Source organism: Erythrobacter sp. CCH5-A1 (assembly GCF_001557115.1).
In the GTDB taxonomy this organism is placed as follows: domain Bacteria; phylum Pseudomonadota; class Alphaproteobacteria; order Sphingomonadales; family Sphingomonadaceae; genus Erythrobacter.
Window position 1 is genome coordinate 1 of record NZ_LSKQ01000202.1, and the last position, 56,428, is coordinate 56,428.

General features: G+C 67.2%; 56 protein-coding genes (1 of these 56 cut by a window edge). 36 read left to right on the top strand and 20 right to left on the bottom strand.

All coding sequences use genetic code 11. The annotated features are described in order from the left end of the window. From AX708_RS11850 to pspF, 7 genes are all read right to left on the bottom strand, one after another. The coding region (locus AX708_RS11850; protein WP_156454571.1) for a translation initiation factor IF-2 associated domain-containing protein at positions 1-218 on the bottom strand (218 nt) is incomplete at its 3' end. 9 nt (positions 219-227) lie between these two features. Beyond that, a complete protein-coding gene (locus AX708_RS11855; protein WP_082745370.1) occupies positions 228-1,007 on the bottom strand; it encodes a DUF448 domain-containing protein in 780 nt (259 codons plus the stop codon). Then, a complete protein-coding gene (nusA, locus tag AX708_RS11860; protein ID WP_066525030.1) occupies positions 988-2,616 on the bottom strand; it encodes a transcription termination factor NusA in 1,629 nt (542 codons plus the stop codon). Before nusA ends, AX708_RS11855 begins: the two co-directional genes overlap by 20 nt. Continuing rightward, positions 2,613-3,179 carry a ribosome maturation protein RimP gene (gene rimP / locus AX708_RS11865; RefSeq protein ID WP_066524828.1) on the bottom strand — a complete coding sequence of 189 codons (567 nt, stop codon included), beginning with the start codon at positions 3,177-3,179 and terminating at the stop codon, positions 2,613-2,615. The genes nusA and rimP overlap by 4 nt, the downstream gene beginning before the upstream one ends. A gap of 170 nt (positions 3,180-3,349) precedes the next feature. Further along, on the bottom strand, positions 3,350-3,769 hold the full coding sequence (locus AX708_RS11870) for a PilZ domain-containing protein (protein ID WP_066524829.1): 420 nt from the start codon (positions 3,767-3,769) through the stop codon (positions 3,350-3,352). A 92-nt stretch (positions 3,770-3,861) separates the two neighbouring features. Next, entirely contained in the window at positions 3,862-4,269 is a 408-nt protein-coding gene (locus AX708_RS11875; RefSeq protein WP_066524831.1) for a PilZ domain-containing protein, read from the bottom strand. Between the two features lie 318 nt (positions 4,270-4,587). Further along, positions 4,588-5,637, bottom strand: coding sequence for a phage shock protein operon transcriptional activator (pspF, locus tag AX708_RS11880; RefSeq protein ID WP_066524834.1), 1,050 nt, complete (start codon positions 5,635-5,637; stop codon positions 4,588-4,590). Between the two features lie 158 nt (positions 5,638-5,795). Here pspF and AX708_RS11885 point away from each other — a divergent pair, with 158 nt between their 5' ends. From AX708_RS11885 to AX708_RS11945, 14 genes are all read left to right on the top strand, one after another. Next, on the top strand, positions 5,796-5,981 hold the full coding sequence (locus AX708_RS11885) for a hypothetical protein (RefSeq protein ID WP_066524837.1): 186 nt from the start codon (positions 5,796-5,798) through the stop codon (positions 5,979-5,981). 151 nt (positions 5,982-6,132) lie between these two features. Continuing rightward, on the top strand, positions 6,133-6,957 hold the full coding sequence (gene pspA / locus AX708_RS11890) for a phage shock protein PspA (RefSeq protein WP_066525040.1): 825 nt from the start codon (positions 6,133-6,135) through the stop codon (positions 6,955-6,957). A 3-nt stretch (positions 6,958-6,960) separates the two neighbouring features. Continuing rightward, positions 6,961-7,266 (top strand): envelope stress response membrane protein PspB, encoded by a 306-nt coding sequence (gene pspB / locus AX708_RS11895; protein ID WP_066524840.1) that lies wholly within the window; start codon positions 6,961-6,963, stop codon positions 7,264-7,266. Next, positions 7,263-7,637, top strand: a complete 375-nt coding sequence (gene pspC, locus AX708_RS11900; protein ID WP_066524843.1) for an envelope stress response membrane protein PspC — start codon at positions 7,263-7,265, stop codon at positions 7,635-7,637. Before pspB ends, pspC begins: the two co-directional genes overlap by 4 nt. Before the next feature lie 33 nt (positions 7,638-7,670). Further along, a complete protein-coding gene (locus AX708_RS11905) occupies positions 7,671-7,982 on the top strand; it encodes a hypothetical protein (RefSeq protein WP_066524846.1) in 312 nt (103 codons plus the stop codon). Then, positions 7,982-8,293, top strand: a complete 312-nt coding sequence (locus AX708_RS11910; protein WP_066524848.1) for a hypothetical protein — start codon at positions 7,982-7,984, stop codon at positions 8,291-8,293. The genes AX708_RS11905 and AX708_RS11910 overlap by 1 nt, the downstream gene beginning before the upstream one ends. Then, a complete protein-coding gene (locus tag AX708_RS11915; protein ID WP_066524851.1) occupies positions 8,293-8,652 on the top strand; it encodes a hypothetical protein in 360 nt (119 codons plus the stop codon). The genes AX708_RS11910 and AX708_RS11915 overlap by 1 nt, the downstream gene beginning before the upstream one ends. After that, on the top strand, positions 8,649-8,924 hold the full coding sequence (locus AX708_RS11920; RefSeq protein WP_197425814.1) for a hypothetical protein: 276 nt from the start codon (positions 8,649-8,651) through the stop codon (positions 8,922-8,924). The genes AX708_RS11915 and AX708_RS11920 overlap by 4 nt, the downstream gene beginning before the upstream one ends. Then, positions 8,924-9,223 (top strand): hypothetical protein, encoded by a 300-nt coding sequence (locus AX708_RS11925; protein WP_066524853.1) that lies wholly within the window; start codon positions 8,924-8,926, stop codon positions 9,221-9,223. Before AX708_RS11920 ends, AX708_RS11925 begins: the two co-directional genes overlap by 1 nt. Further along, positions 9,223-9,537, top strand: coding sequence for a hypothetical protein (locus AX708_RS11930; RefSeq protein ID WP_066524855.1), 315 nt, complete (start codon positions 9,223-9,225; stop codon positions 9,535-9,537). The genes AX708_RS11925 and AX708_RS11930 overlap by 1 nt, the downstream gene beginning before the upstream one ends. Next, a complete protein-coding gene (locus AX708_RS11935; protein ID WP_066524858.1) occupies positions 9,534-9,788 on the top strand; it encodes a hypothetical protein in 255 nt (84 codons plus the stop codon). The genes AX708_RS11930 and AX708_RS11935 overlap by 4 nt, the downstream gene beginning before the upstream one ends. After that, complete coding sequence (locus AX708_RS20915; RefSeq protein ID WP_197425815.1) at positions 9,785-9,961, top strand: hypothetical protein; 177 nt, start codon at positions 9,785-9,787, stop codon at positions 9,959-9,961. Before AX708_RS11935 ends, AX708_RS20915 begins: the two co-directional genes overlap by 4 nt. A 44-nt stretch (positions 9,962-10,005) precedes the next feature. Then, positions 10,006-10,416: a SufE family protein gene (locus AX708_RS11940; RefSeq protein ID WP_066524861.1), complete on the top strand. Its 411-nt coding sequence runs from the start codon at positions 10,006-10,008 to the stop codon at positions 10,414-10,416. A gap of 86 nt (positions 10,417-10,502) precedes the next feature. Further along, on the top strand, positions 10,503-10,880 hold the full coding sequence (locus AX708_RS11945) for a VOC family protein (RefSeq protein WP_066524864.1): 378 nt from the start codon (positions 10,503-10,505) through the stop codon (positions 10,878-10,880). Here the strand turns inward: AX708_RS11945 and AX708_RS11950 are convergent. Together AX708_RS11950 and AX708_RS11955 are read right to left on the bottom strand one after the other, a co-directional pair. Further along, positions 10,877-11,407 carry a sterol desaturase family protein gene (locus AX708_RS11950; RefSeq protein WP_066524867.1) on the bottom strand — a complete coding sequence of 177 codons (531 nt, stop codon included), beginning with the start codon at positions 11,405-11,407 and terminating at the stop codon, positions 10,877-10,879. The two genes, AX708_RS11945 and AX708_RS11950, sit on opposite strands and share 4 nt — an antisense overlap. Next, entirely contained in the window at positions 11,404-12,189 is a 786-nt protein-coding gene (locus AX708_RS11955; RefSeq protein ID WP_066524870.1) for a fatty acid desaturase, read from the bottom strand. The genes AX708_RS11950 and AX708_RS11955 overlap by 4 nt, the downstream gene beginning before the upstream one ends. 201 nt (positions 12,190-12,390) lie before the next feature. Here AX708_RS11955 and AX708_RS11960 point away from each other — a divergent pair, with 201 nt between their 5' ends. After that, a complete protein-coding gene (locus AX708_RS11960) occupies positions 12,391-13,392 on the top strand; it encodes an SDR family oxidoreductase (protein WP_066524874.1) in 1,002 nt (333 codons plus the stop codon). A gap of 103 nt (positions 13,393-13,495) precedes the next feature. Here the strand turns inward: AX708_RS11960 and AX708_RS11965 are convergent, their stop codons facing one another. After that, positions 13,496-14,155, bottom strand: a complete 660-nt coding sequence (locus AX708_RS11965; protein ID WP_197425816.1) for an HAD family phosphatase — start codon at positions 14,153-14,155, stop codon at positions 13,496-13,498. 13 nt (positions 14,156-14,168) lie between these two features. Next, positions 14,169-14,585, bottom strand: coding sequence for a thioesterase family protein (locus tag AX708_RS11970; RefSeq protein ID WP_066524877.1), 417 nt, complete (start codon positions 14,583-14,585; stop codon positions 14,169-14,171). Between the two features lie 130 nt (positions 14,586-14,715). On the opposite strand from AX708_RS11970, the gene leuC reads away from it, so the two are divergent. From leuC to AX708_RS12020, 10 genes are all read left to right on the top strand, one after another. After that, entirely contained in the window at positions 14,716-16,146 is a 1,431-nt protein-coding gene (gene leuC, locus AX708_RS11975; protein ID WP_066524880.1) for a 3-isopropylmalate dehydratase large subunit, read from the top strand. A 45-nt stretch (positions 16,147-16,191) separates the two neighbouring features. Further along, positions 16,192-16,371, top strand: coding sequence for an isopropylmalate isomerase (locus AX708_RS11980; RefSeq protein ID WP_066524883.1), 180 nt, complete (start codon positions 16,192-16,194; stop codon positions 16,369-16,371). A 10-nt stretch (positions 16,372-16,381) separates the two neighbouring features. Further along, entirely contained in the window at positions 16,382-16,984 is a 603-nt protein-coding gene (gene leuD / locus AX708_RS11985; protein WP_066524886.1) for a 3-isopropylmalate dehydratase small subunit, read from the top strand. Positions 16,985-17,009: 25 nt separating this feature from the next. Then, positions 17,010-18,008 carry an NADPH:quinone oxidoreductase family protein gene (locus tag AX708_RS11990; protein ID WP_066524888.1) on the top strand — a complete coding sequence of 333 codons (999 nt, stop codon included), beginning with the start codon at positions 17,010-17,012 and terminating at the stop codon, positions 18,006-18,008. 88 nt (positions 18,009-18,096) lie between these two features. After that, positions 18,097-18,420 carry a DUF1476 domain-containing protein gene (locus tag AX708_RS11995; protein ID WP_066525043.1) on the top strand — a complete coding sequence of 108 codons (324 nt, stop codon included), beginning with the start codon at positions 18,097-18,099 and terminating at the stop codon, positions 18,418-18,420. Positions 18,421-18,424: 4 nt separating this feature from the next. Beyond that, positions 18,425-18,658: a BolA/IbaG family iron-sulfur metabolism protein gene (locus AX708_RS12000; RefSeq protein ID WP_066524899.1), complete on the top strand. Its 234-nt coding sequence runs from the start codon at positions 18,425-18,427 to the stop codon at positions 18,656-18,658. Positions 18,659-18,696: 38 nt separating this feature from the next. Then, complete coding sequence (grxD, locus tag AX708_RS12005; protein ID WP_066524900.1) at positions 18,697-19,023, top strand: Grx4 family monothiol glutaredoxin; 327 nt, start codon at positions 18,697-18,699, stop codon at positions 19,021-19,023. Positions 19,024-19,581: 558 nt separating this feature from the next. Further along, positions 19,582-20,376 carry an NUDIX domain-containing protein gene (locus AX708_RS12010; RefSeq protein ID WP_066524904.1) on the top strand — a complete coding sequence of 265 codons (795 nt, stop codon included), beginning with the start codon at positions 19,582-19,584 and terminating at the stop codon, positions 20,374-20,376. Between the two features lie 251 nt (positions 20,377-20,627). Then, positions 20,628-23,132, top strand: a complete 2,505-nt coding sequence (locus tag AX708_RS12015; RefSeq protein ID WP_066524907.1) for a glycoside hydrolase family 3 protein — start codon at positions 20,628-20,630, stop codon at positions 23,130-23,132. A gap of 59 nt (positions 23,133-23,191) precedes the next feature. Beyond that, positions 23,192-25,330, top strand: a complete 2,139-nt coding sequence (locus tag AX708_RS12020) for a glycoside hydrolase family 5 protein (protein WP_066524910.1) — start codon at positions 23,192-23,194, stop codon at positions 25,328-25,330. A gap of 23 nt (positions 25,331-25,353) precedes the next feature. Here the strand turns inward: AX708_RS12020 and AX708_RS12025 are convergent, their stop codons facing one another. Then, complete coding sequence (locus tag AX708_RS12025) at positions 25,354-27,000, bottom strand: glycoside hydrolase family 43 protein (protein ID WP_233999652.1); 1,647 nt, start codon at positions 26,998-27,000, stop codon at positions 25,354-25,356. A 96-nt stretch (positions 27,001-27,096) separates the two neighbouring features. Between AX708_RS12025 and AX708_RS12030 the strand changes: the two genes are divergently transcribed. The 5 genes from AX708_RS12030 (at position 27,097) to AX708_RS12050 (ending at position 33,192) form a co-directional block, all read left to right on the top strand. Continuing rightward, entirely contained in the window at positions 27,097-28,221 is a 1,125-nt protein-coding gene (locus AX708_RS12030; RefSeq protein WP_066524916.1) for a fumarylacetoacetate hydrolase family protein, read from the top strand. Between the two features lie 99 nt (positions 28,222-28,320). After that, complete coding sequence (locus tag AX708_RS12035; RefSeq protein ID WP_066525044.1) at positions 28,321-29,079, top strand: SDR family NAD(P)-dependent oxidoreductase; 759 nt, start codon at positions 28,321-28,323, stop codon at positions 29,077-29,079. Continuing rightward, positions 29,076-29,954: an SMP-30/gluconolactonase/LRE family protein gene (locus AX708_RS12040; RefSeq protein WP_197425817.1), complete on the top strand. Its 879-nt coding sequence runs from the start codon at positions 29,076-29,078 to the stop codon at positions 29,952-29,954. The genes AX708_RS12035 and AX708_RS12040 overlap by 4 nt, the downstream gene beginning before the upstream one ends. Before the next feature lie 11 nt (positions 29,955-29,965). Beyond that, positions 29,966-31,870 carry a sialate O-acetylesterase gene (locus AX708_RS12045; protein ID WP_066524923.1) on the top strand — a complete coding sequence of 635 codons (1,905 nt, stop codon included), beginning with the start codon at positions 29,966-29,968 and terminating at the stop codon, positions 31,868-31,870. Then, the gene (locus AX708_RS12050; protein ID WP_066524925.1) at positions 31,867-33,192 is read left to right on the top strand and encodes a cellulase family glycosylhydrolase; all 1,326 of its coding nucleotides are present in this window, start codon (positions 31,867-31,869) and stop codon (positions 33,190-33,192) included. Before AX708_RS12045 ends, AX708_RS12050 begins: the two co-directional genes overlap by 4 nt. On the opposite strand, the gene AX708_RS12055 is transcribed toward AX708_RS12050, so the two are convergent. The 4 genes from AX708_RS12055 to AX708_RS12070 all read right to left on the bottom strand — a co-directional run bounded on the left by AX708_RS12055 (position 33,189) and on the right by AX708_RS12070 (position 39,268). Continuing rightward, complete coding sequence (locus tag AX708_RS12055; RefSeq protein WP_066524927.1) at positions 33,189-34,172, bottom strand: glycoside hydrolase family 43 protein; 984 nt, start codon at positions 34,170-34,172, stop codon at positions 33,189-33,191. The genes AX708_RS12050 and AX708_RS12055 overlap by 4 nt on opposite strands. A gap of 11 nt (positions 34,173-34,183) precedes the next feature. After that, positions 34,184-35,968, bottom strand: coding sequence for an IlvD/Edd family dehydratase (locus AX708_RS12060; protein WP_066524929.1), 1,785 nt, complete (start codon positions 35,966-35,968; stop codon positions 34,184-34,186). Further along, entirely contained in the window at positions 35,965-37,089 is a 1,125-nt protein-coding gene (locus AX708_RS12065; protein ID WP_066525046.1) for a LacI family DNA-binding transcriptional regulator, read from the bottom strand. The genes AX708_RS12060 and AX708_RS12065 overlap by 4 nt, the downstream gene beginning before the upstream one ends. Positions 37,090-37,156: 67 nt before the next feature. Continuing rightward, on the bottom strand, positions 37,157-39,268 hold the full coding sequence (locus AX708_RS12070; RefSeq protein WP_066524931.1) for an alpha-glucuronidase: 2,112 nt from the start codon (positions 39,266-39,268) through the stop codon (positions 37,157-37,159). Between the two features lie 59 nt (positions 39,269-39,327). Between AX708_RS12070 and AX708_RS12075 the strand changes: the two genes are divergently transcribed. Together AX708_RS12075 and AX708_RS12080 are read left to right on the top strand one after the other, a co-directional pair. Continuing rightward, positions 39,328-41,760 carry a glycoside hydrolase family 3 N-terminal domain-containing protein gene (locus tag AX708_RS12075; protein ID WP_066524933.1) on the top strand — a complete coding sequence of 811 codons (2,433 nt, stop codon included), beginning with the start codon at positions 39,328-39,330 and terminating at the stop codon, positions 41,758-41,760. Next, entirely contained in the window at positions 41,757-42,968 is a 1,212-nt protein-coding gene (locus AX708_RS12080) for an endo-1,4-beta-xylanase (protein WP_156443239.1), read from the top strand. Before AX708_RS12075 ends, AX708_RS12080 begins: the two co-directional genes overlap by 4 nt. A gap of 160 nt (positions 42,969-43,128) precedes the next feature. On the opposite strand, the gene AX708_RS12085 is transcribed toward AX708_RS12080, so the two are convergent. Continuing rightward, positions 43,129-46,509, bottom strand: coding sequence for a TonB-dependent receptor (locus AX708_RS12085; protein ID WP_197425818.1), 3,381 nt, complete (start codon positions 46,507-46,509; stop codon positions 43,129-43,131). A gap of 167 nt (positions 46,510-46,676) precedes the next feature. Between AX708_RS12085 and AX708_RS12090 the strand changes: the two genes are divergently transcribed. The 3 genes from AX708_RS12090 to AX708_RS12100 are packed head-to-tail and all read left to right on the top strand — an operon-like array spanning position 46,677 to position 50,781. Beyond that, positions 46,677-48,236: a tryptophan halogenase family protein gene (locus AX708_RS12090; protein WP_066524935.1), complete on the top strand. Its 1,560-nt coding sequence runs from the start codon at positions 46,677-46,679 to the stop codon at positions 48,234-48,236. After that, the gene (locus tag AX708_RS12095; protein ID WP_066524937.1) at positions 48,233-49,768 is read left to right on the top strand and encodes a tryptophan halogenase family protein; all 1,536 of its coding nucleotides are present in this window, start codon (positions 48,233-48,235) and stop codon (positions 49,766-49,768) included. Before AX708_RS12090 ends, AX708_RS12095 begins: the two co-directional genes overlap by 4 nt. Beyond that, the gene (locus AX708_RS12100) at positions 49,765-50,781 is read left to right on the top strand and encodes a cupin-like domain-containing protein (RefSeq protein WP_066524940.1); all 1,017 of its coding nucleotides are present in this window, start codon (positions 49,765-49,767) and stop codon (positions 50,779-50,781) included. The genes AX708_RS12095 and AX708_RS12100 overlap by 4 nt, the downstream gene beginning before the upstream one ends. Here the strand turns inward: AX708_RS12100 and AX708_RS12105 are convergent. Genes AX708_RS12105 through AX708_RS12115 form a run of 3 tightly spaced genes read right to left on the bottom strand, consistent with a single transcriptional unit; the run spans position 50,759 to position 55,195 of the window. Continuing rightward, on the bottom strand, positions 50,759-52,234 hold the full coding sequence (locus AX708_RS12105) for a tryptophan 7-halogenase (protein WP_066524942.1): 1,476 nt from the start codon (positions 52,232-52,234) through the stop codon (positions 50,759-50,761). The genes AX708_RS12100 and AX708_RS12105 overlap by 23 nt on opposite strands. Continuing rightward, on the bottom strand, positions 52,231-53,763 hold the full coding sequence (locus tag AX708_RS12110; RefSeq protein ID WP_066525050.1) for a tryptophan halogenase family protein: 1,533 nt from the start codon (positions 53,761-53,763) through the stop codon (positions 52,231-52,233). Before AX708_RS12110 ends, AX708_RS12105 begins: the two co-directional genes overlap by 4 nt. Positions 53,764-53,791: 28 nt before the next feature. Further along, entirely contained in the window at positions 53,792-55,195 is a 1,404-nt protein-coding gene (locus AX708_RS12115) for a sugar porter family MFS transporter (RefSeq protein ID WP_369815620.1), read from the bottom strand. 124 nt (positions 55,196-55,319) lie between these two features. Between AX708_RS12115 and AX708_RS12120 the strand changes: the two genes are divergently transcribed. Beyond that, on the top strand, positions 55,320-56,428 hold the 5' portion of the coding sequence (locus tag AX708_RS12120; RefSeq protein ID WP_197426389.1) for an aldehyde dehydrogenase (NADP(+)). The gene runs 454 nt beyond the window's last position; only the first 1,109 of its 1,563 coding nucleotides appear in the window; its start codon is at positions 55,320-55,322; the stop codon falls past the right edge of the window.

A 56,428-nucleotide genomic window follows, 5' to 3' on the forward strand; every position in this document is an offset into this window, starting at 1 on the left:
GGGGGCGGCGGCGGCGCGGCCACGACGGGTTCGGGAGCGGGCGGCGGCGCGGCAGGCGCGGCCTCGCCCGGCTTGCCGAGCACGCGGCGGCGCTTCACCTCGACCACCACCTTGTTGGTGCGGCCGTGGCTGAAGGTCTGCTTGACCTCGCCCGCATCCACCGACCGCTTGAGGCCGAGGGGTTTGCGGGTGCGCTGGTTGTCGTTGTCGTCGCTCATTATCGCTCGTCAGTCCTTCACGTATTCTTCGATATGCGCCGCCCTGCCCTCCGGCCGGTCGGCGTCGCCGGATGCATCCCGGCCCTTTGAGTTCGTCGCGTTCGTCCCGTCGTTCCCGGCATAATGCACCAGCCGGGAGACCGCCTGGAGCACGCGCTCTGCGGCGCGCATGTCGCCGGGATGGCCGGCGACCCCGAGGTGGACCACGTTGTCGCGGCCCAATGCCACAGACAGCGCGGTGCGGTCCAGTGGCAAGACCGTGCCGCGCTGGCCCGATCCTTCGGCATCATTGCCGACCCGCCAGGCCTGATCGAGCTTGCGGCGACCGTCCTCGCTGGAATCGGAAGCGTGCAGCAGCACGGCGATCCGGCCGCTCCTCGCCTGTTCCTCGATCCGGGCCGAGCCCATTACGATGTTGCCCGAGCGCAGTTCGAGGCCCAGCCGGTCGCCGAGATGACGCGCCAGCGCCGCCTCGACCTTCTCGGGAAGATCGTCGGGAATGGAGAGAGGCGCACCCTTGAAGGCGCGCATCAGCGCCTTCTTGAGGTGGCCATCGGCCAGCGCCTGTTCAAGCTCTGCCCGGCTAACCCCGATCCACGCACCCCGCCCGGGGGCCTTGGCCGCGGCATCGGGCAGCACCAGCCCGTCAGGCGATATCGCCAGACGCACGAGTCCATCCCGCGCCGAGGTCTCCCCGGTGAGGATACAGCGCCGCTCGCTTCCGGCCTTGGCGGGAAGCGACGGCTCAGCGATGTCGGACGTCAGGCGCTCATTGGGTGGAGTCCGCATGGGCGGCCTCCTCGGAAGGTTCGTCTTCGAACCAGTGTGCGCGCGCGGCCATGATGATCTCGTTGCCCTGCTCTTCCGACAGGCCATACTCGCCGAGCACCCCGCCCTTGTCGGTCTCGCGCTGCGGACGACGCTGCGGCGGGCCATCGGCAGTGTTACGGCGGCGCGGCGCTTCGCGCTTCTTGGCGATCAGCTCGTCGGTGGCGAGATCGGCGAGATCGTCGAGCGTCTTGATCCCCGCCTTGCCGAGCGTGACCAGCATCGCTTCGGTGAGGTGCGGGATTTCGGCGAGGGCATCTTCCACGCCCAAGCCGCGGCGCACTTCGCGGTGCGCGGCTTCCTGACGCTCGAGCGCTTCCAGAGCGCGGCTCTGAAGTTCCTCGGCCAGTTCCTCGTCGAAGCCTTCGATGCTCGCGAGTTCCGCGAGGTCCACGTAAGCCACTTCCTCAAGCTCCGCGAAGCCTTCGGCGACCAGCAGCTGCGAGAGGGTTTCGTCGACGTCGAGCTCTTCCTCGAACATCTTGGAACGCTCGGCGAATTCCTTGGAGCGCTTCTCGGAAGCCTCTTCCTCGGTCATGATGTCGATCTGGTGGCCGGTGAGCTGGCTCGCCAGACGCACGTTCTGGCCGCGGCGGCCGATCGCGAGGCTGAGCTGGTCATCGGGCACCACCACTTCGATGCGGCCGTCATCCTCGTCGAGCACGACGCGGCTGACCGTGGCGGGCTGGAGCGCGTTCACCACGAAGGTCGCGGTGTCTTCGGACCAGGGGATGATGTCGATCTTCTCGCCCTGGAGTTCCTGCACCACCGCCTGCACGCGGCTGCCCTTCATGCCGACGCAGGCGCCGACCGGGTCGATGCTGGAATCGCGGCTGATCACGCCGATCTTGGCGCGGCTGCCCGGGTCGCGGGCGGCGGCCTTGATCTCGATGATGTTGTCGTAGATTTCGGGCACTTCCTGCGCGAACAGCTTCTTCATGAAGTCGGGGTGCGCGCGGCTGAGGAAGATCTGCGGCCCGCGGTTGTTGCGCTCGACCTTGGTTATGAGCGCGCGCACCCGCTCGCCCACGCGGGCGGCTTCGCGCGGGATCTGCTGATCGCGGCGGATCACGCCCTCGGCACGGCCGAGGTTGACGATCACGTGGCCGAATTCGACCGACTTGATCACCCCGGTGATGACTTCGCCCTGACGGTCCTTGAATTCCTCGAACTGGCGCTCGCGCTCGGCATCACGGACCTTCTGGAAGATCACCTGCTTGGCGGACTGCGCGTCGATGCGGCCGAGATCCACCGGGGGCAGCGGGTCGACGATGAAGTCCCCCACCTTGGCGCCCGGCTGGAGCTTCTCGGCCTGCTTCAGATCGACCTGCTTGAAGTAGTCTTCGACCACGTCGACCACCTCGACCACGCGCCACAGCGTCAGATCGCCGGTCAGCGGATCGAGCTTGGCGCGAATGTCGTTTTCCGCGCCATACCGGTTGCGCGCGGATTTCTGGATCGCCTCTTCCATCGCCTCGATGACGATCGCCTTGTCGATCATCTTTTCCGAGGCAACCGCGTTGGCGATCGCAAGGAGTTCGGCCTTGTTGGCGGAAATGGCACTCATCAGTCGTCTGCCTTCTCTGTATCTTCTTCGATGAGTTCTTCGGCCCCGCTGGTGTCCAGCGGGCGGGTGGCGGCGATCAGCGCGTCGGTGAGGACGAGCTTGGCCGTGTGGATTTCTGCGCGCGGCAGGCGAACCTCGCCAGCCTTCACTTCTTTCACGAGGACCATACCATCCTCGAGCCCGCCCAGCACGCCCTTGTTGACGCGCTGGCCGGCATAGCCCTTGTCCATGACGATGCGGACCTCGTGCCCGGCCCAGTTGGCGAAATCCTTGTCGCGGGTCAGGGGGCGGTCGATGCCCGGGCTGGACACTTCGAGATGATAGGCGCCTTCGATCAGTTCTTCGCCTGCCTCTTCGGCCGCGTCGATCACGTCCGACACACGGCGCGAGAGGGCGGCGCATTGATCGATCACCAGCTGCCCGGTGGCCGGGTCCTCGGCCATGATCTGCAAGGCCATGCCGCCGTCGCCTGCCTCGGAGGGCAGAAACGCCACGCGCACCAGTTCGAACCCGAGCGCGGTTGCCTCGGGTTCGATCAGCTGGGTCAGGCGGGCGATATCGGCCATGGATTCTTTCGTAGCAGGCTATTGCGGCATCGGGACGCCAACGCGGTTTCGGGCCGGCCCCGCAAGGCGCCAGCATCCAAACCTTGTTGTGACAATGTCGGGATTGGCTGCGCATGTAGGCGGCTTTGCCCGCTTTGGCAAGCATCAAGCGCGCCCTGACGCGACTGGCCTCAGCGCTCGCCCGTGACCCAGCGGCGCACCTGATCCCGCAGCGACTGCCTCTCGCGCTGCTCGAAAACCTCGGCAAAGCTGCGGATCGCGAGCACCTCGGCCTCGCTCATCGGCTCGTCGAAGGCGACCGCGTTGATCCCCCCGTCTCCGAGGCGCTCACTGCGCACCACCATGCCGAACAGTTCGAACCGGCCGATCTCGATATAGCCCGATTGGCGGAAAGGCGCCGGACTCGCCAGTGCAATCCGCGCGCCGCTGCGGGATATGTCGAGCAGGATGCAGCCTTGCGTCGCCGTGACCGAGATGAAGCGCGCCGGGATCGCCAGGCGCAGACGGGGCGCAGCCCGGCGGCCGATTGCCGCAGCAGCCACTGCCGCACCGTCCTGCGCCTGAGTGATGTCATGATCGGCCGCCATCATCCGGCACGATTAACATCGGCACTGTGAAGGTCCGGTCGGCGGACACCCGGGGGTAGTACGTAGGCGCGGCTACAGCCACGGGCCGCGCGCCTTCAGATCGCGCGATCGTCGCTGGTGTCTCCGGTCGCCCATTTGCGCGCGGTCTCGATCAGCGCGCGCCGCTCGCGCTCCTCGAAATTCTCGTGGTATCGCCGCGTCTCCAGCACGACGGCGTCGGTGAGCGGCTCGTCGAACAAAAGCGCGTTGAGGCCGAATTCGCTGCGGGCGACGATCACGAAGTGGTTGATGATCCCGCAGCGCAGGATCGCGCCTTCGCCTTCGCGTACCGCGTCGAGGATGGCGACCTGCGCCCCGGTACGCGAGAGGTTGAGGAGGATGCAGGTATGCGCCTTTTCGACCGAGATCAGCTGCGCGGGCAGGCTGAGCCTGAGGCGCGGGGCCGAGCGGCGACCGACCGGAAAGCCCGGTCCATCGGTCGGCTGAGGCTTAGGGTCCACCATCCCTTGCTCCCCCCGCGGCAGATCGGGCGCCGGGTGGCTGCCCCTGTCGGGGGCGCGCGAATCGGCTCCAGATCCCGGTGCGACCACCGTTAGTTTACCCGAAGCGGGCGCCGGAGACAAAGGCTGCGGGAGCGTGGCGGAGATATCGGGGCGCATGTCAGATCGCGCTCCGGCAGGGCGCGGCAGGTTGGCCCGCGTCGCCACGCAGATTACCGAAATCCCACAGGAAATATTCGGACAGGTTCAGCACGGTCCCGTTTCGCCCCAGATCGGAGCTTGGCAATAATCGAAAAGACTTTCAAATCCGTTAGAGCCGCGTCAGTCCTGCCCCTCCATCAGCGCGTGCTTGCGGATGCAATGGCGCAGCTGATCGTAGGTCAGCCCGAGCGCGCGGGCGGTCTGGCGCTGGTTCCAGCGGTGCTTGCCCAGCGCATGCGCCAGGATCGCGCGCTCGTGCGCGTCGACGGCGGCGCGCAGGTCCTCGATGGAATCGAAGCTGGCGCTCGCAGGTGAAGTGGCGGCGTGGCCCGCCGGCCCGTTCGGCGTGCCGGACGCGGCGCCGGCGGCGCGACGATGCTCGGGCGGTCGCGGGCGCCACGGGCTGTCAAAGGGATCGAACTGGACATGCGCGATCGGCATGTCGTCATTGGCCCAGCGATAAACAGCGCGTTCCACCACGTTGCGCAGCTCGCGCACATTGCCGGGCCAGGGGTGATCCTCGAGCGCTTCTTTCACGTGGGGGGCAAAGCCCGGCCATCGCTCCCAGTCGAGCTCGGCGGCCATGCGGCGGCCGAAATACTCGGCGAGCACGCCGATATCGCCCTCGCGCACGCGCAGCGGGGGGAGCGTGATGACCTCGAAGCTGAGGCGATCGAGCAGGTCGGCGCGGAATTCGCCCGAGGCCGCGAGCGCGGGGAGATCGTCGTTGGTGGCCGCGACGATCCGCACGTCGACCCGGATCGGGCGCGAGGCGCCAATGCGGGTGACCTCGCCATATTCGACCGCGCGAAGCAGCCGCTCCTGCGCGCCCATGCTGAGCGTGCCGAGCTCGTCGAGGAACAGCGTGCCCCGGTCGGCCTCCTCGAAGCGGCCCGCGCGGGCCTTCGTGGCGCCGGTGAAGGCCCCGGCCTCGTGGCCGAAAAGCTCGGCCTCGATCAGCGTTTCGGGGAGCGCGGCGCAGTTCATGGTGACAAGCGGCTCGTCCCAGCGGCTCGACAGGCGGTGAAGGCGTTCGGCGATCAGTTCTTTACCCGTGCCGCGCTCGCCGATGACAAGCACGGGGCGGTTCATGGCCGCGGCGCGCGAGGCGCGCTCGACCGCGTCGAGGAAGGCCCCGGATTGGCCGATGAACTGGCTCTCGAGCTTCATGTCCAAACTATAGTGAAATTCCCCAATGCTTGGCAATAGAGGCCAACACCTTGTCCGCCCCACGCGCGAAAAACCGCGGAATTCCGCCATTCACGCGGTTTGGCACAGCCTATGCAAAATACCGGGCAACACCACGGACACCAATGGGGAGGCCCACAATGATCGACCGCAACGCCAGCCAGGCCAGCTTCTGGAACACCAAACTCGGCCACGCCGCGATGGCCAGCATTGCCGCGATGGTGCTGATGATCGCGCTGTCCTCGCAGCTTCAGCCGGGCGCGGCCCACGCCGCACCGCTCGCCCATCCCGCGAGCGAAGCCGGCGCCGTGATCGAGATCGCCTGAAGTGGCCGATCCCTTTGACCCCCTCGGGCCGGAGCGCCCCTCGCAGGATGTCCCCCCTGCCGACGCCGATCGCATCGCGGTACCCACCCGCAATGTCGATCTTGGCGATGCTCCGGCCCAACCCTCGCGCCTGCTGTCGGCCGGGAACCCCCTGTCGCGGCTCGACGAGGAAATCGAAGCCTTGCGCCGCAACCCCGGCAAGGGCCAATCTCGCGCCCGCACCGACGAGCGGCAAGACCCGCGAGTCGCCCCGCTGGACCGCGTCAATTCGTTTCTCGATGGAGTAGCCTTCATGGGCATTTTCAGCCGTACCCGTGACATCATTGCCGCCAATTTCAACGACATGCTCGACAAGGCGGACGATCCTTCGAAGATGATCCGCATGATCATCCTCGAAATGGAGGAAACCCTGGTCGAAGTCCGTGCCAGCGCGGCGCGCACCATCGCCGACCAGAAGGAGATGCATCGTCACTGCGTGAAGCTCGAAAGGCTCCAGGCCGACTGGGGCGAGAAGGCGCAGCTCGCGCTCAGCAAGGACCGCGAGGATCTTGCCCGTGCCGCCCTCGTCGAGAAGAAGAAGGCCGGCGACATGGCCGACCAGCTGAAGGCCGAAATCGCCGTGCTCGACGACGCGCTGCGCGCCTACGAGGAAGACATCGCCAAGCTGCAGCACCGCCTGCGCGAAGCCCGCAGCCGCCAGACCGCGATCGCCGCGCGTCTCGAATCTGCCGAAAACCGCGTCAAGCTGCGCACGCTGATGAGCACCGAGCGCACCGACGAGGCGCTGGCGCGCTTCGACCAGCTCGAACGCCGGGTCGATTACGCCGAAGGCCGCGCCGATGCGCTGCAGATCGCGGAAGGCAAGACTCCGTCGCTCGCCGATGAAATCGCCGCGCTCGCCGGGTCGGACGCGATCGACGACGAACTCGCCGCCATGAAGAAGGCGCTCGGCAAGACCGACGAAAAGGGGGAATAAGTCATGGATATCGAAGGCGTCATGGCCATCGCCGCCATCTTCATCGGCCTGCCGTGGATGGTGCTGCACTACATGACCAAGTGGAAGACCGCGCCCACCATCACCGCCGATGACGAGGTGCTGCTGGAGGAGCTCTACAACCTCGCCAAGCGGTTGGACGAGCGGATGGACACTGTGGAGCGCCTCGTCGCCAGCGACGATCCGAGCTTCACCCCCGCCCGCCGCCTGATCGCCGATCATGAAAAGGACAACGAGCAGCTGCGCGAACTCGAAAAGCTGATGCTCGAAAAGAAGGGAACCCGCTCGTGAACAGCCCGCGCACCACGCTTTATCGCGACAAGCACAATGGCAAGATCATGGGCGTCTGCGCCGGGATCGCCGACTACACCGGGGTGAATGTCTTCTGGGTTCGCCTGGTGGCTCTGGTCCTCGCCTTCAGCATGGGCTGGCCGATCTTCGCCTACTTCGTCGCCGGTTTCCTGCTGAACAAGAAGCCGCCCTACCTCTACCGCGACGAGAACGAGCAGAAGTACTGGCAGGGCGTGCGCCAGAGCCCGCGCCGCACCGCGCGCGAGATCAAGGCGAGCTTCCGCGACATCGACCGCCGCCTGGCCGCAGTCGAAGCCCATTACGTCAGCAGCAACCCGCGCCTGACCGCCGAGATCGAGCGGCTGCGCTGAACCTTCGAACCCAAAAAACAGGGGACACGTACAATGGAAGGCATGATGGCCCTTTCGATCCCGATCTTCGCTCTGTTGATCCCGATCGTTGCCCTTTGGACCAAGCACCAGCAGAAGATGGCCGAGATGCAGGTCGGCGCCACCGCCGAGCAGACCGCAGAGAAGGCCGCGCAATATGTCGGCCAGATCCAGCGGCTCGAGGATCGGGTGCGCGTGCTCGAACGCATCGTCACCGACCGCGGCTACGACATCGCCACTCAGATCGAAGCCCTGCGCGACCAGCGCCGGGTGGATGAAGAGGGCGCGGGCGTGCCGCCCGGTCTCGAGAAGAAGGAGCGCGTGTGATGGAACCTGGTAGTGCGATGTTCATCCTGCTGATCGTGACGGTTTGCACGGCCGGCTGGCTCGTCAACAACTGGATCCGCGCCAAGCACGGCTACCCGCTTGAGGACGAGTGGGGCGGCAAGACTGCAAAGCCCGATCAGGCCGAGGCCCGGCGCCTCGCGGCCGAGAACAAGGCGCTGCACGACAAGCTCGACGCGATGCAGGACCGCATGATCGTGCTCGAGAAGATCGTCACCGACCGCGGCTATTCGCTCAGCGCCGAGATCGAGGCCCTGCGCGAGACGCCGGCCCTGGGCAAGGAGCGCGTGTGATGGAGGAGTTCAGCGCTGTGCTGCCCTATATCGGGTGGGTCATTGCCGGGGCCTTCACCCTCGGCGCGCTCGGGATCGCCGCTTCGTTCCAGACGACGCGGATGAAGATCAAGAACGGCTACCCGCTCGAAGGCATGTGGGGTCAGTCATTGAAGCCGGGTTCCGACAAGCACACGGCCGAGCGGGTGGTTCTGCTCACCCAGGAGAACGCCCAGCTGCGCGCCGAGCTCGGCAGCATCAAGGACCGGCTCGCCAATGTCGAGCGGATCGTGACTGACGGCGGCTACCACCTCGGTGCTGAGATCGACGCGCTGCGGGAACGTGCTCTGGAAGGGCTCAAGGACAAGGGGGAAGCATGATGGGCGAGATGGTGGTCATCGCGATGACGATTGTCGCAATCGTGCTGATTGCCGGCATGAGCATCAACGGCATCGTCGACAAGGTGATGCAGGGCAAGCGGCTGCGCTACGAGGCCAAGGCTGGCCAGACCGGCCCCGAGGTGCGCGAGATCGCCGAGCGCCAGCAGATGATCGAGGATCGCCTGCGCGTGCTCGAGCGCATCGCCACCGACCGCGGCACCCTGCTCGCCGACGAGATCGAGGCGCTCAGGATTGCAAAGGAGAGCGTGTGATGGACGACGAACTCATGCTTCTTGCCCTGATCTTCATGGTGGTGATCGTGCCCGTGGTGCTCGGCGTAGGCAGCGACATCTACAAGCGCAGGCTTGCCTACCGCGAGAAGGAACTGGAACTGATGGCCGACCGCTCGGCCCAGAAGGCGGCGGAATATGCCGCCAAGGTCGAGCGGCTGGAATCGCGGATGCAGGTGCTCGAACGCATCGCCACCGACCGCGGCCAGCAGCTGGCGATGGAGATCGAAGACCTGCGGATCGGCGCGGACATGCGCACCGACAAGGAACGGATGCAGTAATGAGCAGCTGGGCGATCGTTGCCCTGGTGGGCATCCTCATCTGGGGCGTCGTGCAGGTCGCGCGGGCCCGTGCCGGGATCGTCACCGACGAGGACGGCAACCAGAAGTTCGCCGCGTCCGACAACGCGGGAAGCCGGGCCGAACTGGAGGCCACGCGGCGCGAGCTCGAGACCCTACGCGAACGGGTCAAGGTGCTCGAACGCATCGCGACCGACGCCAACACCGGCGATGCGCGCGAACAGGCGCGGATCGCTGCCGAAATCGAAGCGCTGCGGGGCCTGCCTGCGGCCCGAACGGAAGGAACGGACCAATGACGAGCGTTCTTCTCGATCCCACCGTGGTGCTGACCGCGGGGTTTCTCGTCGGCGTTATCGTGCTTGCCGGGGCGGCCTTGCGCGCCTGGCAGGGATGGCTGGAGCTCAAGCGCTCGGAGCTCGAGCGTGTGCCTGCAGGCCGCAGCAGCGGCGAAGAGGGCTCGGGGCTCGGCACCGCGCGGATCGAGCTTGCCGACCTCAAGGAGCGCATCCGCAAGCTCGAAGCGATCGCCAGCGGGGTCGAACTGTGAGCGGCCCGCGCTCCACCGCCGCCCAGGCCGGCATCGGGCTTGGCAGCGCAATCGCGGTGGCGATCAGCTGGAGCCTTCACAAGTCGATCATCTGGGCCGCGATCCACGGCTTCCTCAGCTGGTTCTACGTGATCTACTACGCCCTGACCCGGCCGGGCGGCATCGGCGGGTAAACGCCCCCTTTGCTTTTCGCGCGGGGCCTCGGTAACGGGTCCCCATGCGCACCCTTTCCGACATTCTCGAAGAGTACGAATTCCTCGAAGGCGACGAGCGTTACGGCCTGCTGATCGAGCTGGGCCGCAGCCTCGAGCCCATGCCCGAGGCGCTGAAGACCGATGCGACGCTGGTGCGCGGCTGTTCGGCGGCAGTGTGGGTCTATCCGGCGGGCACGGATGCGGCGCGCCTTCATTTCCTTGCCGACAGCAATGCCGCGATCACCAAGGGCATCGTCGCGCTCGTGATCGCCACGGTGCAGGACAAGCCCGCCGCCGAGGTCGCAAGCATGGACGTGATGGGTGCTCTTGCGCCCTTCGATCTGAAAAACCAGCTGTCGAGCAACCGCACCCAAGGAGTGCCGAACATGATCGCGCTGGTGAAGGAACACGCCGCACGGCTGGCGGCTGGATAGTCCCTCTGGCGCGCAGGGTCAGATAGCGTAATCTCCGCTCGGGCAAGATAAGCGCTGGGCGAGTCGCCCTGTTGGGGAGATCCGCCATGCTCGCGAACGCCAAGCCCGTCTGCTTCGTGCTCACCGCCGATCTGGCCAAGGCACGCGGGTTCTACACCGAGACCCTGGGGCTGACCGAAATCGGCGAGGATCCTTTCGCGGTCAGCTATGATCTGGCGGGCACCACGCTGCGGCTGACGACGATCGAAAACCACAAGCCGGGCCCCCACACGGTGCTCGGCTGGCAGGTTGACGATATGGAGGCTGCGATCGATGCGCTGACCGCCAATGGCGTAACCTTCGCGATCTACGAGGGCTACGGGCAGGACGCGCGCGGCGTGTGGACGCACCCCGCAACGGGCGCGAAAGTCGCGTGGTTCCTCGATCCCGAAGGCAACAACCTTAGTTTGACGCAGGCGCCCTAGAGGTTACGCCCCACCGTCTCGAATTCCCCGGCCCCGGCACTGTCGCGCACCACGGCGAGTCCCGCTTCCTTCTGTGCCTTGAGTTCGGCTTTCAGCTTCGCGGGGTCGCGCGCGAAGACAAAGCCGAAGCTGACCCCGCCCTCCTTGCCGATGGTCGCGTGGTGGAGCTTGTGTGCCTGCACCAGACGCTTGGCGTAGCCCTTGCGCGGCACCCACTTCCAGTAGCGCTGGTGCACCAGCCCGTCGTGAACGAGCGTGTAGATCACCCCGTAGAGTGTGATTCCCACCGCGAACCACCACAGCCAGTCCCAGTAGAGCGAGCCGTAGATATACATCGCGGCGTTGATCGTGCCGAACACCACGGCGAACAGGTCGTTCTTCTCCAGCACGTTGTCGTGCGGCTCGTGATGGTCGCGGTGCCAGCCCCAGCCCCAGCCGTGCATGATGTACTTGTGCGCATACCATGCGAACAGTTCCATCCCGATCAGCGAGGACATGACGGTGAGGAACACTTCAAGCCAGCTCATGCGGGCACCTTTTCGGTCATTGCAACGCGGCCCACTCCGGCCCGGCGCGCGTCCGGGAGCGCCCACCACGGCACGTCGGGTCGACGATGATGTTCGAGATGATAGCCGAAATGGAAGCAGGTGGCGAGGCTGGCAAACGTGCTGAAATCTTCCGAGCGGGCGTTGTGATGGTCGGCAAAGCCATTGGCAGGCTCGCCTGCAATGTGCCGATGGGTGCGGAAGGTGCCGAAGTAGAACAGCTGCACCGAGGATGCGAGCGCCGGCAGCCCGTACAGCAGCACGATATGCACCATCGGAATCCCCAGCACGAGCCAGTAGATGCCGACCACCGTGTGGACGAACAGGATCGAGCGCCAGCCGAAATAGCGGCGGAAGAACGTCGCATACCAGCGCAGGAAATCGGCCGGATTTTGCTCGTCGAAATCGGGGTCGCCGGCGTGGCCTGCCAGCTTGTGGTGCGTGTGGTGCGCATCGCGCAGGTGCCCAAAGGCAAAGCCGGCATACAGCGCCAGCAGCACGGTGCCGATCGCGGCGTTGAGCCTCGGATTGCCCGGCACCAGCGTCCCGTGCATCGCATCGTGACAGACGATGAACACACCGACCGAAAGCCAGCACTGCACGGCGGCCATGCCGAGGGCGAAGGGCCAGTTGCTCCATGTCAGCTCGAACACGAACATCGCATAGGCGTGGATCGCCATCCAGCTCCCCGCAATCGCCACCGCCAGCGCAAGGCCGACGGCGCGCTGGAAGCCGTGCGAGGGCAAGGTGAAATGCGGGTTCATCAGCCGAAGGATACGCGCGGGGCTTGCATGAAGATGCGTATAGAGCGCGCACGCCAAACGGCAATTGCGTTTGCTGGCGCAGGCCATGCGCCGCACGGTGCCTCGCCTGCGACCGGGCCGCGCGCGCCTGATGAAGGTTAGGGCCGCAGCCTCGCCGGAGCGCTTTGCTTTGCCCCTTCACCCGACCGGAGCCCCCGCGCGATGAAACTGAAGCCGCTCGACCATCAGACCATCGTCATCACGGGCGGCTCCTCCGGCATCGGTCTCGCCGCCGCCCGCCTTGCCGCAGAGCGCGGCGCCAACGTCGTGATCTTCGCCCGCAATGAGCAAGGCCTCGAAGCCGCCGCCGCGCCGATCCGCGCCCAAGGCTGGCGCTGCGACACGATCGTCGCCGACGTCGGCAGCCGCGAGGATGTCGCCGCCGCGATCGAAGAGGTCATCGCCCGCCACGGCGGCTTCGACACCTTCGTCAGCAATGCCGGGGTGGGCGCCTATGCCCTGCTCGAGGAGATCTCCGACGCCGACCACCGCCAGCTGTTCCAGACCAATTACTGGGGCACCGTCCACTGCGCGACCGAGGCGCTGCCGCATCTGAAAGCCAATGGCGGCGCGCTGATCGTGACCGGCTCGATCGCCTCGGACATGCCCTCCCCGGTGCTGTCGGCCTATGCGGCGAGCAAGCACGCGGTGAAGGGCTTTGTCGATTCGCTGCGGCTCGAACTGATGCACGAAAAGGCGCCGGTCAGCGTCAGCCTGATCCAGCCCTCGGGCATCAACACGCCCTTCGTCGACAAGGCACTGAACCGGATGGAGGCGCGGGCGATGATTCCGCCGCCGATCTATTCGCCCGATCTGGTCGCCGAGGCGATCCTGCATGCGGCCGCGCACCCGACGCGCGACCTGATCGTGGGCGGCGGCGGACGGGCGATGACGCTGCTCGCACGGACATTCCCCCATCTGGCCGACCGCGCTTTTCAATACGCCTTCTTCAGCACCGCGATTGATCCGGACCAGCCGGCGCAGAACAGCGGCACGCGGGGTTTCCGCACCGGAGGCGGCGAAGGCCGGGTCTACGGACCGCTGCCGATGCGCCGGACAAGCCTTTACACCTTCGCGCGCATCAATCCCTTCGGCGCGCTCGCGGCGGCGTTACTTGCGGCGGGCGCTGCAGGCGCGGTGCGCGCGGCGTTCCGGCGGCGTTAGCCCTAGACCTTGTTCGCTTTTGGTTGAACCAAAAGCGCGGTCTAGGTTTTTGGTTTGCCGTGATTTCCGAGCCGTGAAATGTTCCATTTCACTCGAAATCACTCTAGCCGCGCAGCAGACCCGCAACCGCGTCCCAACCCGGCGCGAGATGATCGGCACCCGCCGCCCGCAGCCGCGCATCGTGGCCGGGCTGGATATGCGCGCCTGCGAGCAAGCCGACCACCTCCATCCCCGCCGCCTTGGCCGCCTTGACCCCCGACGGGCTGTCCTCGATCACGAGACACGCTTCGGGCGCGACCCCGAGCCGCTCGGCGGCGAGCAAGTAGATGTCGGGGGCGGGCTTGCCGAGCGTGACAAGCTCGGCGCTGAACACGTGGGGGCCGAAAGCCTCGGCAAGGCCCAGCACCTCGAGGCACAGCGCCAAGCGCTCCGGGCTGCTGGAGGACGCGATCCCCCGCGGCAGACTGCCCAGCATCGCGATGAAGGCTCCCGCCCCCGGCACCTCGGCCAGATCGCGGCGGAAGCGCGCCATCATCGTGTCGGACAGTTGCGCGCTCCAATCCGGCGGCACCGCGCGGCCCAGCGCCGCCTCGATCCGCGCGATCATCTCGTCCCAGCGCGTGCCGATATAGCGGGCATAGCTCTGCTCGAGGCTGGTCGGCAGGCCGAGCCGGGTGAGCTCCTCGGCCAGCACCAGATTGGCAAGCATTTCGCTGTCGGCGATCACGCCGTCGAAGTCGAAGATGACGGCAGCGTGGTGCAAGGCTGACGCTGCCCTATTCGCCCTTGGGGAAGAAGAACTCACGCAAATGCTCGCCGATGCGCGCGGGGCGCAGGGTTTCGGCATCGATGCAGCACCACGAGGATTGCACCTCGGCGAGCACGTCCTCGCCGCGCTTGATCAGCGTCGAATAGAACGCGCGTGCGCCATTGAAGCGTTCGAGCACGGTCTGCGCGATCACGTCATCCTCGAGGAAGGCGGGCTTGCGGTAGGTGATCTCGTGCTTCAACGCGACCCAGGCCTTGGTCGCCACATCCTCGGCCGGCGCGATCCCGCGCCAATGGGCCAGCACCGCGTCCTGCACCCAGTTGAGATAGCGGGCGTTGTTGACATGACCCATGAAGTCGATGTCGGCCGCCACGACCTTGATCGGGTGGAGAAAGGCGGGCGAAAGGGGCGCGATTGCTGACATGAATGTAAACTAGCGCAAGAATTTTACAATTTCCACCACAGCGTGACCGGAAATCGCCGCAATCTTGCCACGGCTCGGCAATCGTGACTATTGGGCCGCTCTCCCAGCCCCCAAGTGATGGACCAGAGCCATGGCCAGCCGCCCCCGCACCCTCTATGAAAAGATCTGGGACGCGCATGTCGTCGAGACGCGCGATGACGGGACGGCGCTGGTCTATATCGACCGGCATCTGGTGCACGAAGTCACCAGCCCGCAGGCCTTCGAGGCGCTGAAGCTGGCGGGCCGACCGGTGCGCCGGCCCGAACTTACCCTCGCCGTGCCCGATCACAACCTGCCGACAACGGCGCGGGTGGATGCGGCGGGCAAGCCGGTCCCCATCAGCGATCCGGAAAGCGCCGCCCAGCTTGCGGCACTCGAAGTGAACGCGCCAGCCTTCGGCATCCGCTATATCCCCGCGACCGCGAAGGAGCAGGGGATCGTCCATGTGGTGGGGCCGGAGCAGGGATTCTCGCTGCCCGGCACCACCATCGTCTGCGGGGATTCGCACACCGCTTGCCACGGGGGCCTTGGGGCGCTTGCCTTCGGAATAGGCACCAGCGAGGTGGAACACGTATTGGCCACCCAGACGCTGCTGCTCCAGCAGTCAAAGCCGATGGAAGTGCGCGTGGAGGGCGACCTCGGCCCCGGCGTTAGCGCGAAGGATCTGATCCTTCACATCATCGGCCAGATCGGCGCGGCGGGCGGATCCGGCTACGTGATCGAATATCGCGGCAAGGTGTTCGAGCGCATGACCATCGAGGAGCGCCTCACCGTCTGCAACATGAGCATCGAGGCCGGCGCCCGCGCGGGCCTGATCGCCCCGGACGACACGACCTTTGCCTATCTCAAGGGCCGCCCGATGGCGCCCAAGGGTGCAGAGTGGGACGCAGCGGTCGCCTATTGGCGCACGCTCCACACAGATGAGGGCTCGGCGTTCGCCAAGTCGGTCACCATCAACGCCGCCGATGTCGAACCCAGCGTCACTTGGGGCACCTCGCCCGAAGACGTCGTGCCCATCGGCGGGCGCGTGCCCTCGCCGCAGGACTTCGCCGAGGAGTCCAAGCGCGTCGCGGCGCAGAAGAGCCTCGACTACATGGGCCTCGTCCCCGGCACCCCGATGACGCAAGTTCCCATCGAGAACGTCTTCATCGGCTCTTGCACCAACAGCCGGATCGAGGACCTGCGCGCCGCCGCCGCGGTGCTCAAGGGCCGCCGCAAGGCCGAAAACGTGCGCTGGGCGATCGTCGTCCCCGGCTCCGGCCTCGTGAAGGCGCAGGCCGAGGAAGAGGGTCTCGACCGGATCTTCACCGAAGCCGGCTTCGAATGGCGCGAACCGGGCTGTTCGGCGTGCCTCGGCATGAACCCCGACAAGGTCCCGCCGGGCGAACGCTGCGCCTCAACGTCGAACCGCAATTTCGTCGGGCGGCAGGGGCCGGGCGCGCGCACGCATCTGGTTTCGCCTGCCATGGCGGCGGCTGCGGCGGTGACCGGGCGGCTTGCCGACGTGCGCGAACTTGTTTGACGAGAACGCCTTGAAACCCTTGCCCGCGAGGCGCATGGAAACACGATGACCGACAAGCCCAAGAACAACACCGCCCGCAACGCCGCGATCGCTGCTGCGGGTGCCATCGGATCGGCGGCCGTGGCCGCAGCGCTGCTCTACGCCGGCAAGCGCAAGAAGAAGCCCGCCAACGAGCCGACTCAGCCCGGCCCGATCCCCTCGGGCGAGCCGCCCCAGACCGACTGACAGGAACGCCATGCAGCCCCTCAACCGCGTCGAAGGCCGCGCCATTCCGCTTGGCCTCAAGAATGTCGACACCGACATCATCATCCCCGCCAAGTGGCTCAAGACCGTCAGCCGCGAGGGTATGGGCGCGGGCGCGTTCGAATCGCTGCGCGCAGAGCCCGGCAATGTCTTCGACGACCCAGCCTACAAGGGTGCGCCGATCCTGATCGCGGGAGACAATTACGGCTGCGGATCGAGCCGCGAGCACGCCGCCTGGGCGATGCTCGATCTCGGCATCCGGGTGGTGATCGCGCCGAGCTTTTCCGACATCCATTCGGGCAATGCGGTCAAGAACGGGATCCTCCCGCTGGTGCTGCCGCAGGAGGCGGTCGATCGGCTGCTCGAGGTTGCGCGCGAGGGGCTCGAGATCACCGTCGATCTCGAAGCGCAGACCGTCACCACCCCCTATCAGGACCGCTTCACCTTCGCGATCGACCCGTTCCGCAAGCACTGCCTGCTGAACGGGCTCGACGAGGTCGGGCTGACGATGGCGCGCGGGGAGGCAATCGGCGGGTTCGAGGCGCAGCGCACCGCTGCCCAGCCGTGGCTGATGCGCGGCACCGCATCCGCATAGAATTACCATACTGGGAGAGGACACAATGAAAGCCATTCGCACCCACCAGACCGGCGGGCCGGAAACCCTGACGCTCGACGAGGTCGAAACCCCGACCCCCGGCAAGGGCGAGGTGCTGGTCGCGGTCAAGGCCTGCGCGATCAACTATCCCGACGGCCTCATTATCCGCGACATGTACCAGTTCAAGCCACAGCGCCCCTTCTCGCCCGGCGGCGAGATTTCCGGCGTGATCGAGGCGGTCGGCGAAGGCGTCGAAGGCTACGCCGTGGGTGATCGGGTGCTCGCCGGGATCGGCAATGGGGGCCTTGCCGAAAAGGTCGTCGTGCCCGCTGGCCGGATGTTCAAGGTTCCCGACGGCGTGCCGTTCGAGAAGGCCGCCTCGCTGCTGATGACCTACGGCACCACTATCCACGGGTTGAAGGACCGCGGCCATATCAAGGCAGGCGACACCGTGCTGATCCTCGGCGCGGCTGGCGGCGTGGGGCTTTCGGCCATCGAACTCGCCAAGGCTTTTGGCGCGCGCGTCGTTGCTGCCGTCTCCTCCGAAGCGAAGGGCGAGGTCGCCCGCAAGGCCGGAGCGGACGAGGTGGTGATCTACCCTCGCGAGGCGATGGACAAGGATGCCTCCAAGGCGCTCGCCGACGCCTTCAAGAAGGCATGCGGGCCCGAGGGCGCCAACATCGTCTACGATATCGTCGGCGGGCAATATTCCGAGCCCGCGTTGCGCGCCATCGCGTGGGAGGGCCGCTTCCTCGTGGTCGGCTTCCCCGCAGGGATCGCCAAGATGCCGCTCAACCTCACCCTGCTGAAGTCCTGCGACATCTGCGGTGTGTTCTGGGGCGCCTTCACCGCGCGCGACCCCAAGGGCTTCCACGCGCAGGTGATGGAACTGTTCGACCTGATGGCGGCGGGCAAGATCGATCCGCTGGTGAGCGAAACCTTCCCCCTCGCCCGCGCCGGCGAGGCCATCGCCAAGCTCGAAGCGCGCGAGGCGGTCGGCAAGCTCGTGGTGACGATGGATTAGTATCCGCACCGGGCGGGATCGCGCTTGAAGGCGCGGCCCGCCCGCTTTATCGCTGCCCGCGGATCGTCACCCAAGGGACAACATGAACATGACCGACTTCAGGGACCGCGAACGCGCCGAGGAAGCCCATTTCGCGCTCGAGGAAGAAACCGCCTTCCGCATCCTCGCCCGTCGCAACCGCCTGCTGGGCGAATGGGCCGCCGGGCTGATGAGCCTCACCCCCGAAGAGACCGATTCCTACCGCAAGGCGGTGGTGCAGGCCGAGTTCGAGGAAGCGGGTGACGAGGACGTGGTGCGCAAGCTGCTGGGCGACCTCACCGCCGCGCAGATCGACATCACCGAGGCCGACATCCGCAGCCGTCTCGCCGAATTGGCGATCGAGGCGCGCCGCCAGCTGCTCGGCGAGGTGTAATTCCATGCCGATGACCGCGCGCGAGATCACCGAGGCGATCACCGCCGCCCTGCCCGGCGCATTGGTCGAACTACGCGATCTTGCGGGCGACGACGACCACTGGGCGGCGACCGTCACCGCCCCCCAATTTGCCGGCCTCAGCCGCGTGGCGCAGCACAAGCTGGTCTACAATGCGCTGGGCGGCAGGATGGGCGGGGTGCTGCACGCCTTGCAAGTCACCACCGTGGTTCCCAAGTAGCTTCGCAACAGACAACACCTGCCAAGGCCGCAAATCCCATGTCCGACGTCAACGCCCGCATTTCCGATCTCGTCACCAGCAACGACGTGGTGCTGTTCATGAAGGGCACGCCGCTCTTCCCGCAATGCGGCTTTTCCAGCCGTGCAGTCGCGATCCTCGATCATTGCGGCGTCGCCTATGAAGGCGTCGACGTGCTGCAGGACATGGAGATCCGCCAGGGCATCAAGAGCTTCTCCGACTGGCCGACGATCCCCCAGCTTTATGTGAAGGGCGAATTCGTCGGCGGCAGCGACATCATGATGGAGATGTTCGAGGCGGGCGAGTTGCAGGCGATGCTCGACGAGCAGGGCGTCGCGAAGGTTTGATTTTTGCGTTCCGCACCCGCCTCCGCGGGTTCGGTACTCGCTAGACGCGCAGCAAGCTGCGCCCGCTTCGAGCGCGCGTTCGCGCTTGCGGTCGCTACGCGACCGACATCAGCGCAGCCCTCGATTGTGGCGATGTGTCGGTCCGCAGGGCCGCAAGGTCGACTGGCCGCCCGCAGGCGCACGTAGCGCAGCGAAGGAACAGCGCCGAGGATGCACCCGCGCAAGGCGGGTGCGGACAACAAAAAAGCGCTCCGCAGGACCAGTGCGGAGCGCTTTTTCATTTTCGGGGAGGCGCAACCCGGAGACCAGGATGGGCGCGCCTCGCGTCGAAGACCATTGGGACCGCCTCGTGTAATGCACACCCCGTGCCAAACTGGAAAAATCGCGTAAATCCGACATTTTGGCAGTCCCGTTATCTCGAGCTTAACCGCGAGTTGTAAAGCCGTCCGACACCCCTTCCCCGGCGCCCCGAGCGCGAGGGCAACCAATTCGTGGTGCGCGGCAGGATTGCGCCTTGGCTCTTGGCAAGCACGTGCCGTGCGGCCATCCTTTGCCGCGATGACCACCGAATCCGCCCCCGATCCAGGCCGCGAAGGCATTCCTGCCGCCACCATCATCATCTTCCGCAACGCCCCTGACAACGGCGCGCCCGAAGTGCTGATGACGGTGCGCTCGCGCAACATGACCTTTGCGGGCGGGATGGCGGTCTTTCCGGGCGGGCGGGTCGATCCGGCCGACTACGAACTTGGCGAAAGGGTTGCCGCCGCGCACGGCCTTACGCCCGATGAGGCCGCGCACCAGATCGCCGCAGTGCGCGAGACGCTGGAAGAAACCGGCCTCGCGCTCGGCCTGTCGGGCGAGATCAGCGCAGCCAGCGCCGGTGCCGCGCGCAAGATGCTGGCGGAGTGCGGCGCGCTGGCGCCGGTGCTCGAAGCCTTCGGCTGGCAGCTCGACCTTGCCCAGATCACGCCCTTCGCCCGCTGGTTTCCCAAGAACGAGGCGATCGCACGGGTCTATGACACGCGCTTCTATCTGGCGAATCTCGGCACGGGCGCGGTCGAGGTGTCGATCGACCACACCGAGAACACGCACCTGTTCTGGACCACCGCGCAAGGCGCGCTCGATGCCGCCGCGCGGGGCGAGATCAAGCTGATCTTCCCCACCCGCCGCAATCTCGAGCGCCTTGCCCTGTTCGCGAGCTTCGCCGAGGCCAAGGCGCAGGCCGAAGCGATCCCGGTACGCACGATCATGCCGCAGGTGGTCGAGCAAGACGGCAAGCCGTGGCTGACGATCCTGGCAGATGCGGGCTACCCGGTGACCGGCGAATTGCTCGAGACCGTGGCGCGCGGATAATCGATGGCGCCCCAAGGGCGAATCGTTTCCGGCAGGCATGGTATCGCTACCATTGCTTGTTGTGCCGACGCTTTCTTCCTATAATTTGGGCAGAACAAATGTAATTTTCAGCTATTTACTGCAAAATCCAACATTCGGCATGCGCCCGCCTTCGCCATCGGATTGACTTCCGCACGCAGATTTTACAACATTCATGTTAGCGTTAGCAAAAGCGCTGGGCATGGCGGGCTGAGCCGCTACGGGAGAGGGACATGATGGGCCACCGGGCCTCAACACGCGCTTGCCTTGCGGCGGGCCTGCTCGCTGCGGCGAGCCTTGCAACCGTGGCACTTGCCGAGACACCGGCTGCCCCGCCTCCCGGCACCGCGCATCCCGAGCTATGGCCAGCCTACACCTACCCCGTGCCGGTTCGGGCCGATCACGAAAAGATGATCGCCGACCTGATCGCGCGCATGACGATCGAGGAGAAGGTCGGCCAGCTCGTCCAGGCGGATCTGTGCTGCGTCACGCCGGAAGACGTCAGGAAATACAAGCTCGGCTCGATCCTGGTCGGGGGCAATTCCGGCCCGAACGGCAATGATCTGTCGCCCGCGCCCGATTGGCTCAAGGCGGCCGACGACTTCTACCTTGCCTCGGTGGACCGTTCGGACGGGGGCGTCGGCGTGCCCGTCATCTGGGGCACGGACGCGGTGCACGGCCACTCGAACATCATCGGCGCGACGCTCTTCCCCCACAATATCGGCCTTGGCGCGATGCGCGATCCGGCGCTGATCGAGAAGATCGGCGCGGTAACTGCGAAAGAAATCCGCGTCACCGGGCAGGAATGGACCTTCGCGCCCACCGTCGCGGTGCCGCAGGATTTCCGGTGGGGGCGCGCCTATGAAGGCTATTCCTCCAACCCCGATCTGGTCGCCTCCTATGTCGGCGCGATGGTGCGCGGGCTGCAAGGGCCGCCGACCGGAGACAACCTGCTCGCCGGGCCCTACGTGATCGCCTCGACCAAACACTTCCTCGCCGATGGCGGGACCGACAGCGGCGTCGATCAGGGCGACAGCTCGGTCAGCGAAGAGCAGCTTCGCGATATCCACGGCAAGCCCTATGGCCCGGCGATCGCCGAGGGCGTAGCGACCGTGATGGTCAGCTTCTCGAGCTGGCAGGGCGTCAAGATGACCGGCAACCATTCGCTGGTGACCGGCGTGCTCAAGGACCGGATGGATTTCGGCGGTTTCGTCGTGTCAGACTGGAACGCCCACGGCCAGGTCGCGGGATGCACCAACGAGGCCTGCCCGCAGGCGCTGATGGCGGGGGTCGACATGTACATGGCGCCCGACACGTGGAAGCCGATCTGGAACGACCTCCTCGCCCGCGCGAAATCGGGAGCGATCCCGATGGCCCGCATCGACGAGGGTGTCGCGCGGATCCTGCGGGTCAAGGCGCGGCTCGGGCTGTTCACGGCGGGCAAGCCCTCCGATCGCCCCTGGTCCGGCCAATACGAGCTCCTCGGCGCGCCCGAGCACCGTGCGGTGGCGCGCGAAGCGGTGCGCAAGTCGCTGGTGCTGCTCAAGAACCAGGGCGTGTTGCCGCTCGCGCCCGGCAAGCGGCTGCTGGTGGCGGGTGACGGGGCCGACGATATCGCACGCCAGTCCGGTGGGTGGACGCTGAGCTGGCAAGGGACGGGCCTCAACAACAGCCAGTTCCCCGGCGCGACTTCCATCTGGGGCGGGCTGAAAGCGGCGGTCGAGGCGGGCGGCGGCAGCGCAGTGCTCTCCCCCGACGGCAGCTTTACCGACAAGCCCGATGCCGCCGTGGTGGTGTTCGGCGAGACCCCCTATGCCGAGTTCCAGGGCGACCGCGCGGCGCTGCTGCTCGATCCCGAGCTGACCGGTCCCTTTGCGACGATGAAGAAGCTCAAGGCGCAAGGCATTCCGGTGGTGGCGGTGATGATCACCGGGCGGCCGCTCTATGTGAACCCGGCATTGAACGCCGCCGATGCTTTCGTGGTCGCGTGGCTGCCGGGCAGCGAGGGCGGCGGGGTTGCCGATGTGCTGGTGGGTGACAGCTCCGGCAAGCCGCGCTTCGATTTCGCCGGCAAGCTCCCCGCCGACTGGCCGCGCGCCGCGCAGATCGCCGACGGGGTTCTGTTCCCGTTCGGCTACGGGCTGGACTACAAGTCGCCTGCCGCCGCCTACACCGCCCTGCCCGAGCTCGATGCCGCGGCAAGCGGCGCGGACGCGCGGGTGTGGTTCAATGCCGGGACCCCGGCGGCGCGCTGGTCGCTGTGGGTGGCCGGCACGGGTGACGAGGTCGAGACCCGCGTCACCACCCTCCCCGCCGAGGCGCTGGGCGGCCGCGCGCGGGTGACGGCGGAGAACTTCAAGGTCCAGGAAGGCGCGCGCCGCTTCGCCATCACCGGCGGCACGGCGAGCGTGCAGCTCGGCAAGTTCGAGACCATCGACGTCAGCCGCGAGACCAATGGCGATGTCATGGTGCTGGTCACGCTCAGGGTGTGGGACGCCCCCGACGCCGCGCGCATCGGCGTGCGCGGGCCCGGCACCGATGGCTTCGCCGCCGTCAGCCTGCCCGAGACGCCCGGATATGTCCGCTACGGCATCCCCCTGAAGTGCCTGCGCGGAAAGGGCGCGGATGTGGCGAAGCTCGACCGGCCCTTCGTGCTCGAGACACAAGGAAAAGCCGATTACGCCATTGCCGAAGTGCGGCTGGGCTCAGACGCCGAGCAGGTATTGCCGTGCCGCTGAAAGGCGGCAAAGCCAGTGACTGAACGGCCGCAAGAGCCGCTTGTTTTCCGGAGAGAGAGATGACCCTCAAGGCTTTCGTTTCGCTGCTGCCGCTGGCGGCGCTGACCCTTGCCCCGATGGCGGCTGCCCCGGTTGCGGCAGCCCCCGCCGTCACTCCGCCGCTGCCGGTTGGCACCTGCATCAACCTCGGCAACACGCTTGAGCCCGAAACCGAAGGCGCATGGGGCGGCGTGCCGGTGCGGCAGGAGGATCTGCAGCGCATCGCGGATGCGGGCTTCACCACGATCCGCCTGCCGGTGCGCTGGCACAACAAGTCCTCCGACAAGCCGCCCTACACCGTCGATCCCAAGTGGATGGCGCGGGTCAAGCAGATCGTCGACTGGGCGATCGCGGCAAAGCTCAATGTGATCCTGAACAGCCACCACTTCGATCCGATCCACGATGATCCGCTGAAGGTTGCCGCCTGGCACGGCGGGGTGTGGAAGCAGATTGCCGATACCTTCAAGGGCTACCCCGATGACACCTTGTGGTTCGAGCTCGAGAACGAGCCGCACAAGAACTTCAACCACACCAATCTCTTGCAGACCCTCGCCCCGGCGCTGGCCGAGGTGCGGAAGCTCCACCCCACTCGTGCGGTGATCATCGGAGGGGAGAACTGGAGCGGCATCAAGTCGCTGGAAACCCTGCCGCTGCCCGATGATCCGAACATCCACCCGACGTTCCACTACTACGATCCGTTCCAGTACACCCATCAGGGCGCGGAGTGGACCAAGCCGGACATGCCGCCCGTCGGCCGCGACTTCCCTCTGCCGCAGGATACCGCGCAGCTCGCCAAGGATGTCGCCGCGATCAAGGCCTATGTCGCCCGCACCGGCAAGACCCCTTTCATGGGCGAGGTCGGGGCTTACGACAAATTCATCCCGCTCGCCGACCGGGTGAAGTATCACCGCACCATCTACGAGGCCTTCAAGCCGACCGGCATCGGGATGTGCATGTGGGCCTACACCAATACCTTTCCTTTCTTCGATCACGACAAGGGCGAATGGCTGCCGGGCCTGCGCGGCGCGATCGGGTTGAAGGACAACACCGACGCCCCGCCCGCTCCGGCCGGCGCCGCCGCGCCTGCGCCCGCATCCTCGCGCAGTGCCAACCTCCCGCCCGAACTTGCCGCCTTCGACGCGCAGGTGCCGGGCGATCTCATCAACGATCCCACGCGCATCGACTGGGCGAGCTACGGCCCGGAACTCGAGGCGGGCGCGCGGCAGGCGGCTGACATCCCGGGCGGCGGCGCGGCGCGGGTGTTCACTGTCAAGTCGAAGGGCGCCTTCCCCTACACCTCGGCCGCGACCATCCCACTGCTCGATGCCATCGCCAGCGGCGAGCAGGTGACAGTCGGCTTCTACGCCCGCACCGTCAGCTCCGAGCGGTCGGACGGCAAGGGTATCGTCGGCGTACGCTTCCAGGAAAACGCCGCGCCCTATGACGGTTTCGGCGACACCAATGTGCTGATCGGCAAGGACTGGGAATGGTTCGAAGTCACCGCCAAGGCCGACAAGCGCATCCGCAAGGCCGACGCGATCGTCACCTTGCAATTGGCGGGCGCCAAGCAGGTCATCGAGGTCGGCCAGATGATCGTCGTCAAGAACGCCGCCACGATCCAGACCACGCAGACCGCCTCCACGGCGCCGGCGCTCAAGGATGCGGCCGGAATCGAGATGCCCGACGCGATCCGCAGCCTCGGCCGGCTGGTCAACGATCCCGCCAACCGTGCCTGGGCCAATGGCGGCGCGGGCGGCACCTGGCAGGGGCTCGACGTGCCCGAAATCTGGCTCCAGAAGGCGACCCGCTTCACGAGCCCCAAGGTCGGCGAGAACCGCTGGGATCTGGTCACCGGCATTCCGATCCTGCCCGATGTCAAGGAAGGCGACAGCTTCGTCGCGGTGGTGATTGCGCGCACGATCAGCGCCCAGACCGACGACGGCAAGGGGCTGGTTTACGCCCGTCTCCAGAGCGGCACGCCGCCCTATGAAGGCTTCGGCGACAAGGCCTTCAAGCTGGGCGATCGCTGGCAGATGATCCAGCTGCCCTTCACCGCCACCCGCGGCTTCGGCGCGGGGGATGCGAATGTGACGCTGCATTTCGCGGGCGCCGCGCAGACCATCGAGGTGGGGCCGGTCTACGTCTTCAAGACCAACTAGGTCTGTGGGGTCGCCCGGCCTTGTCAGGGGCCGGGCGAGTAGGCGTAGGGGCCGACCACCAACCCGGTGAACAGCCCGGCATGGACCGAGGCGAGCGGTTCGACATCGATCGGGCCGCCCACCTGCCGCCACGTCGTCACGCCGTCCTCACGGACAAACACCGCCGCTGTGCCGCCATCGAGCGACAGCTTGAGCTCGACAGGTCCAGTGTACGCGAGCGGTACAGAGGCGACTTCCTTGCCTCCCGACCAGTCGCTTGGCCCGGTGCGCAGGCGGACCACTATCCGCCCCTGCTCCTTGCCCGCGGCAAGGAAGTGGTTCTCGTCCATGAAGGCTAGCAGGCCGGCAAAATCCCCGCGCCGCTCGGGCGTGAATGAGAGCTTGGTGGAGAAGGACGCCTTGTGGTGGCGCAGCCGCCGGCCGGTGAAGGCGGGCCGCGCCATGCTGCCGGGTGCGGCGGGGCCAGCGATGACGTCGAGCGCCCCGTCCCTGACCGCCCACTGCTCCGCCGCGCCCGGTGTGCGCAGCGCGAGCCATTCGTTCGAAAGCGGCCCGAGAAACTCCTCGCGCCAATTGTCCCACGCCGCCCCGCTCGACGCGGGGAGCCTCGGCGCTGGCGGCGTCAGCGGCACCGGCGCGCCCTTCTCCAAGAAACGCGGCCAGCCATCCTTCCACGTCACCGGCAGCAGGAAGGTCTCGCGCCCCAGCAGCGTCGATTGCCCGGCGAAGGGCCGCGTGGCGAGGAACACGCCCCACCAGCTGCCATCCTCGAGCTGGACGATGTCCGCATGGCCGGTCGCCTCGATCCGGTCGGGTCGGCCTGCGGGCAGATCGCGCTGGGTGAGGATCGGGTTATACGGCCCGGGTTCGTAGGGCCCGGTGAGCGTGCGCGAGCGATAGATGGTCTGCGAATGCTGGTCCGCTGTCCCCCCTTCGGCAGTGAGGAGGTAATACCACTCGCCCACCTTGTAGATGTGCGGCCCCTCGGCCCAGATCGGCTTCTTCGCCGGGTCGACACCCTTGTCGCGCAGCAACACGCGCTTGGGCAGCATTTTCATGGCGACCGGGTCGAACTGCTGGAGCCACAGCGCGCGGTGGCCTTCATATTCCGCAGGGCCCGGAGGCGCGTCATTGTAGACGATCCACGCGGTGCCATCGGGCTCGAAATGCAGCGAAGGGTCGATCCCGCCGAAATCCAGCCACACCGGGTTGCTCCAAGGGCCTGCCGGGTCCTCGGCGGTGATGACGAAATTGCCTCCGCATTCGATGCAGGTGTTGACGATCCAGAACCGTCCTTCGTGATGGGTGATCGCGGGCGCGAACAGCCCGCGGTTGGTGCCGATGCCGCTGAAGTCGAGCATCCCCGGCCTGTCGATGGCGTTGCCGATGATCCGCCAATTCACGAGGTCGGTCGAATGCAGAATCGGCAGACCCGGATACCAGCTAAAGGTCGAGGTGACGGCGTAGAAATCCTTGCCCACCCGCACGATCGAGGGATCGGGGTGGAAGCCGGGAATGACGGGGTTGGCATAGCGCCCCGCGGGCGCTTCGGCCTGTTCCGATTCGTAGGCCAGCCAGTCGAAACTGGCGACCGTGTCGCGCGCCGCCGCGCCCTGCGCCGCCCCTGCCAGCATCAGCGCACCCGCCAGCAATCCCGCCTTCAGCCGCATCGCATTTTCCCCTCTCATCCGCCTCGCTTGGGGGCTTGCCGCCCCGCGATTGTGTGCTTATGGTAGCGCTATCACTGAGGGAGGCAAGAGCCAGAAATGGCCGAAGGGATTCTGGAAAGTCTGCCCGCGGATTTCCGCGATGGGCACTTCATCGGCCGGGTGCTTTCGCCCGAGGGGCCGTGCGTCATCACCATCGAAGGCGGCGTGCTCCACGACCTCACTGGCGTGGCGAGCACGGTCGCGGGCGCCATCGCGCGGCGCACCTTCAGCGGCGGCACGGTCATCGGCCCGGTCGAGGAGGGCCTGCCCGAAGGCTGGAGCCTGCTCGCCCCCACCGATCTCCAATGCATCAAGGCCAGCGGCGTCACTTTTGCGCTCTCGGCCATCGAGCGCGTCATCGAGGAGCGCGCCCGCGGCGATGCGAGCGCCGCGGCTGCGATCCGCGCGCAGCTGGAGGATAAGGTCGGCAGCGGTATCCGCTCGGTCGTGCCGGGCAGCGCCGCCGCGGCACAATTGAAGGCTGCGCTGATCGAAGAGGGCATGTGGTCGCAATATCTCGAGGTCGCGATCGGCCCGGATGCGGAGATTTTCTCCAAGGCCCCGGTGCTCTCGGCAGTCGGCACCGGCGCGCCCGTCGGCGTGCGTTCGGATTCGCACTGGAACAACCCCGAACCCGAAGTGGTGCTCGCCTGCGACGCGCATGGCGAGGTCGTCGGCGCGACGCTCGGCAATGACGTAAACCTGCGCGATTTCGAGGGGCGCTCGGCGCTGCTGCTGTCCAAGGCCAAGGACAACACCGCCTCATGCGCGATCGGTCCGTTCATCCGCCTGTTCGACAACAGTTTCACCATCGACGACGTGCGCTCGGCTGCCATCGAACTCGTGATCGAAGGCCCCGAAGGCTACCGCCTCGAAGGCCGCAACGACATGAGCCAGATCAGCCGCGATCCGCTCGATCTGGTCGCGCAGTGCCTGTCGGAACATCACTACCCCGATGGCTTCGTGCTGTTCTGCGGCACGCTGTTCGCGCCGACGCAGGACCGCGACACGCCGGGCGCAGGCTTCACCCACAAGGTCGGCGACGTGGTGACGATCCGCTCGGACAAGCTCGGCACCTTGCGCAACACGGTGACGACGTCGCGCGATGCGCCGGCCTGGACGATGGGTTTTACCGCTTTTGCGCGGAACCTCGCCGCCCGCGGGCTGATCGAGGCAATCTGATAGAATACACTGTGTAACGGGGCGCCTGTGATGGGGATCGGGGCGCCCGCAAAGGGATGGGGAAGACAGGACTTGGACGCGCAAACCAGCAGCGCAGGCGTGCACAGCGCGATCTACCCGAGCCTTACGGGCAAGCGGGTGATCGTCAGCGGCGGCGGCTCGGGCATCGGCGAGGCGATGGTGGAAGCCTTTGCCCGGCAGGGATCGGCAGTCGCCTTCGTCGACATTCAGGACGCGCCCAGCGAGGCGCTGATCGCGCGGCTGACGGGCGCCGATGTTACGCCGCATTTCGCGCGCTGCGACATCACCGATTGCGACCAGTACACCCGCACGCTCGAAGGCCTGATCGGCCGGCTTGGCGGCTGCGATATCCTGATCAACAACGCCGCGAGCGACGATCGCCACACCATTGACGATGTGACGCCGGCCTATTGGGACGATCGCATCGCGGTCAATCTCAAGCACCAGTTCTTCGCCGCAAAGGCGGTGGTGCCCGCGATGCGTGAAGCGGGCGGCGGGGCGATCGTCAACATGGGCTCGATCAGCTGGCATCTGGGATTGAAGGATCTGGTGATCTACCAGACCGCGAAGGCCGCGATCGAGGGCCTGACCCGCAGCCTCGCGCGCGAGCTCGGGCGCGACAACATCCGCGTCAACACCATCGTCCCCGGCAACGTCCAGACCCCGCGCCAGATGCGCTGGTACACCCCCGAGGGCGAGGCCGAGATCGTCGCCGCACAGTGCCTCGACGGTCGCATCCAGCCCGCCGACATCGCCGCCATGGCGCTGTTCCTCGCCGCGGACGACGCGCGCTATTGCACCGGCCACAATTACTGGGTGGATGCCGGATGGAGATGAAGCTGCCCGTGAAGGCCGTGCTGGCCGCCGACAGCCTGCTCGGCGAAGGCGTGCTGTGGGACGCCGAGCGGCGCGTCGTGTGGTTCGTCGACATCAAGCGCCGCCGCTTGTGGCATTTCGACCCCGCCACCGGCAGCAACCGCTTTGCCGAAGCGCCCGAGCAGATCGGCTGGGCGATCCCCGCGGAAGGGGGCCTGTTGCTGTGCGGATTGAAGGACGGCCTCTACACTTTCGATCCCGAAAGCGACAGGTTCATTAAGCTCTGCGAAGTGCCGGGCGAGCCTGCCGGCAACCGCCTCAACGATGCCTGCACCGACCCCTGGGGCCGCGTGTGGTTCGGATCGATGGACGATGCCGAAGGCAAGGCGAGCGGGCGGTTCTACGTCTTCGACCGCGGCACGATCCGTGCCGCGGGCCCGAGCGGGATTTCGATCACCAACGGCCCCGCCGTCAACATCGATGGCAGCCGCATCTATTTCACTGATACTGTTGCCCAAAAGATCTTCGTCGCCGACCTTTCGGAAGCGGGCGTCGGCGAAGTGCGGCTCTTCGCTGATACCGGCGCGCTGTTCCCGACCGCCTACCCCGATGGCCCGGTGGTGGACGCCATGGATCATGTCTGGACCGGGCTCTACCACGGCAGCTGCGTTGCGCGTTTCACCCCTGAGGGCAAACTCGATTGCACCATCGCCATTCCGGCGCGCGACATCACCAAGATGGCGTTCGGCGGGCCGGACCTCAGCACCGCCTTTGTCACCACCGCGACCAAGAACATGAGCGCCGAGGACATGGCCGAACGCCCGCTCGCCGGCAGCCTGTTCGCCTTCCCCGCCCCGATTTCCGGCTTCCCCCAGACCCGCGCGAGGCTTGCGTGACACGGTTTCGGGTGAGGCGCGCAGCCTTCGCGCTGGCGACGCTCTGGCCGGCCACAGCGCTGGCGGGGCCGGTGCTCGATGCCGGGTTCGGCGACAATATGGTGCTCCAGAGCGGGGTACCGCTGACGCTCTCGGGGCGCGCGGGGCCATCGACGGAAGTGACGATAGCCGTCGCCGGGGGAAGCAGCGTTTCGGTCCGAGCCGACGCCTCGGGCAGCTTCGTCGCAAGCCTTCCGGCGCAGCCCGCCGCGACCACGCCGCAAAGCCTCGTGATCACCGATGCCTCGGGTTCGACGACCTACCGCAACATCCTGATCGGCAATGTCTTCCTGTGCGGCGGACAGTCCAATATGGAGCTGTCGGTCGAGCGGGCACTCGACGTCTGGAACCAGCTGCGCCTCGCGCCGGATGACGGCATCCGGCTGCTGATGATCCCCAAGACCACCGCGCCGGTGCCGCAGGCCGCTTTCCCCGCGCCGGTCCAGTGGAACGCGGCGACCAGCGAGACCGTCGCACCGTTCTCCGCCGCCTGCTTCTACATGGCGAAGGCTCTGCGCAAGCAGGACCCCTCGGTCCCCGTCGGCCTGATCCATTCGAACTGGGGCGGCAGCGCGGCGCGCGCGTGGTACGATCCCGAGGGCGCAGCGGCGATGCACGGCAAGGCCGACATTGATCTCCTCGCGCTCTACGCCCGCGATCCCTATGCCGCCGCGCAGGCTTTCGTTCCGCAGTGGTTCGCGTGGTGGCGCAAGGCCGACAACGGCCGCGAGCCGTGGAAGAACTCCGCGCTGCTCGATTGGAAGCCGATCCCCAAGTTCTCGTTCTGGAACGAGTGGAAGGGCACCGGGCTCGATGCCAATCCGCGCGCCAATGTGTGGCTGCGCAAGGTCATCACCCTCACCCCCGAACAGGCCAGGGGCGAGGCTAGCCTCGCGATCGGCGCGATCGACGACATGGACCTGACCTTCGTCAATGGTCACCCGGTCGGCTACACCTTCGGCTGGGGGGTCGAGCGCACTTACCGCGTGCCGCCTGCGCATCTGAAGGCGGGTCGCAACGAGATCATGATCGCGGCCAACAACATGTGGGACACCGGCGGCTTCTTCGCCGGGCCCGAGCGCCTCGCCTTCACCGCTGCCAATGGCGAGCGCGTGCCTCTGGGCGCCGACTGGGAATTTGCGCAGACCTCGGTTACCGACGTCCCGCCCCGCGCCCCGTGGGATGCCAATGCGGGCCTCGGCGTGATGCACAATGCGATGATCGCGCCGCTCGGCAAGATGAAGCTCGCGGGCGTGGCGTGGTATCAGGGCGAGGCCGATGTCGGCCAACCGGCCTATGACCGGAAGCTAGCCGCGCTCTTTGCCGGGTGGCGCCGCCAGTTCGGCCCGCAGACGCGGATGCTGGTGGTGCAGCTGGCGGACTTCGGCGAGCGCCGCTCGGCACCGGCGGAATCCGGCTGGGCGCAGCTACGCGACGAGCAGCGCAAGGGCGTCGCCGCCGATGCCAACGCCGCGCTCGTCACCGCGATCGACATCGGCGAGCCGACTGACATTCACCCCGCCAACAAGAACGACCTCGGCAAGCGCCTCGCCGCCGCCTTCGATGGCCGCGCGATGCCGATGCCCGACAAGGCGGTGCGCGAGGGTGGGAAAGTCACGGTGAGCTTCACCGGGATCGCGGGTGCGCTGACGGTTCAAGGCGGTCCCTACCCGCTCGGGGTCGAACTGTGTGCCGCGGAGGGCGACACCTGCCAATGGGTGATCGCGCGCGTCGAGGGGAGCCGCCTGCTGCTCGCCGTGCCCGACGGCATGACGCCGACCCGCGTGCGCTATGCGTGGGCCGATGCGCCGGTGGTCAACCTCGTCGATGGCGAGGGGATGCCCATCCCGGGCTTCGAACTGGCGATCGCGCCATGACCTTCACCCGCCGCGAGACCCTTTCAGTCTCGGCGGCGGGCGCGCTGGCGCTGGCGGCGAGGGGACACGCCGCCAGCGCCGCGCCCTCCCCTAGTTTCGTCACCCGCGAGGGCACCCGGCTGCTGCTCGGCGGCAAGCCCTACCGAATCACTGGTGCAAACCTGTGGTATGCGGCGTGGCTGGGGGCGGATGCCGATTACGGCGACCGCGCAAGGCTGGTGCGGGAGCTCGACCGGCTGCACGCGCTAGGCATCAACAACCTCCGGATCATGGCGGCGGCGGAAGAAGGCCCGCTGAAGAATTCGATCAAGCCCGGCTTCACCCGCACCGACGGCAGCGCCAATCCCGCGCTGTTTGATGGGCTCGATTTCGCGCTAGCCGAAATCGCCAAGCGTGGCATGACGGCGGTGATCGTGCTGTCGAACTTCTGGGAATGGTCGGGGGGACTTCAGACCCTGCTCTACCGCGCCACCGGCAGCTACATCGACATGGGCGATCCGGCGCACCCCTGGCCCGCCTTCGCCGATGCCACCGCCAAGGTCTACGCCAACGCGCAAGCGATGGCGCTTTACCGCGATCATGTCCGCAGCCTGCTCGCGCGGCGCAATTCTGTCACCGGCACGCTCTATGCCGAGGACCCGGCGATCATGGCCTGGCAGCTCGCCAACGAGCCGCGTCCGGGCGGGAGCGACGCGGCGATTGCCGCCAACCGCAAGGCCTATCTCGACTGGATCGCCGAGACCGCCGGGCTGATCCGCGCAGGCGCGCCGCACCATCTCGTGAGCCTCGGGCAGGAGGGAACGCAGGCGACCAATGGCGACGCCCGGCTGGTCGCCGAGGCGCACCGCGAGGTCGATTATGTCACCGCGCATATCTGGCCCTTGAACTGGAGCTGGGTGAAGGGCGACGACCTTGCCGGGACATGGCCCGAGGGCCGCCGCAAGGTCGAGGCCTATATCGCCGCCCACGCCGCCATTGCCGAGCAGCTGGGCAAACCGCTGGTGATCGAGGAATTCGGCTTCCCGCGCGACGGCGAGGCCTATGCGCCCTCGGCCAGCACGCAATTCCGCGAGCAGTATTACCGCTTGATCTACGACTCGGTCGAGGCCAGCTGGAAGAGCGGCGGGGTGATCGCGGGGAGCAATTTCTGGGCGTGGAACGGCGAGGCGCGTACGCCGCATTCCGATGCGCGCTTCCGGAACGGCGACAGCGCCTACATGGGCGATCCCCCGCACGAGCCGCAGGGCTGGTATGGAGTATTCGACAGCGATGCAGGCATGCTCGAAGTGATCCGCGCCCACATCGCCCGCGCGGCCGCCTAGGGCTGTGGCGGCGGTGCGGTGACGCCCGCCTGCGTCTGCGTGACGCGGCGCATCAGCCCGTTTTCGTCATAGGTAAGATACTCTGCCGTCACCGCGCGCCGCCCCATCGCGCCCTTCTGGCCGTTCACGCTCAGCGTCGCATTGTGCAGGAAGATGTACCACTGCCCCTTGAACTCGGCGATGCCGGGGTGGATCGTGAAGCTGTTCTCGCCCGATCCGGTCAGCTCTCCGCGGTAGGTCCACGGCCCCTTGATCGAGGGCGCGGTGGCATAGGAGACACGCTCGTTCTCGTGATCGCTGCGGTCCAATGAGGCATAGGTGAGGTAGTAGAGGTCGCCCCGCTTGTGCAGCCAGGGCCCTTCCTCGAAGTGCGGCGGGGTGATCTCGGTGATCGGCCCGTCGATGCTGATCATGTCCTCGCCCAGCTTGGCGATGTAGCACTGGCGGTTGCCCCACGCGATCCAGGTGCTCCCGTCATCGTCGGTGAAGACGGTGGGGTCGATATCCTCCCAGCTGTGGGTGCCCTTGGGCGTCATGTCGTTGCTGATGAGGGCAGAGCCCTTGGCGTCGACGAACGGTCCCTCGGGCCTGTCGGAAACGGCAACGCCGATCGCCTTGCCGGGCTTGGTCTGGTCATGTTCGACCGGTGCATACATCCAGTAGCGCCCGTGCTTTTCGATCACCTGAATGGCCCAAGCATCATGCGAGGCCCATGCGAAGTCGGTTAGCTTCATGACCGGCGGATGCGCCGTCCAGTTGCGCATGTCGGTGGTCGACCAGACGAGCCAGTCCTTCATGTTGAACATTTCGCCGTCCGCCGCCTCGTCGTGGCTGGTGTAGAGCCACAGCGTATCGCCCACCACCAGCGGGGCCGGGTCAGCGGTGAAGCGGTCGCGGAAGAGCGGGTTGCTGCCGGGCGCGTCCTGCGCCGCGAGGGGCGCGGCGGCAAGCAGCACGGCGAGCGGCAGGATGAGGCGCATGGGCGTTCCTCTCAGTGGTTATGCCGCGGCAGCTTGCGCGCCGTCCCGCGATACTTGAGCGCGAAGTCCATCACGCCGCCCTCGGCAAGTTGCCCGGTCTTCTCGCGGTAGAGTTCCTCCCACGGGGTCAGGCTTTCGGGCACGGGCGGGATGGTATCCTCGGCGCGGCGGCGGGCAATCTCGGCCTCGTCCACCAGCGCGTCGCAGCGCCGCGTGTTGAGATCGACGCGGATGATGTCGCCCGTGCGCAGCCACGAGAGGCCCCCGCCGACCGCGCTTTCGGGGCTGACGTTGAGGATCGAGGGGCTGTCGCTCGTCCCCGATTGCCGGCCGTCGCCCAGCGTCGGCAGCCACGGCTTGCCGGCGCGGATCATCGCGTCGGGCGGCTGCATGTTGACCACCTCGGCGCTCCCCGGCCAGCCGATCACCCCCGAGCCGCGGATGACGAGGATGCAGTCCTCGTCGATATTGAGGGACGGGTCATTGATCCGGTGGTGGTAATCGTCCGAGCCATCGAACACGATCGCGCGCGCCTCGAACACGCCTTCGGAGCCCGGGCGCGAGAGGTAACGGGCGCGGAAGGCCGGGCCGATCACGCTGGTCTTGAGGATCGCGAAATCGAACAGGTTGCCCGAGAGCACCATGAAGCCCGCCTTGTCGATCAGCGGATCGGCAAAGGGCCGGATCATCTCGCGATCGGGGCTTTCGGCACCAGCGAGGTTCTCGGCCATCGTCTTGCCGGTGCAGGTGAGGACGTCGCCATGCAGCCGTCCGGCATCCAGCAGTTCCCACATGGCAGCAGGCACGCCGCCCGCGCGGTGGAAGCGCTCGCCAAGATACTTTCCGGCGGGCTGCATGTTGACCAGCAGCGGCAGGTCGTAACCGTGTTCCTGCCACACCCCGGTCTCGAGCGGCACGCCTGCGTGCGCAGCCATGGCCATGATGTGCGGCTGGGCGTTGGAGGAGCCGCCGATGACGCTGACCGTGGCGATGGCATTCTCGAACGCCGCGCGGGTGAGGATATCGGAGGGCTTCAGATCCTCGAGCACCATCTCGACGATGCGGCGGCCTGTGCGGTAAGCCATTTGCCCTCGCTCGCGGTAAGGCGCAGGGATCGCCGCGCAGCCGGTGAGCGAGAGGCCCAGCGCCTCGGCCACCGCGTTCATGGTGCTCGCCGTGCCCATCGAATTGCAATGGCCTGCCGAGGGCGCGCTGCTGCAGGCGCGGTGGAGGAACTCCTCCTCGTCGATCTCGCCTGCCGCAAGCTTGCGGCGGCTGCGCCAGATGACGGTGCCGCTGCCCACCAGCTCGCCCTCATGCCAGCCGTCGAGCATCGGGCCGCCCGACAGCACAATCGCAGGGATGTCCACGGTCGAAGCCGCCATGATCTGCGAGGGCGTGGTCTTGTCGCACCCCGTGGTCAGCACCACGCCATCCAGCGGATAGCCGTTCAAGAGCTCCACCAGCCCGAGATAGAGCAGGTTGCGGTCGAGCGCGGCGGTAGGCCTGCGGCAGTTCTCGAAGATCGGGTGGATGGGGAATTCGATCGGGATCCCGCCTGCGTCGCGGATCCCGTCGCGGGTGCGCTTGGCTAGGTCGACATGGATGCGGTTGCAGGGGGAAAGGTCGCTCCCGCTTTGCGCGATGCCGATGATCGGCTTGCCGCTTTGCAGTTCCTCGGGCGTCACCCCGTAATTCATGAAGCGTTCGAGATAGAGCGCCGTCATGTCCATGCGTTCGCGGTTGTCGAACCAGTCGCGCGAGCGCAAGGTGCGGGGTGAGGCTTGGTCTGTCATGGTGTTCCGGGGGGTTGGCTGAAGGATGACGCAAGGCGCGGCCCGGCGTCGGAATTGCGGCGGATCAGCTGGTAGGCCAGCGTCAGCTGCTCGGCCTTGGCACGCGATGCGCGCGGCTTCTGCTTGTGGACGCGGGCAATCATCGCCACCGCTTCCGCAGTCATTTCGCGAATCGGCTGGCGGATGGTGGTGAGCTCGGGCCAGATCGAACTGGCGAGCTCGGTATCGTCGAAGCCGCACACAGTCACGTCGCCCGGCACGTCGAGATGGCGGCGATGCGCCATCGCGACGGTCGCAGCGGCCATGTCGTCGTTGGAGGCGAAGATCGCGGTCGGGGGATTGGCGATGCTCAGCAGCTTTTCGGCCGCGACCATCCCGGAACGGTAGGTGAACTGCCCCTGCGCGATCAGTGTCTCGTCGATCGCAAGGCCGGCATCGGTCATCGCCGCGCGATAGCCGTCGAGGCGCTGGCCGCTCGCCACCTGTTCGGGATTGCCGATGATGAAGCCGATGCGTTCGTGGCCCAGACCGATGATGTGCCGGGTCATGTCATAGGCGGCCTGGAACTCGTCGATCAGCACCGCGCCGTGACTGCCGCTCGCGCGGCCCGGTCCGACCGCGACCGCGATCCCGCCCGCGGTGCGGATCAGATCGAGCACGCTCTGGTCGTCGCACAGCGGCGGGGGGAGGATGTAGCCCTCGATCCCGCCGTCGAGCAGCTTCCTGATCACCTTCTGCGCCTCGGCGACGTTTTCGCAGGCCTGCACGACAAGATAGATGTCGCGGCGGCTGGCCTCCTCCAGCGCCCCCATCAGGAACTCGCTGAGGTAGGAGGCCGAGGGGTTGTCGAACAGCAGCGCGATGCGCAGCTGCGATCCCGCCGCGAGCGAGCGCGCCGCGCGGTTGGGCACGTAGTTCAATTTGGCGATCGCGCCCAAGACCTTCTGCTTGGTGTCCTCGCGCACGTTCTCCTCGCCGTTGATGACGCGGCTCACCGTCATCGGCGAGCACTGCGCCTCGCGCGCGACATCGGTGATCGTGGGCGCCGCATTGGATCGCCGGGCGGCGCGCTTGCGGCCCTGGATTGCGGACGGGGCGAGAGTGTCGGCCTTGGTGCTCATGGCGCCCGCCATACTGCGAGGGCCCGAGTGGCGGCAAGCGGGATGATAAGCGCTATCATAGCCCCCCTCATTGCCCCGGTGCCTCGGGGAAAGCGCGCTGCCGGTAGGCGGAGAGCGGCTCGGCCGGGGGCACTATGCCGGAGGGCAGCGCGAGGCCATTGACCGATTGCCAGTAAGCGAGCGAGGCATCGCGCCACCAGCGCGCCTCCTTGCGCTGGATAGCAAGGTCGGCGGTGACGGCGGCGTGGCGCTCGGGATCGATGGCAGGGGCGAGGCTCGCCCATGCAGCAGCCATGCGATCGACCCCCGCGACGCCGGCATCGTAGCGGGCGACAAGTTCCTCCCACAGCGTGCGGCCCGAGGGGAGGCGATGCGCCCACGCCAGGCGGTGGAACCACAGCAGCAAGCGCGGGTCGGTGGTGGCCGGGTCGCTCCACTGTGGGGCGATGGATGGGGCGTATTGCGCGAGGGAAGCGGAGCCCGTGGCGGTTCGGTCGAAGCCGATCCCGTCCTTGTTGGCGCGGTGATAGTAGCACGGGTTCCACTCGGGTCGCTCGAGATCGCACACCCACGGCGCGGGGCCGTAGTGGTGGGAGGTGCCCATCAGATGCGCAAGGCCGAGGGGGCCGGTGTAATCGACAACCGCCTCGCGACTCCCCAACATCATCGCGGCGATGGTGCGCAGCGCTTTCGGATCACGCGTGAAGGTCTGCGCGGCCCATTCGCGGGCGATCTGTCCGCTCGTCAGCGCATGGTTCCACGCAAGCCGCCCGAAGGCATACCAGTTGGCCGCATCGAAATGGGTACCGGTCCAGTTGCGGTCCGATCCGACATTGGCGACCCCTGCCATGCCGACGGGTGCGACGATCTGCGCCACCGTTCCGCCCCGCCCCGTATCGGCGTCCAGCACCTCCTTCCAGAGCGGCGCGAGGTAGGCAATTCCGCTCGCCTGCCCGAGATATTCGCGGGTGATCTGCGCCTCGAGCATTACCCGCGTGTTCTGCATCGCCCCGAACAGTGGATGGAACGGCTCGCGCGGCTGGAAATCGAGCGGGCCGTTCTTGATCTGGAGGATCACGTTGTCGGCGAACTGGCCGTCGAGCGGCTGGAACTCGGCATAGGCCTGCATCGTGCGGTCGGTGCTGTCCTCGGCCCGGTAGACGAAGGCGCGCCAGATCACCGTGCCCCTCTCGCCAATCGCGGCGGCGAGCATGTTGGCGCCCTCGGCGTGACTGCGGCCATAGTCCTGCGGGCCGGGTTGGCCCTCGGAATTGGCCTTGACCAGAAACCCGCCAAAATCGGGGATCGCGGCGTAAATTTCGTCCGCCTTGGCCTTCCACCATGCCGCCACCTGCGGGTCGAGCGGGTCGGCGGTGGCAAGCCCGCCGATGTCGCGCGGGGCGGAGAAGCGGGCGGACAGGTAGACGCGGATGCCATAGGGCCGCCACGCGTCGGCCAGCCGCTTGAGCTTGGCTATGTAGCGCGGCTCCAGCATGAAGGCCTTCGCGTTGACGTTGTTCACCACTACGCCGTTGACGCCAATGCTGGCGTTGGCCCGCGCATAATCGATCATCCGCGGATCGAGCTTCTCCGGCAGGTGCCACCAATCGAAGATCGAACGCCCGGCATAGCCGCGCTCCACGTGGCCGTCGGGATTGTCCCAGTGGTTGAGCATCCGCAGCGGCATGGCAGGCGCTTCGGACAGCTGGATGTCGGCCGGCGCCCGGCCCTGCCCCAATTCGCGCAGCAAGGCGTAGGTCCCGTACAGACAACCGATGGGTGCGGCAGCGGTGATGCGCACCGCTTCGGCCGAGCCTGACACCCGGAACGCACCGTCCCCCGGCACGTCGGGGTTGGCGCAATCATAGACGAACGCGCCCTTGGGGCCGCTGCCCGGCACTCTGACGTCGACGATCGTGATTCGCTCCGCGGCGGGGCGGGCCAGCAGCCCGTCGAGGCCGCGGTAAAGCTCATCCAGAGCGAGGGCCACGGTCGGATCCTGCGCCATTCCGGCATAGACCGCACCGTCCAGCCGCGCCAGCCGCGCACGCGCCTCGCCCTCGAGCGGGGCATGGCGCAGCCACAAGGCGTAGCCATCCTCGGCACAGGCTTGCCCTGCCGCGAGCAACGCAGCAGCAATCATCGCAAAGCCGTTGACAAGCCCTCTCCCTCTCATCATGGTAGCGCTACCACAAACGGTCGGCCAGTCAAGCCGGCGTGGCAGGAGAGGGACATCACATGAAGGGGATCAAGCGGGCTGCGCTGGCAGCTGGCGTGTGTCTGGCAGCGTTCGGGATGGTCGCGGGCGAGGCGACTGTGGCGCAGGCTCAGACCCGGGGCAAACCCGCCGCCATCAAGGTCGAGCGCGCGATGAAGGACGCGCCCTACTGGAACCCCGCCCTCCCGACCGAGCAACGCGTCGAGGATCTCCTCGCCCGCATGACGCTCGAGGAGAAGATCGCCCAGATCATCACCGTGTGGGACAGCAAGGGCAAGATTCAGGCCGCCGGCGACGTCTTCGATCCCGCCAAGGCAGCCGCCGTCTACCCCGACGGCATCGGCCAGATCGCCCGGCCTTCGGACCGCAGCGGTCCCTCCAGCCCGCGCAAGGTCGGGCGGCGCAGCATCGAGGAATCGGTCGCCTTCGTGATCGCCGCGCAGAAATGGGCGATGGAGAAGACCCGGCTCGGCATTCCGATCCTGTTCCACGAGGAATCGCTCCACGGTCTCGCCGCGCGGGATGCGACCGCCTTCCCCCAAGCCATCGGTCTTGCGAGCAGCTGGGACCCGGACCTGATCCGCGACATCAACGCGTTGATCGCCGAGGAAACAGCCGCGCGCGGCGTCCACCTGGTCCTCTCTCCCGTGGTGGACGTCGCGCGTGATCCGCGCTGGGGACGGATCGAGGAAACCTTCGGCGAGGACCCCTACCTCGTCGGCGAGATGGGTGTCGCTTCGGTCGAGGGGCTGATGGGCACCGGCACCACCCGCAAGCTCGCGCCGGGCAAGGTGATGGCGACCTTGAAGCACATGACCGGCCACGGCCAGCCCGAAAGCGGCAACAATGTCGCCCCCGCCCAGATCAGCGAGCGCACCTTGCGCGAGATGTTCTTCCCGCCCTTCGAACAGGTGGTGAAGCGGACGAAGATCGACGCGGTGATGGCCAGCTACAACGAGATCGACGGGGTGCCGAGCCACGCGAACAAGTGGCTCCTCAATGACGTGCTGCGCGGCGAGTGGGGATACCAGGGCGCGGTGGTCTCGGACTACTATGCGATCGAGGACATGGCGCGCCTCCACCACATCGCCGCCGACAATGCCGGCGCGGGCGAGATCGCGCTGAAGGCCGGTGTCGACGTCGATCTGCCCGAAGGCGCGGGCTTCAGGGACCTCGCTCGCTCGGTGCGCGAGGGCCGCGTGTCGCAGGAGGCCATCGACAATGCGGTGCGGCGGCTGCTCACCATGAAGTTCAACGCCGGGCTGTTCGAGAACCCGTGGCCCGATCTGGCCAAGGCGAAGACCTCCAACGGTCCTGCTGGCGTGGCGCTGGCCCGCAAGGCCGCCGAGCGCTCGCTGGTGCTACTGAAGAACAACGGCGCGCTGCCGCTGGCGCTGCCCGAGGCGGGAGCGGCGACCAAGCCGACCATCGCGGTAATCGGCCCCAATGCCGATGTCGCGCGCCTCGGGGGCTATTACGGCGAACCGCGCGCAAGCGTCACCCCGCTCGCCGGCATCCGTGCGGCGGTGGCGGGCAAGGCCAACGTGGTCCATGCGCTCGGGGTCGAGATCATCGACGGCGACAGCGACTGGTGGGACGACGCGGTGGTTCTCGCCGATCCGGCCAAGAACCGCCGGCGCATCGCCGAAGCGGTCGAGGTGGCGAAGGGCGCGGACACCATCGTCCTGTTCATCGGCGACACCGAGAAGACCAGCCGCGAGGGCTGGGCCGCCAATCACCTCGGCGACCGTACCAGTCTCGACCTCGTCGGCGAGCAGAACGAGCTGTTCAAGGCGATGAAGGCACTGGGCAAGCCGGTCGTGGTAGTGCTCGTCAATGGCCGCCCGCCGAGCTACCCGACCATCGCCGCCGAGGCCGATGCGATCCTCGAGACGTGGTATGCCGGCGAACAGCAGGGCACCGCGATTGCCGACGCGCTCATCGGCACAGTCAACCCCGGCGGCAAGATGCCGGTTTCGACCGCGCGCAATGTCGGCCAGCTGCCGAACTTCTACAATTACAAGCCGAGCGCGCGGCGCGGTTACCTGTTCGACGAGGTGACCCCGCTGTTCCCGTTCGGCTGGGGGCTCAGCTACACCACCTTCACCCTGGCCGCGCCGCAGCTTTCGGCGAGCATGATCAAGCCGGGCGAAGGTGTGACGGTCACCGTCCGCGTCACCAACACCGGGACGCGCGCAGGCGACGAGGTGGTGCAGGTCTACCTGCGCGACGAGGTGAGTTCCGTCACCCGTCCGGTGAAGGAGCTTGTGGGCTTCAAGCGTGTGACGCTCCAGCCGGGCGAGACCCGCGACGTGGCAATCGCGGTCGAACCGCGCGCCTTTGCCATGTGGAACGCCGATATGCAGCGCGTGACCGAACCGGGCACATTCGAGATCATGACCGGCGCGAACTCGGCCGAATTGCAGAGCGTCAAGCTGGAGGTCCGGCCGTGACGATTTCCCGCCGCGATGCGCTGGGTGCGATCGGCACCACGCTGGCCGCGCTACCGCTGGTCGGCTGTGGCGGCGGGTCGACCGGTTCCGCGCCCGCTCCGGTCAGCGCCGCGCCGCCGCCCGCACCCGCTCCCACAGGCGCGCCTTCGCCGGGCCTCAACGCCATTGCCGCGCGCGGCGGGCGCAGGTTCGGGAGCGCCATCGCCTCGATACCCGGCGTGCGCGAGGCGGGCTCGATCCAGAACCCGGACTACACCGCGATCATCAAGGGCGAATGCGGCATTGTCGTCCCCGAAAACGAGATGAAGTGGCAGGCCGTCCGCCCCGCGCCCACAATCTACAATTTCGACCGGATGGACGAGATCGTCCGCTGGGCACAAAGCAACGGGCTCGCGGTGCGCGGCCACACCCTGCTGTGGCACCGCCCGCAGTGGTTCCCGAACTGGCTCAACACCTACGACTTCGGCGCCACGCCGGTGCGCGAGGCCGAGCGGCTGCTGACCGAGCACATCCGCACCGTCACCCGCCGCTACAAGGGCGTCATTCAGAGCTACGACGTGGTCAACGAAGCGATCGACCATGAGCGCAACGCGACGATCGAGACCAGCCTCAGCCGTGCCATGGGCAGCCCCGAGGCGGTGCTCGACCTCGCCTTCCACACCGCGCGGGCCGAGCTTCCCACCGAGCAGCTCGTCTACAACGACTACATGAGCTGGGAGCCGCAGCACCAGAAGCACTGCGCCGACGTGCTGCGCCTGCTCGAAGGGTTCAGGAAGCGCGGCACGCCGGTCGATGCGCTGGGCATCCAGTCGCATATCGAGATGTTCAGCATCGATCCGGCCACCGGCGTCGGGCCCTATGCGGAACGCGAATGGCGGCGGTTCCTCGACGAGGTCACCGGCATGGGATACCGCCTGCTGGTCACCGAATTCGACGTCAAGGACAAGGCGCTCCCCGCCAACATCGCCCAGCGCGACGAGAAGGTCGCCGATTTCGCGCGGCGCTATTTCGAGGTGATGCTCGATTACGGCAAGCATCTCGACGATGTGCTCGCCTGGGGCATGGTCGACAGGTTCAACTGGCTCCAGGGCTTCGATCCCGCCAAGCGGGCCGACGGGCTGGAGGTGCGCGGCACGCCCTATGACAGCACCTACCGCGCGAAGCCTCTGCGCACCGCCCTTGCCAACGTCTTGACCGCCGCCGGCTGATCCTCTCGCCGACGGTTTCCCCCTGTGGCCCGGGCAGCGATGCCCGGGCCTTTTTTCGCGCGCGGCCCCGGCTCGTCCCGCCATCCGGCCAAACGAAAAGGGCCCCCCGGCCTAAGCCGGAGAGCCCTTTCCCTGGGGAGCTTTCGCCTAGCGCGGCGTGCTAGAAGTTGCCGCGCACGATGAAGGAGAAGCGGCGGTCGTTCATGAAGAACGAACGCGGCGCCAGCACGCCCGGATCGCCGGTATAGGCCTGCGTGGTCTTGGTCACCTCGTCGAGCAGGTTCACGCCTTGCACGCCGACCCGGATGCTCTTCGTCACGTTGAAGAAGATCGACGCATCGAGCTGCCCGGTCGCCTCGTTGAAGATCGAGTAGAACGGGAAGATCACGTCCGCCGGGGTCAGCAGGAAGCGCGAGCGCCAGTTATAGGCGGCCCGCATGCTGATCGGCCCCTTCTCGTAGAAGATCGTCGCGTTGACGTTGTGCTTGGAGAGCTGTTCGAGCGGCAGGTTGCCCGGCGGGATGGTCGACGGATTGACCGGCTCGCCCGTGTTGAGGAAGGTGTTGGGCAGGCCCTCGCTCTCGATATAGGTGTAGTTGGCGGCCACCCCCAGTCCGTCGAACGGCTTGGGCAGGAAGTCGTAGGTCTGCTGGTAGGCGAGCTCGAAGCCTTTGATCTTGCCGTTCTGGTCGAAGTTGGCAGGCCCCCGCACCAGCACATCGCGCGTGATCCCGTTGCTGGTGATCTGCCGGTTGGTGATCTGCTGGTAGAAGAAGTCCTTGATGTCCTTGTAGAAGGCATTGAAGGTCAAGGACCCGACCGTGTCGAAGTACCATTCGGCAGTGAGGTCGAACTGCCATGCCGTCGCCGGACGGATGAAGGGGTTACCCGCTTCCGCGGTCAGCTCGCCGCTGCCGCCCAGACCGATGTTGACGAAGTTGCGGACGTAGGAGTTGTCCGGCCGCGTCAGCACCTTCGAGGCGGCAAAGCGCAGGATGACCTCGTCGGTCACGCCAAACTTCAGGTTGAGGCTCGGCAGCCAGAAATCGTAGCTGACATTGGCGACGTCGAGCGTGGTCACCCCGTCGCCCGCGAAGGTCTGGAGCTGGGCATAGCCCGCAGCGCCGAGGTTGCAGACGCCGCCGGGCACCTGCGGCTGGGTGCCCGGAGGCGCCCCTGGCGGCACCACCGCGGCGCAGCGCACCGAGAAGGGCTCCAGGATGTTGAGCGCCTGACGGCTCGGCACGCCGATCGAGCCCTGCGAGCGGATCGAGGTGTTGACGTAGCGCACCCCGATATTGCCCGACATGCGGATGCCGCCACCGAACAAGGCGTCGGTGCCGAAATCGAGCTGCAAATAGGCGGCCGAATCCTGCTGGGCGATCGGCTGGATTTCGGCGGGCAGATAGGGCGTGCCCGCAATCGCGTTCTGGCGCCCTGCGGCCGGCAGCCAGGTCGGCGAGGCACCAAGCGCACGCGCACGGTTCTGGATCGACTGGAAGTCGGCCACCGCGCCCTCGTAATCGCCGACAAGATCGCCGGCGTAGTAGAAGGCACCCGGAGGGCCAGGGACCTTGCCGCGGAAGAAGTTCGGGAAATCGTAGCGCTGCGAAAGGTCGGTCGGCGTGTCGGCAAAGTTGACCGGACGATCGCCCGACCAGGTCTCGCTCAGCATGCCCCAGTTATAGGTGGTGTAGCGGACAGTCTGGTCGCGGTCCTGATAGCGCGCGCCCCACTTGGCCTTCCGGATGAAGGCGTCGTCATCGAACTCGTAGCCGAAATCGGCCTGGAAGGCATATTGCGTGCCGGTCGAATCTTCGATGTGGTCCATCGCCGCGCGCCAGAACTGGAAGCGCGGATCGGTGAAATACTGCGCTTCGGTCGCATTCGCGAGATCGGCGCCGGGAGTCGACCAGGTGTAGCCGAGGAACTGCGGCTTGCGCGGAATGATCACCGGCAGGTCACCCGAGATGTCGAGCTCCTGGTCGGCGAAGGACGAGCCGAACACGCTGAAGTCGAGGTTCTGCTTGCGCGAAGTCGCATACTGCGCGTCGAGCTCAACCGTCAGGCGGTCGGTCAGTTCGGTGCGCAGGTTGATCGAGTAATCCTCGTTGGTGACCTCGTCGTTGACCTGACGGCGGGCGAGCGACTGCTGGAGGCCGCCGATCGGCACAAAGGGCGAGGTGCCCGGGTTGCCGCGCCAGCCGTTCGAGGCGTTGACGATGTAGCCCGACTGGAACAGCCCGGCGTCATTATAGAGGTAATCGGTGAACCCGCCGATCGGGCACTGCGCGCGCGCTGTCGGATCGCCGTTCGTCCCATCAGGGTTGATCCGGTTCGGCCCCGCATCGTTCTGCTGGCAGCCGAGCGGATAGGTCGAATATTCGGCGAGATCGGGCGCGGTCTCGAAGGTGTATTCGCCCCACTTGTTGGTCGAGGCCGAGCGGATGAATTCGGCGGTGATCAGGGTCTTGCCGTCGATCGATTCGAACTGCGCCGAAGCCGCGATCCCGAAGCGCTCGCGGTCGAACTCCTGGGTGCGGAACTGGCCGCCCACCGGCGCCACGCGGCTGGTGGCATAGTCGGCAAAGCCGTCCACCCCGGCCGCGCCGAAGACGCCGCAAGCCGAGCCGCCCGGGGGCAGCAGAGCGGTGTTGGTCGTCCCCGGCAGCGGGTTGCGGCAGACGCGCACGCCATCGGTGTTGGCGGCGTTGACCAGCCGCCCGTCACGGGTCTGGTAGTTGGCGACCTGAAGCCCGTCCGCGCGGCTCTTGATGCGCGAATAGGATGCGCTGGCGAGCAGGCCGAAGCGGCCCTTGTCGGTGTCCCAGGTGTTGCTGATGAGGCCCGAGAGCGTCGGCGTCCATTCCTTGCGGAAGTCGCCGTAATTGGCCTCGCCGCTGAAGGCGAACTTGAACCCGTTGTTGTCGAAGGGCTTGCGGGTGTTGAGGTTGACCGTCCCGGCCAAGCCGCCCTCGATGGATTCGGCGGTGGCGTTCTTGCTGATGATCACCGAGCCGAGCAGTTCGGCCGGCACGTCGGCGAAGTTGAGCGCCTGCCCGCCGACGCCCGCTGCAAAGGCCGAGCGGCCGTTGAATTCGGAGCGCACGAAATTGAGGCCGCGCACCACAACGCCCGAACCTTCGACCGAGAAGTGGTCGGGATCGTTCGAGCCGGCGAAACGGTTGATCGCCACGCCCGGCACGCGCTGGAGCGCTTCGGTCACGGAACGGTCGGGCAGCGCGCCGATGTCCTGCGCGGTGATCGCATCGACCACGGTGTCCGAATTGCGCTTCACGCTCTGCGCGTTGGCGAGCGACTGACGAAGGCCGCTGACAATGATTTCGGCGACCGGCTCTTCGGCGGCGACGGTGTCCTGCGTCTCGGGCTCGGCGGGTGCCTGCTGGTCCTGCGCAAAAGCGGCGCTGGCGCCGATCGCGCTGCCGAGCACGACAGCGGAAGCCCCGGCGCGCAGTACACTCTTGTACCACGGCTGACGGCCGCCCGGCCCGAGGCCATGCGGCTGCATCGAAGTGCGCATAAGATCCCTCCCCATGTTAGCGCTATCATTTATTCGCAGATAGCTTGCCCTGTTGTGGGAGCATGGATTATCGAGGGGTGAGCGCCTTGACAATAGGTCTTCGCATCTTTGCAGGGGAAGTGTGGCAATTTGCCAACAACACCCCGCTGCGATAGGATCGGGACGGGATGAGAGAGAGCAATGGTATCGGTAACGCGGGCCGCCTCGCGCGGGTCGTGATCGTGGGCGGGGGCACTGCCGGATGGATGGCGGCTGCGGCACTCTCGCGTTACTTCAATGACGGGCAGCGCAAGATAACGCTGATCGAATCCGACGCCATCGGCACGGTCGGCGTGGGCGAGGCGACGATCCCCCCGATCCGCAGCTTCAACGCCATGCTCGACATCCCCGAGGCCGAGTTCCTGCGCGAGACGCGCGGGACCTGCAAACTGGGGATCGAATTCGTCAACTGGGGGCGGATCGGCGATCGCTACTTCCACCCTTTCGGCACCTACGGGCAGGATCTCCACGGCATTGCCTTCCACCAGCTGTGGCTGCGCGAACATACCCGTAGCGGAGCCGCAGGGGCTGGCGACATCGGCGAATATTCGATGAGCACCGCGGCCGCCCGGGCGCAGCGATTCGCCCGGCCTGCGGCTGGCGCCCAGTCGGTGGTGCGCGAGATCGCCTATGCCTACCATTTCGACGCAGGGCTCTATGCCGCCTACCTGCGCCGCCTGTCCGAACGTCAGGGCGTGCACCGGATCGAAGGCCGGATCACACACGTCACCCGCCACGGCGAGACGGGCAATGTCGCCAGCGTCACGCTCGAGAACGGCACTATCGTGGCGGGCGACCTGTTCATCGACTGCTCGGGTTTCAGAGGCCTGCTGATCGAGGAGGCGCTCGGGACAGGTTACGAGGACTGGAGCCGCTGGCTGCCGATGGACCGCGCGCTCGCCGTGCCCAGCCGCTCGCCCGGTCCGCCCGATCCCTTCACCCGCGCCACCGCCCACAGCGCCGGGTGGCAATGGCGCATCCCCTTGCAGCACCGCACCGGCAACGGCCATGTCTTTTCGAGCGCCTTCATGGGCGAGGAGGAGGCGCGCGATATCCTGCTGGCGAACCTCGAAACCGAACCGCTGGCCGAGCCGCGGGCGATCCGCTTCCTCACCGGCATGCGGCGCAAGGCGTGGAACCACAATGTCGTGGCGCTCGGCCTTTCCTCGGGCTTTATCGAACCGCTCGAATCGACCTCGATCCACCTCATCCAGAACGGCCTCCAGCGCCTCTTCGCGCTGTTCCCCGACCTGCCGATCAACCCGCTCGAGCGCGACGAATACAACCGCGGGATGCATGACCTCTACGAGGATGTGCGCGATTTCATCATCCTCCACTACAAGGCCACGCAGCGCGAGGACTCCGAATTCTGGCGCTATGTGAAGCACATGAGCATCCCCGACAGCCTCGCGCGCAAGATCGACCTGTGGCGCCGCCGCGGGCGGGTGTTCCGCGAGAATGCCGAGCTGTTCGCCCAGGCAAGCTGGGTGGCGGTGATGCTGGGGCAGAACATCTGGCCCGAGATGCACGATCCCATCGCCGATACCCTCGACGAGAACCGCGTCGCCGCAGCCATGGCGCAGATGCGCGCCGCCTATGCCGACGTCGCCGCGCGGCTGCCGGGCCATGAGGAATTCCTGCGTCAGTCCGGCAGCTGGCATGTCGCGCCCGAGGCGGCTGTCGCATGAGCGCGCCGCCCGTCGCCAGGATCGTCATCGTCGGCGGCGGCACCGCGGGGTGGATGACGGCCGCCGCCATGATGCGCGTGCTCGGCGACATGCCCGGGCTTGTCGTGACGCTGGTCGAAAGCGAGGCGATCGGCACGGTGGGTGTCGGCGAGGCGACCATCCCGCAGATCATCGGATTCAACCGCCTGCTCGGTCTCGACGAAATGCAGTTCATGCGCGAGACCCGCGCGACCTACAAGCTGGGGATCGAATTCGTCGACTGGCTGCGCCCGGGGCATGCCTATGTCCACCCTTTCGGCAGCTTCGGCATCGACATGCTGGGGATCGAGTTCCACCACTTCTTCCTGCGCGGCGCGAGCCTTGGCGAGACCGCGCGGATCGACGATTATTCGATTGCGGCAGTGGCGGCCAAGGCGGGCAAGTTCGGCTGGCCGCGCCCCGACAATCCGCGCTCGCCGATGTCGAAGCTGTCCTATGCCTTCCAGTTCGACGCGGGCCGCTATGCGCGCTTCCTGCGGGGCTATGCCGAGGCTGCCGGGGCGGTGCGGATCGAGGGGCGGATCACCGAAGTTCGGCAGGATGGGGAGAGCGGCTTCGTCACCGGCGTGGTGCTCGAGGACGGACGCGAGGTGACCGGCGAATTGTTCATCGACTGCTCGGGCTTCCGCTCGCTGCTGCTCGGGCAGACATTGGGCGTACCCTTCACCGACTGGAGCAAGTGGCTCCCCTGCGACAGCGCCGTGGCAATCCCGTGCGAACTGGGCGGCGCGAACGAGCCGCTCACCCGCTCCACCGCCCGCCCCGCCGGATGGCAATGGCGCATCCCGCTCCAGCACCGCATCGGCAACGGGCATGTGTTCTCCTCTGCGCACATCGACCGGCAGGCGGCGACCGATCTGCTGCTGGCGAACCTTGACGGCAAGCCCCTCGCCCAGCCCAACCAGCTGGCCTTCAAGGCCGGGCACCGCGCGCGGGCCTGGGAGAAGAACGTGGTGGCGCTGGGGCTGGCGGGGGGCTTCCTCGAACCGCTCGAATCGACCTCGATCCACCTCGTCCAGTCGGGCATAGCGCGGCTGATGGCGCTCTTCCCCGACACCGGGTTCAGCCAGACCGAAATCGACCGCTTCAACCTCGAGACGACCCGCGAATACCGCAACATCCGCGATTTTCTGGTGCTCCACTATCGCCAGTCCGAGCGCGACGACAGCGAGTTCTGGCGCTATTGCCGCAATCTCTCCCCGCCCGACAGCCTGAAGGAAAAGCTCGCCTTGTTCACCTCCTCGGGCCGGATCATCCGCGAGAACAACGAGCTGTTCACCGAGGACAGCTGGCTGTCGGTGATGCTCAGCCAGGGCGTGGCACCGCAGGGCTACCACCCGGCGGCATGGATGCTCGATGCGGCCGAAACCCGCACCCGGCTGGCGCACATCCGCTCGGCGATAGCGCAGACCGTGGCGCAACTGCCGACGCAAGGTGAATTCCTGCGCCAGAACGGCGGCGCGATTGCCGCCGAAGATTACCTCACCGCATGACCGCCCTGCCCCCGCCGAGCCCGATGGCGGAGATTGCCGGTCCCGTCGACAACGCCGGCTTCGCCGCGATCCGCGCCGCCGGCAAGCCCGTGGTGCTTCGCGGACAGGTGGCGGACTGGCCTGCGGTCGTCGCCGCGCGCGCGGGCGACGAGGCGATTGTCCGCTATCTCTGCCGTGAGCAAACCACGCGGCCCGTCTCGGCGATCGCAGCAGCGCCGTCGGAGAAAGGGCGGTTCTTCTACACGCCCGATGTCATGCGCCTCAATTTCGTGCGCGGGCAGGGCCGCCTCGAGAACTTCCTCGCCGATCTGCTGCGCGCCGCCGCGATGCCCGAGCCGCCCGCGATGGCCGTGCAGTCCGAGGAAATCGCGCCGCTGCTCCCCGCCTTCGCGCGCGAGAACCGGCTGGCGCTGCTGCCCGGCGTGACCGCGCGGATCTGGATCGGCAACCGCATCCGCGTCGGCACGCATTACGACGCCAAGGAAAACGTCGCCTGCTGCGTTGCCGGACAGCGGCGCTTCACCACCTATCCGCCCGACCAGATCGCAGGGCTCTATCCCGGGCCCTTCGAGCTGACCCCGGCAGGCGTGCCGGTCAGCATGGTCGATCCGACCGCGCCCGATCTCGCCAAGTTCCCGCGCTTTGCCGAGGCCGCGCGCCATGCCGAGGTCGCCACGCTCGAGCCGGGGGACGCGATCTACATCCCCTATGGCTGGTGGCACGGGGTGGATTCGCTCGCGCCGGTTAGCATCCTCGTCAATTACTGGTGGAACCCCGGCCAGCCCGATGGCGTGGTGAGCCCCTACGAGGCGCTGATCCACGCCATAGCCGCCTACCGCCACCTCCCCGAAGATCAGCGCGCGGTGTGGAAGCACAACCTCGATTACTACGCCTTCGGGGACCTCGAGGGTTCCTCGGCGCATTTGCCGGACCCCGCGAAGGGCGTGCTCGGGCCGCCGTCGCGCTCGCTGTTTGCGCAGATGAAGGCGGTTATCCGGCGGGCGCTCGACTAGCCTGAAGCGTGCGCGCGAGCCACTGTTCGTAGGGCGGCGCGAAGGCGAGCGCAGCTTCCGCCTCGGCGGCAAAGGCGGCGCGGGCGTGCGCTTCCCCGGCGGCATCGCTTGCCTGTGCGGCAGGCGGAAGTCCGGGGCTCCAGCCGAGCGCCACCATCAGGGCGAATTGTTCCTGCCCCAGCAGCGGCAGCTCCTCGCGGAATGGGATGCGGCCGCGCCGTTCGAACTGGTCGATGACGGCGGAAAGACGCCCCGGCAGCGGGCGGACGCCGAACACGGCCTGTGCCGGAGCGCCGGCAAAATGGAGCGCGAGGATTTCGTGCACCCCCTCCATCATGAGCACCGAGCGGCGGTTGTATTCCGCCCGCTCCAGCGGCGTGAAGGCGCGGCCGGGCAGCATCTCGATCAGCAGCGCGAGCTGGCGGTGGGCGAGGTCGAGGTGGAGCGGCCCGAGCGGTTCGAAGCGCGCCGCCGCATCGCCCAGCGCGACGACATTGCCCAGCCACGGCGCTTCCGCCCGCCCCGGCGTGAGCGCGACGGCCCCCAGGGCCCGCGCGCCGAGCAGAGCTTCGGCGTCGGCGCGGGCGAGCGGCGCAGGCGTTCCGAGCATCGCGCGCCGCCCGTCCAGCCCCGCGACCTCGCTGACCCAGCCGGCGCGGGTGAGCGTGAGGCGGTCCTCAAGCGCGACCAGCGGCGCGGTGGGCTCGCCGATATAGACATGGCGGGTGGGCAGGCTCGCCGACCAATCGGCGAAGGCAAAGCGCGGGTGGCTGGCGAGCAGCGCCGCCTGCGGTCCGGTGCAATCGATGAACAGATCGGCCGCGATCTCCCCCTGCCCGGCGATCGTGACGGCACGAATGGCCTCACCCTCCCCCGGCACGACGCCTTCGATCACCCCCGGCACATGTCCGATGCCGAGGCTCCCGGCGGCGGCGATCAGCAGGTCGCGGTAGGCGGCCGGGTGCCAGCGCAGGGCATAGTCGACCGAGGAGATCGGCGTCGGCTCGCCCGGCGGGGGCGGCGCGAAGCGGCCGGCGGCCGCGAGCACCTCGGCGAGGCTCCCGGCGGGCGGGCCGCCCTCCCCGGGCAGTCGCACCTTGCCCCAGTCGCGCGCGAAGGCGGTCTTCAACGTGGGATCGAGCGCCTCGCCATAGGCGACCACCCCGCCCTGCCCGCTTTCGTCCCAGCCCGCATATCGGGTGACCAGCCGGTACGATCCGCCCGCGCGGGTGACAATGTCGGCCTCCTCGATCCCCAGCCGGTCGTGCAGCTTGTTGGTGAAGGGCATGGCGGTGGGCGAGGCATCGGCGAAGGAGGCCGGGCCCGGATCGCCGCCCACGACCACGACCTCGCAGGCCGGCAACGCGCGGCGCAGGGCGATGGCGGCGAGGATGCCGAGCTGGCCGCCGCCTGCAACAACGACGCGGCGCAAGGGCTCGCGCGCGGCGCTCACGCCGCCTCGGCCAGCCGCGCGGCTTCGCGCATCAGGTAGTCGCGGTGGCCGGGCATGGTCGCGACCTCGCCCGCCACGGCCATGCGCAGGCGCTCGGTGGCGCGGGCGAGAGCATCGGGCGCGATGATCGCAGCGCGGGGGTCGTGGGCCTCGGGCAGCATCCCCTGCCCGACATAGACCGCGATCCAGCTGGCATCGTAGAACAGCCCGTCTGAGTATTTCTCGATCCGCGCCGCGCGCCGCCACAGCTCGAGCTTGCCCGCGAGGCTATCGGGCACCCGCATCGTCCTCACATGGTTCCAGAACTCGGAATCGGCGCGCGTGGTGGCGTGGTAGTGGAGGATCAGGAAATCGCGCACCCGGTCATATTCCATGTCGACCAGCCGGTTAAACTCGTCGCGGTCGCGTGGGTCGACTGTGCCGCCCACAGGGAACAGCTCGATAAGATAGGTGATCGCCATTTGCGCGAGGTAGATCGAGGTCGATTCCAGCGGTTCGAGGAAGCCGCTCGCAAGCCCCACGCCGATGACATTGTGGCTCCATGAGCGCGAACGCCGACCGGGGCGGAATTTCAGGATGCGAGGGGTCGCCAGAGGCGTGCCCTCGGCGGCCGCGATGATCGCCTCGCAGGCCTGCTCCTCGCTGATATGCGCGCTGGAGAAGACGTAGCCGTTGCCCATCCGGTGCTGGAGCGGGATCTGCCAGCGCCAGCCGGCGGGCATGGCGGTGGCGGTGGTGTAGGGGCGAAGGTCTTGCGTCGCGTGCGTGCAGGGCATCGCCGCCGCGCGGTCGCAGGGGAGCCAGTGCGTCCAGTCCTCCCAGGCCTCGCCCAGCTCCTGCCCGAGCAGGATCGAGCGGAAGCCCGAGCAATCGACGAACAGGTCGCCCGTGATCCGGCGGCCATCGGCCAGCACCAGCGCGACCACATCGCCGCTGACCGCATCGCGCTCGACGCTGACAACGCGGCCCTCGTGCCGCACCACCCCGATGCCGCGTGCGAAATCGCGCATGAAGGGGCCGAACAATGTCGCGTCGAACTGGTAGGCATAGCCGTAGGTCGAGGCGAGTCCGTCCCCTTGCGCGGGCGGTCGGAAGCGATTGGCCTTGGCCGCCGCGACCGCGAGCGAATAATCGCCGATCTCGCGCGCCATGCCGTGGCGGGCGAGCTCCAGCCACCAGTGGTGGAAGCCCACCCCCTGCACCTCCTCGCCGAAAGAGCCGAAGGGGTGGATGTAGCTTTCCCCGATCCGCCCGAAATCGCGGAAGTCGATCCCCAGCTTGTACGTTGCGTGAGTGGCCTTCATGAAGGCTGCCTCGTCGATCCCGAGCTTCTCGACGAAGCCGCGGATGTGGGGAAGCGTCGCCTCCCCCACCCCGACGATGCCAATCTCCTCGCTCTCGACCAGTTGCACGGAGGCAATGCCGGGGAGCAGCCTGGCGATCCCTGCCGCGGTCATCCACCCGGCGGTGCCGCCGCCCAGGACGACGACGCGAACGGGGTCCTTGGCGGGCTTGGGGGCGTCTTGCATCATGGCCTCCACGCTACCACCGCAAGGCTCAGCCCACCATCTCCTCGAGTTCCTTGCCCTTCGTCTCGGTGATGAACTTCGACACGAGGAAGAAGCTGATCGCCGCACTCACCGTGTAGAACAGGTAGGTGGGCGCAAGGCCGAGCCCGCTCGCCATGTCGGGGAAGGTCTGCACCACGGCGTAGTTCGCGCCCCACTGCGCCAGCCCCGCCACCGCCAGCGCCGATCCGCGCATCTGGTTGGGGAACATCTCGCCCAGCATCACCCACATCACCGGGCCCCAGCTGAAGTTGAAGAAGATGACGTAGAGATTGGCCGCGACCAGCGCGGTCCAGCCCGCGCTTTCGCTCAGCAAGAGGTTGCCCGCCGCATCGGTGCCCGCACCCGAAAAGGCCCAGGTCATCGCACCGAGCGTCGCCGCCATACCCGCCGAGCCGATCAGGAGCAGCGGCTTTCTCCCGATCCGGTCGATCAGCACCAGCGCGGCAAACACCGCCGCGATCGAGGCGAGGCCGGAGATGATGTTGCGCTCCAGTGCCACTTCCTCGGACACGCCCGCCAGCCGCCACAGCGTCTCGCCATAATAGAAGATCACGTTGATCCCGACGAATTGCTGGAAGGTCGCAAGCAGGATGCCAGCCCACACGATCGGGCGGAAGATCGTGCCCTTGGCCAGCACGTCGGACAGACGCGGGCGGTGGTCGCCCGCGAAGGAGGCGCGGATCTCGTCCACCTTGCGCGCGGCTTCATCGGATCCGAACAGGCGGGTCAGCACCTTGCGCGCCTCGTCGTCCTGGCCGCGGTTGACGAGGTAGCGCGGGCTCTCCGGGATGAACAGCAGCGCCACGAGGAACACCGCCGCGGGCGCGGCCTGTGCGAGGTACATCCAGCGCCATGCGGGCTTGCCGGCGACGTCGCCGAGCGAATCGCCCGCAGCCTGCGCGAGGAAATAGTTGACGAGGAAGGCGGCGGTCAGTCCGGTGATGATCATCACCTGCTGCACCGTCGTCAGCCGCCCGCGGATCTTCGCCGGAGCGACTTCAGAGATGTAGAGCGGCGAGAGCACCGAGGCCGCGCCCACCGCCACGCCGCCGGCAAAGCGCGCGATCACGAACAGGATGTGGCTCGCCGTCTCGCCCTGCACGATCGCGCCGACGAGGAACAGCAGCGCGGCGATCACCATCACGCGCTTGCGGCCCAGCGCATCGGCGAGCCTTCCGGCGAGGAACGCGCCCACCGCGCAGCCGATCAGCAGCGAGCCGACCGTGAAGCCCAGCCCCTTGTCGTCAAGCGCGAAGGCTTCCTTCAGCCCCGCCTGAGTCCCGTTCACCGCTCCGCTGTCATATCCGAACAGCAACCCGCCGATGGTCGCCACCGCGACGATGGCGGAAATCAGCGCCATGTTGGCGCTGCCCCGTGTGTCTTCCAAGATCCCTCTCCCCGCTTGCATGGTTACAACCCATGCCAGTCATGTTAGCGCTACCTTTGACCGAAAATCACGCTATGGCAAGCGTCGTTTTCACAAGAGATTCGCGAAAGTGCGGGAGAGAATGATGATGTTGACGGGACGGAACCTGATCGCGGGCGCATGGCGCGAAGGCGAGCGCCACTTTGCTGCGCGCGAGGCGGCGAGCGGTGCTGATCTCGAGCCTGCCTTCGCCGAAGGCTCCGCCGCCGATGTCGCCGATGCCTGCGCCGCTGCCGCTGCTGCACAAGGCACCTATGCTGCGCTCCCCCTTGCGACGCGCGCCGCGTTCCTGCGGCTGATGGCGGACAAGATCGACGCTTTGGGCGACACGCTCACCCAACGCGCCATGCTCGAAAGCGGCCTCCCCGAAGCGCGCCTCAATGGCGAGCGCGGACGCACCGTGGGCCAGCTGCGCCTGTTTGCCGACGAAGTCGAGAACGGCGGCTGGCAGGGTCTGCGCATCGATCACGCGCAGCCCGACCGCGCCCCGCTGCCCAAGCCCGATTTGAGGATGCGCAACGTCCCCCTCGGCCCCGTGGCCGTGTTCGGCGCGTCGAACTTCCCGCTGGCCTTCTCGGTTGCGGGCGGAGACACGGCCTCCGCGCTCGCGGCGGGGTGCTGCGTCGTGGTCAAGGGCCATCCGGCGCACCCCGGCACCTCGGAACTGGTCGCGGGCGCGATCCTCGAGGCCGTGCGCGAGGCGGGCCTGCCCGAGGGGGTATTCAGCCTCGTCAACGGCACCGCCAATGCGCTTGGCGAAGCGCTGGTGAAGGACCCGCGCATCGCTGCGGTCGGCTTCACCGGCTCGCGCGCGGGGGGCCTCGCGCTGATGGGCCACGCCGCCGCGCGCCCCGTGCCGATCCCGGTCTATGCCGAGATGAGCAGCGTCAATCCGGTGGTACTGATGCCCGCCCGGCTCGAGGAAGCCGCCGAGGCGCTGGCGAGCGCCTATGTCGGATCGCTGTCGCTGGGCGCGGGCCAGTTCTGCACTAATCCGGGCATCTTGTTGGCCGTCGAGAGCGAGGCGACGCAGCGCTTCATCGCCGCCGTCGGCGCAGCGCTACCTGCCGTGCCCGCGCAAACCATGCTGACCGCGGGCATCCAGAGCGCCTACGCCAAGGGGATCGAAGCGATCGCAGGCCACGGCGCGACGCTGGTCGGCGCCGGCGCGGATGGCTCTGCCGCCTGCGGGCGGGC

Bases quoted from the DNA above. Each gene is read 5' to 3' on its own strand.
- AX708_RS11855 (WP_082745370.1), bottom strand. From the start codon at position 1,007: ATGCGGACTCCACCCAATGAGCGCCTGACGTCCGACATCGCTGAGCCG.
- rimP (WP_066524828.1), bottom strand. From the start codon at position 3,179: ATGGCCGATATCGCCCGCCTGACCCAGCTGATCGAACCCGAGGCAACC.
- AX708_RS11870 (WP_066524829.1), bottom strand. From the start codon at position 3,769: ATGATGGCGGCCGATCATGACATCACTCAGGCGCAGGACGGTGCGGCA.
- AX708_RS11875 (WP_066524831.1), bottom strand. From the start codon at position 4,269: ATGGTGGACCCTAAGCCTCAGCCGACCGATGGACCGGGCTTTCCGGTC.
- pspF (WP_066524834.1), bottom strand. From the start codon at position 5,637: ATGAAGCTCGAGAGCCAGTTCATCGGCCAATCCGGGGCCTTCCTCGAC.
- AX708_RS11885 (WP_066524837.1), top strand. From the start codon at position 5,796: ATGATCGACCGCAACGCCAGCCAGGCCAGCTTCTGGAACACCAAACTC.
- pspB (WP_066524840.1), top strand. From the start codon at position 6,961: ATGGATATCGAAGGCGTCATGGCCATCGCCGCCATCTTCATCGGCCTG.
- AX708_RS11905 (WP_066524846.1), top strand. From the start codon at position 7,671: ATGGAAGGCATGATGGCCCTTTCGATCCCGATCTTCGCTCTGTTGATC.
- AX708_RS11910 (WP_066524848.1), top strand. From the start codon at position 7,982: ATGGAACCTGGTAGTGCGATGTTCATCCTGCTGATCGTGACGGTTTGC.
- AX708_RS11915 (WP_066524851.1), top strand. From the start codon at position 8,293: ATGGAGGAGTTCAGCGCTGTGCTGCCCTATATCGGGTGGGTCATTGCC.
- AX708_RS11920 (WP_197425814.1), top strand. From the start codon at position 8,649: ATGATGGGCGAGATGGTGGTCATCGCGATGACGATTGTCGCAATCGTG.
- AX708_RS11925 (WP_066524853.1), top strand. From the start codon at position 8,924: ATGGACGACGAACTCATGCTTCTTGCCCTGATCTTCATGGTGGTGATC.
- AX708_RS11930 (WP_066524855.1), top strand. From the start codon at position 9,223: ATGAGCAGCTGGGCGATCGTTGCCCTGGTGGGCATCCTCATCTGGGGC.
- AX708_RS11935 (WP_066524858.1), top strand. From the start codon at position 9,534: ATGACGAGCGTTCTTCTCGATCCCACCGTGGTGCTGACCGCGGGGTTT.
- AX708_RS11940 (WP_066524861.1), top strand. From the start codon at position 10,006: ATGCGCACCCTTTCCGACATTCTCGAAGAGTACGAATTCCTCGAAGGC.
- AX708_RS11945 (WP_066524864.1), top strand. From the start codon at position 10,503: ATGCTCGCGAACGCCAAGCCCGTCTGCTTCGTGCTCACCGCCGATCTG.
- AX708_RS11950 (WP_066524867.1), bottom strand. From the start codon at position 11,407: ATGAGCTGGCTTGAAGTGTTCCTCACCGTCATGTCCTCGCTGATCGGG.
- AX708_RS11955 (WP_066524870.1), bottom strand. From the start codon at position 12,189: ATGAACCCGCATTTCACCTTGCCCTCGCACGGCTTCCAGCGCGCCGTC.
- AX708_RS11960 (WP_066524874.1), top strand. From the start codon at position 12,391: ATGAAACTGAAGCCGCTCGACCATCAGACCATCGTCATCACGGGCGGC.
- AX708_RS11970 (WP_066524877.1), bottom strand. From the start codon at position 14,585: ATGTCAGCAATCGCGCCCCTTTCGCCCGCCTTTCTCCACCCGATCAAG.
- leuC (WP_066524880.1), top strand. From the start codon at position 14,716: ATGGCCAGCCGCCCCCGCACCCTCTATGAAAAGATCTGGGACGCGCAT.
- AX708_RS11980 (WP_066524883.1), top strand. From the start codon at position 16,192: ATGACCGACAAGCCCAAGAACAACACCGCCCGCAACGCCGCGATCGCT.
- leuD (WP_066524886.1), top strand. From the start codon at position 16,382: ATGCAGCCCCTCAACCGCGTCGAAGGCCGCGCCATTCCGCTTGGCCTC.
- AX708_RS11990 (WP_066524888.1), top strand. From the start codon at position 17,010: ATGAAAGCCATTCGCACCCACCAGACCGGCGGGCCGGAAACCCTGACG.
- AX708_RS11995 (WP_066525043.1), top strand. From the start codon at position 18,097: ATGACCGACTTCAGGGACCGCGAACGCGCCGAGGAAGCCCATTTCGCG.
- AX708_RS12000 (WP_066524899.1), top strand. From the start codon at position 18,425: ATGCCGATGACCGCGCGCGAGATCACCGAGGCGATCACCGCCGCCCTG.
- grxD (WP_066524900.1), top strand. From the start codon at position 18,697: ATGTCCGACGTCAACGCCCGCATTTCCGATCTCGTCACCAGCAACGAC.
- AX708_RS12010 (WP_066524904.1), top strand. From the start codon at position 19,582: ATGACCACCGAATCCGCCCCCGATCCAGGCCGCGAAGGCATTCCTGCC.
- AX708_RS12015 (WP_066524907.1), top strand. From the start codon at position 20,628: ATGATGGGCCACCGGGCCTCAACACGCGCTTGCCTTGCGGCGGGCCTG.
- AX708_RS12020 (WP_066524910.1), top strand. From the start codon at position 23,192: ATGACCCTCAAGGCTTTCGTTTCGCTGCTGCCGCTGGCGGCGCTGACC.
- AX708_RS12025 (WP_233999652.1), bottom strand. From the start codon at position 27,000: ATGCGGCTGAAGGCGGGATTGCTGGCGGGTGCGCTGATGCTGGCAGGG.
- AX708_RS12030 (WP_066524916.1), top strand. From the start codon at position 27,097: ATGGCCGAAGGGATTCTGGAAAGTCTGCCCGCGGATTTCCGCGATGGG.
- AX708_RS12040 (WP_197425817.1), top strand. From the start codon at position 29,076: ATGAAGCTGCCCGTGAAGGCCGTGCTGGCCGCCGACAGCCTGCTCGGC.
- AX708_RS12050 (WP_066524925.1), top strand. From the start codon at position 31,867: ATGACCTTCACCCGCCGCGAGACCCTTTCAGTCTCGGCGGCGGGCGCG.
- AX708_RS12055 (WP_066524927.1), bottom strand. From the start codon at position 34,172: ATGCGCCTCATCCTGCCGCTCGCCGTGCTGCTTGCCGCCGCGCCCCTC.
- AX708_RS12060 (WP_066524929.1), bottom strand. From the start codon at position 35,968: ATGACAGACCAAGCCTCACCCCGCACCTTGCGCTCGCGCGACTGGTTC.
- AX708_RS12065 (WP_066525046.1), bottom strand. From the start codon at position 37,089: ATGAGCACCAAGGCCGACACTCTCGCCCCGTCCGCAATCCAGGGCCGC.
- AX708_RS12070 (WP_066524931.1), bottom strand. From the start codon at position 39,268: ATGATGAGAGGGAGAGGGCTTGTCAACGGCTTTGCGATGATTGCTGCT.
- AX708_RS12075 (WP_066524933.1), top strand. From the start codon at position 39,328: ATGAAGGGGATCAAGCGGGCTGCGCTGGCAGCTGGCGTGTGTCTGGCA.
- AX708_RS12085 (WP_197425818.1), bottom strand. From the start codon at position 46,509: ATGCGCACTTCGATGCAGCCGCATGGCCTCGGGCCGGGCGGCCGTCAG.
- AX708_RS12090 (WP_066524935.1), top strand. From the start codon at position 46,677: ATGAGAGAGAGCAATGGTATCGGTAACGCGGGCCGCCTCGCGCGGGTC.
- AX708_RS12095 (WP_066524937.1), top strand. From the start codon at position 48,233: ATGAGCGCGCCGCCCGTCGCCAGGATCGTCATCGTCGGCGGCGGCACC.
- AX708_RS12100 (WP_066524940.1), top strand. From the start codon at position 49,765: ATGACCGCCCTGCCCCCGCCGAGCCCGATGGCGGAGATTGCCGGTCCC.
- AX708_RS12110 (WP_066525050.1), bottom strand. From the start codon at position 53,763: ATGCAAGACGCCCCCAAGCCCGCCAAGGACCCCGTTCGCGTCGTCGTC.